Annotated in this window: 41 protein-coding genes (2 of these 41 only partly in view); 26 read left to right on the plus strand and 15 right to left on the minus strand. The window is 59.9% G+C overall.

The window, feature by feature from the left end; genetic code table 11:
• Window positions 1–167, minus strand: partial view of a Gfo/Idh/MocA family protein gene (locus CLV84_RS07845; protein WP_104419163.1) — the 5' portion only. 1,249 nt of this gene lie to the left of the window's left edge; 167 of the gene's 1,416 nt are visible here — the first part of the coding sequence; its start codon is at window positions 165–167; its stop codon lies beyond the left edge, outside the window.
• A gap of 147 nt (window positions 168–314) precedes the next feature.
• Here CLV84_RS07845 and CLV84_RS07850 point away from each other — a divergent pair, with 147 nt between their 5' ends.
• Window positions 315–1,613, plus strand: a complete 1,299-nt coding sequence (locus tag CLV84_RS07850) for an NAD(P)/FAD-dependent oxidoreductase (RefSeq protein WP_104419164.1) — start codon at window positions 315–317, stop codon at window positions 1,611–1,613.
• Window positions 1,614–1,691: 78 nt separating this feature from the next.
• Here the strand turns inward: CLV84_RS07850 and CLV84_RS07855 are convergent, their stop codons facing one another.
• Window positions 1,692–2,402: a SpoIIAA family protein gene (locus CLV84_RS07855; RefSeq protein WP_170067613.1), complete on the minus strand. Its 711-nt coding sequence runs from the start codon at window positions 2,400–2,402 to the stop codon at window positions 1,692–1,694.
• Between the two features lie 224 nt (window positions 2,403–2,626).
• Here CLV84_RS07855 and CLV84_RS07860 point away from each other — a divergent pair, with 224 nt between their 5' ends.
• The 5 genes from CLV84_RS07860 (at window position 2,627) to CLV84_RS07880 (ending at window position 10,077) form a co-directional block, all read left to right on the plus strand.
• Complete coding sequence (locus CLV84_RS07860; RefSeq protein ID WP_104419166.1) at window positions 2,627–3,745, plus strand: glycosyltransferase family 4 protein; 1,119 nt, start codon at window positions 2,627–2,629, stop codon at window positions 3,743–3,745.
• On the plus strand, window positions 3,735–4,790 hold the full coding sequence (locus CLV84_RS07865; protein WP_146088750.1) for a glycosyltransferase family protein: 1,056 nt from the start codon (window positions 3,735–3,737) through the stop codon (window positions 4,788–4,790). Before CLV84_RS07860 ends, CLV84_RS07865 begins: the two co-directional genes overlap by 11 nt.
• Window positions 4,791–4,949: 159 nt before the next feature.
• Complete coding sequence (lon, locus tag CLV84_RS07870) at window positions 4,950–7,343, plus strand: endopeptidase La (RefSeq protein ID WP_104419538.1); 2,394 nt, start codon at window positions 4,950–4,952, stop codon at window positions 7,341–7,343.
• Window positions 7,344–7,461: 118 nt separating this feature from the next.
• Complete coding sequence (locus CLV84_RS07875) at window positions 7,462–8,109, plus strand: carboxypeptidase-like regulatory domain-containing protein (RefSeq protein WP_104419168.1); 648 nt, start codon at window positions 7,462–7,464, stop codon at window positions 8,107–8,109.
• Window positions 8,110–8,241: 132 nt separating this feature from the next.
• Entirely contained in the window at window positions 8,242–10,077 is a 1,836-nt protein-coding gene (locus CLV84_RS07880) for an ABC transporter ATP-binding protein (protein WP_104419169.1), read from the plus strand.
• A 709-nt stretch (window positions 10,078–10,786) separates the two neighbouring features.
• Here the strand turns inward: CLV84_RS07880 and CLV84_RS07885 are convergent.
• The gene (locus tag CLV84_RS07885) at window positions 10,787–12,688 is read right to left on the minus strand and encodes a glycoside hydrolase family 15 protein (RefSeq protein WP_245911412.1); all 1,902 of its coding nucleotides are present in this window, start codon (window positions 12,686–12,688) and stop codon (window positions 10,787–10,789) included.
• Between the two features lie 163 nt (window positions 12,689–12,851).
• Here CLV84_RS07885 and CLV84_RS07890 point away from each other — a divergent pair, with 163 nt between their 5' ends.
• Window positions 12,852–15,977, plus strand: a complete 3,126-nt coding sequence (locus CLV84_RS07890; protein WP_104419170.1) for a PD40 domain-containing protein — start codon at window positions 12,852–12,854, stop codon at window positions 15,975–15,977.
• Between the two features lie 169 nt (window positions 15,978–16,146).
• On the opposite strand, the gene CLV84_RS07895 is transcribed toward CLV84_RS07890, so the two are convergent.
• Entirely contained in the window at window positions 16,147–20,058 is a 3,912-nt protein-coding gene (locus CLV84_RS07895; protein WP_170067614.1) for a hybrid sensor histidine kinase/response regulator transcription factor, read from the minus strand.
• Between the two features lie 436 nt (window positions 20,059–20,494).
• On the opposite strand from CLV84_RS07895, the gene CLV84_RS07900 reads away from it, so the two are divergent.
• From CLV84_RS07900 to CLV84_RS07930, 7 genes are all read left to right on the plus strand, one after another.
• Window positions 20,495–23,551: a SusC/RagA family TonB-linked outer membrane protein gene (locus CLV84_RS07900; RefSeq protein WP_104419172.1), complete on the plus strand. Its 3,057-nt coding sequence runs from the start codon at window positions 20,495–20,497 to the stop codon at window positions 23,549–23,551.
• Window positions 23,552–23,606: 55 nt separating this feature from the next.
• Window positions 23,607–25,127, plus strand: a complete 1,521-nt coding sequence (locus tag CLV84_RS07905; RefSeq protein ID WP_104419173.1) for a RagB/SusD family nutrient uptake outer membrane protein — start codon at window positions 23,607–23,609, stop codon at window positions 25,125–25,127.
• A 32-nt stretch (window positions 25,128–25,159) separates the two neighbouring features.
• Entirely contained in the window at window positions 25,160–26,242 is a 1,083-nt protein-coding gene (locus CLV84_RS07910) for a glycoside hydrolase family 43 protein (RefSeq protein ID WP_170067615.1), read from the plus strand.
• A gap of 41 nt (window positions 26,243–26,283) precedes the next feature.
• Window positions 26,284–27,426, plus strand: a complete 1,143-nt coding sequence (locus CLV84_RS07915; RefSeq protein WP_211295202.1) for a glycoside hydrolase family 43 protein — start codon at window positions 26,284–26,286, stop codon at window positions 27,424–27,426.
• A gap of 22 nt (window positions 27,427–27,448) precedes the next feature.
• A complete protein-coding gene (locus CLV84_RS07920; protein WP_104419175.1) occupies window positions 27,449–28,513 on the plus strand; it encodes a cellulase family glycosylhydrolase in 1,065 nt (354 codons plus the stop codon).
• Window positions 28,514–28,878: 365 nt separating this feature from the next.
• Window positions 28,879–29,913 carry a glycoside hydrolase family 43 protein gene (locus tag CLV84_RS07925; protein ID WP_104419176.1) on the plus strand — a complete coding sequence of 345 codons (1,035 nt, stop codon included), beginning with the start codon at window positions 28,879–28,881 and terminating at the stop codon, window positions 29,911–29,913.
• Between the two features lie 95 nt (window positions 29,914–30,008).
• On the plus strand, window positions 30,009–31,040 hold the full coding sequence (locus tag CLV84_RS07930; RefSeq protein ID WP_104419177.1) for an FAD:protein FMN transferase: 1,032 nt from the start codon (window positions 30,009–30,011) through the stop codon (window positions 31,038–31,040).
• 376 nt (window positions 31,041–31,416) lie between these two features.
• Here CLV84_RS07930 and CLV84_RS07935 read toward each other — a convergent pair whose 3' ends face one another.
• A complete protein-coding gene (locus tag CLV84_RS07935) occupies window positions 31,417–32,484 on the minus strand; it encodes a branched-chain amino acid aminotransferase (protein ID WP_104419178.1) in 1,068 nt (355 codons plus the stop codon).
• 109 nt (window positions 32,485–32,593) lie between these two features.
• Between CLV84_RS07935 and CLV84_RS07940 the strand changes: the two genes are divergently transcribed.
• Together CLV84_RS07940 and CLV84_RS07945 are read left to right on the plus strand one after the other, a co-directional pair.
• On the plus strand, window positions 32,594–33,043 hold the full coding sequence (locus CLV84_RS07940) for a hypothetical protein (protein WP_104419179.1): 450 nt from the start codon (window positions 32,594–32,596) through the stop codon (window positions 33,041–33,043).
• 34 nt (window positions 33,044–33,077) lie between these two features.
• Window positions 33,078–33,482, plus strand: a complete 405-nt coding sequence (locus CLV84_RS07945; protein ID WP_104419180.1) for a DoxX family protein — start codon at window positions 33,078–33,080, stop codon at window positions 33,480–33,482.
• 118 nt (window positions 33,483–33,600) lie between these two features.
• Here the strand turns inward: CLV84_RS07945 and CLV84_RS07950 are convergent, their stop codons facing one another.
• Entirely contained in the window at window positions 33,601–34,563 is a 963-nt protein-coding gene (locus CLV84_RS07950) for an ATP-grasp domain-containing protein (RefSeq protein WP_104419181.1), read from the minus strand.
• A gap of 157 nt (window positions 34,564–34,720) precedes the next feature.
• Here CLV84_RS07950 and CLV84_RS07955 point away from each other — a divergent pair, with 157 nt between their 5' ends.
• Window positions 34,721–36,202 carry a T9SS type A sorting domain-containing protein gene (locus CLV84_RS07955; protein ID WP_104419182.1) on the plus strand — a complete coding sequence of 494 codons (1,482 nt, stop codon included), beginning with the start codon at window positions 34,721–34,723 and terminating at the stop codon, window positions 36,200–36,202.
• 20 nt (window positions 36,203–36,222) lie between these two features.
• Here the strand turns inward: CLV84_RS07955 and CLV84_RS22150 are convergent, their stop codons facing one another.
• Both CLV84_RS22150 and CLV84_RS07965 read right to left on the minus strand, forming a co-directional pair.
• Window positions 36,223–36,711 (minus strand): Gmad2 immunoglobulin-like domain-containing protein, encoded by a 489-nt coding sequence (locus CLV84_RS22150; RefSeq protein WP_104419183.1) that lies wholly within the window; start codon window positions 36,709–36,711, stop codon window positions 36,223–36,225.
• 48 nt (window positions 36,712–36,759) lie between these two features.
• Entirely contained in the window at window positions 36,760–39,213 is a 2,454-nt protein-coding gene (locus CLV84_RS07965; RefSeq protein ID WP_104419184.1) for a TonB-dependent receptor domain-containing protein, read from the minus strand.
• Window positions 39,214–39,493: 280 nt separating this feature from the next.
• Between CLV84_RS07965 and CLV84_RS07970 the strand changes: the two genes are divergently transcribed.
• From CLV84_RS07970 to CLV84_RS07995, 6 genes are all read left to right on the plus strand, one after another.
• Entirely contained in the window at window positions 39,494–40,021 is a 528-nt protein-coding gene (locus tag CLV84_RS07970; RefSeq protein WP_104419185.1) for a hypothetical protein, read from the plus strand.
• Between the two features lie 28 nt (window positions 40,022–40,049).
• Window positions 40,050–40,358, plus strand: a complete 309-nt coding sequence (locus CLV84_RS07975; RefSeq protein ID WP_170067617.1) for a hypothetical protein — start codon at window positions 40,050–40,052, stop codon at window positions 40,356–40,358.
• A gap of 41 nt (window positions 40,359–40,399) precedes the next feature.
• Complete coding sequence (gene rpsU, locus CLV84_RS07980; RefSeq protein ID WP_104419187.1) at window positions 40,400–40,588, plus strand: 30S ribosomal protein S21; 189 nt, start codon at window positions 40,400–40,402, stop codon at window positions 40,586–40,588.
• A gap of 113 nt (window positions 40,589–40,701) precedes the next feature.
• Window positions 40,702–42,267: an AAA family ATPase gene (locus tag CLV84_RS07985; RefSeq protein ID WP_104419188.1), complete on the plus strand. Its 1,566-nt coding sequence runs from the start codon at window positions 40,702–40,704 to the stop codon at window positions 42,265–42,267.
• Between the two features lie 81 nt (window positions 42,268–42,348).
• Window positions 42,349–43,095: a (Fe-S)-binding protein gene (locus CLV84_RS07990; protein ID WP_104419189.1), complete on the plus strand. Its 747-nt coding sequence runs from the start codon at window positions 42,349–42,351 to the stop codon at window positions 43,093–43,095.
• A 105-nt stretch (window positions 43,096–43,200) separates the two neighbouring features.
• On the plus strand, window positions 43,201–43,914 hold the full coding sequence (locus CLV84_RS07995) for a polyprenol monophosphomannose synthase (RefSeq protein WP_104419190.1): 714 nt from the start codon (window positions 43,201–43,203) through the stop codon (window positions 43,912–43,914).
• A 79-nt stretch (window positions 43,915–43,993) separates the two neighbouring features.
• On the opposite strand, the gene CLV84_RS08000 is transcribed toward CLV84_RS07995, so the two are convergent.
• From CLV84_RS08000 to CLV84_RS08030, 7 genes are all read right to left on the minus strand, one after another.
• The gene (locus CLV84_RS08000; RefSeq protein ID WP_104419191.1) at window positions 43,994–45,796 is read right to left on the minus strand and encodes a DUF5060 domain-containing protein; all 1,803 of its coding nucleotides are present in this window, start codon (window positions 45,794–45,796) and stop codon (window positions 43,994–43,996) included.
• 72 nt (window positions 45,797–45,868) lie between these two features.
• Window positions 45,869–48,259, minus strand: a complete 2,391-nt coding sequence (locus tag CLV84_RS08005) for a S9 family peptidase (protein WP_104419192.1) — start codon at window positions 48,257–48,259, stop codon at window positions 45,869–45,871.
• A gap of 362 nt (window positions 48,260–48,621) precedes the next feature.
• Entirely contained in the window at window positions 48,622–48,969 is a 348-nt protein-coding gene (locus tag CLV84_RS08010; RefSeq protein ID WP_104419193.1) for a hypothetical protein, read from the minus strand.
• Between the two features lie 66 nt (window positions 48,970–49,035).
• Window positions 49,036–49,860: a M15 family metallopeptidase gene (locus CLV84_RS08015; RefSeq protein WP_104419194.1), complete on the minus strand. Its 825-nt coding sequence runs from the start codon at window positions 49,858–49,860 to the stop codon at window positions 49,036–49,038.
• Window positions 49,861–49,965: 105 nt separating this feature from the next.
• On the minus strand, window positions 49,966–50,373 hold the full coding sequence (locus tag CLV84_RS08020) for a hypothetical protein (protein WP_104419195.1): 408 nt from the start codon (window positions 50,371–50,373) through the stop codon (window positions 49,966–49,968).
• A gap of 25 nt (window positions 50,374–50,398) precedes the next feature.
• Window positions 50,399–50,869, minus strand: coding sequence for a c-type cytochrome (locus tag CLV84_RS08025; protein ID WP_146088751.1), 471 nt, complete (start codon window positions 50,867–50,869; stop codon window positions 50,399–50,401).
• An 87-nt stretch (window positions 50,870–50,956) separates the two neighbouring features.
• Entirely contained in the window at window positions 50,957–51,517 is a 561-nt protein-coding gene (locus tag CLV84_RS08030; RefSeq protein WP_104419197.1) for a DUF3575 domain-containing protein, read from the minus strand.
• A gap of 304 nt (window positions 51,518–51,821) precedes the next feature.
• Between CLV84_RS08030 and CLV84_RS08035 the strand changes: the two genes are divergently transcribed.
• From CLV84_RS08035 to CLV84_RS08045, 3 genes are all read left to right on the plus strand, one after another.
• Window positions 51,822–53,114 (plus strand): ATP-dependent DNA helicase, encoded by a 1,293-nt coding sequence (locus CLV84_RS08035; RefSeq protein ID WP_104419198.1) that lies wholly within the window; start codon window positions 51,822–51,824, stop codon window positions 53,112–53,114.
• Between the two features lie 99 nt (window positions 53,115–53,213).
• Complete coding sequence (locus CLV84_RS08040) at window positions 53,214–56,378, plus strand: VIT domain-containing protein (RefSeq protein ID WP_170067618.1); 3,165 nt, start codon at window positions 53,214–53,216, stop codon at window positions 56,376–56,378.
• Window positions 56,375–57,671 carry the 5' portion of a sensor histidine kinase gene (locus tag CLV84_RS08045; protein ID WP_104419200.1) on the plus strand. It continues 1,046 nt past the right edge of the window, so the window shows 1,297 of its 2,343 coding nt (coding positions 1–1,297); its start codon is at window positions 56,375–56,377; the stop codon falls past the right edge of the window. Before CLV84_RS08040 ends, CLV84_RS08045 begins: the two co-directional genes overlap by 4 nt.

Here is a 57,671-nt window from a genome sequence, read left to right on the forward strand (position 1 = left end):
GTTGCCTTTCCGCCGGCACCGATGGCGGCGATGTTGACCGTGTCGGAAGGCGCCTGGAAGCCTTTTCCACCCAGGACGTGGCGGGGAACGATGGTAAAGGCCGCAGCCGCTCCAGCGGCGGTGCGCAGGAATTGCCGACGATTACTGGGTATAATTTTCTTCTGCATGATCAGTGTATTGGTGGAGCAATATACACAAAACACGGAAGCGCAAAAATGAAATAAATCGATTTAGTCGTTTCTTAACTCGGTCGCCCGCTGTCGCTTCCCCCGACCTGCGAACCTTCTCCCCGTCTGGGGGCTTACTGCCAGCATATGGATCCTACTACCAAGATCAACATCCCCGAAAGTCCGCTGGAACGCATCGTCATCGTCGGTGGCGGGTTCGGGGGGCTGCAGATGGCCCGTAAACTGGTCAAGGCCGAGTACCAGGTGGTGCTCATCGACCGCAACAATTACCACCAGTTCCAGCCGCTGTTCTACCAGGTGGCCATGGCCGGATTGGAGCCGAGCAGCATCGTTTTTCCCTTCCGTAAGTTGTTCCAGGGTAGGGACAACATCTTCATCCGAATGGCGGAAGTCACCCACGTCGATCCCGTGGCTAAGCAGCTACAGACCCCGTTGGGCCACTGTAACTACGATCACCTCATCATCGCGACCGGGGCGGATACCAATTATTACGGCAACGAGGAACTGGAGCGGCAGACCCTGCCTATGAAGTCGGTGGTCGAGGCCCTCCAGCTGCGGAATGCCATCCTGGACGACTACGAAGACGCGCTGACCACTCCTGGCTATGACGACCGCCAGGAACTCGTGGATGTTGTTATCGTAGGCGGAGGGGCTACCGGCGTCGAACTGGCCGGCTCCCTGGCGGAAATGAAGACCCACGTATTGCCAAAGGATTATCCCGAACTGCACGTGGAGGAGGAGTTTGACATCTACCTGATCCAGTCGGGAGACGTCATTCTCAAGGGCATGAGCGCGAACAGCAGCGAGAAAGCACTCAAATACCTGGAAGAACTGGGCGTGAAGGTGATCCTCAACAGTCGCGTCACGGCTTTCGACGGCCGGTTGGTCTCCCTGGACGACGGCAGGACCATTGCCTCCCAAAAGGTCATCTGGGCCGCGGGAATTAAAGGAATGCCGCTGCCGGGCTTACCTCCGGACACGATCACCTACGGCAACCGCCTGGCCGTCGACCGCTTCCACCGCGTCAGGGGCATGGATGGCATCTATGCGATCGGCGACGTGGCTTATATGGAAGAGCCGGACTTTCCCAAGGGGCACCCCCAAGTGGCGCAAGTGGCCATACAGATGGGAGAACACCTCGCGAAAAACTTGCGCTACCGCCACGCCCGCGGAGAAAGTTGGGAACCCTTTCACTACCACGACAAAGGGAGCATGGCTACCATCGGAAGGGGCCGCGCCGTGGTGGATATCCCCAAGCCGGAATTCCACTTCGGCGGCGTCATGGCCTGGCTGGTGTGGTTATTCGTACACCTCTTTGCCATTCTCGGTACCCGCAATAAGCTCTTCGTTTTCCTGAACTGGCTATATAACTACATCAATTACAACCAGAGCTTGCGGTTGATCATTCGCCCACGGAGTAAGTAGTTGCCATTCTAACGACGGAGCGGTACGGTACTACCGTACCAAACTCCCACCCCGGGCGGCCCGACACTACCGCATAATTCAGTCCAGCCAGGCAATGGCCCGCTTCCGCTCGATGGAAGAAAAGGCCGCGAGTTCCAGTCCGGGGGTAAGTAGGTCGCTAAGCTTTACGCTGGTTTTGAGCCACGACTGGTCGCCGATGATGGCCACCCGTTCGATGTCTTTATAGAACTTCAGGCTCGCCTTCAGGTCTTCCCAGGGTTTGCGAGCCTTGATGCCATCGGTGCCGATCACTTCCAGGAGGATGCGCGCCTTGCCGTAGTGTTTTACTTTTTCACCGATGAGGACGTTGATCCGGTCGTAATCGGCCGGGTAGAGCTGGCCCACGATCGCCAGGCCCAGCAGGCGCTCGTCACCGAGATCGATCTCCTTTACGGCCGCTGCGGTGGCTGGCGCTTCGCGGTCGCCCTGGAGCCACTGGTGGGCCAGTTCCCCCTCACTGAGTTTAAAGGTTTTTACCTCCATGCGGGTGGTGAAATAGTCAATACCCCCGGTGATGGCGGAAAGCCAGCCATGGTCGGTTAGCACTGCGTATTTCTCGATCCTATCGAGCAGGTCTCGCTTTCCTTTGATGGTGTCCCAGAATGATTGGTAATTAGCGAAACCACTGACGTTTTTGATGTTGCCGAGGAGCCGGATACGCCCGTGGGTGACCACTTTGGCTTCGATGGCCATCAACAACTTGCGCATCCCCTCTTCGTCCACCTCCCCGTCGAGGGTAAAGCCTAACATATTGGGTTGCGATAAGGGGAAGACAGAGACCATGAATGAAATTTCTTGTTCTAACTGCTGGGGCGGGGGAAAGGATTACTTGCCGGGTAATTTATCGACGAGGACCCGCTTCGGCTCGATGTGGAAAACCTATCCCGGTTTTTCAAAACCAGGATGGAAAAGTTTAGGTTAGACCGGTACCTGCCCTATTTCTCATATGGCAGAAAACCTTTAGCCCTGCGTTTATGAAGATTGCCATCATCGCCCACCTGAAATTTCCGATCGCGGAACCCTTCCACGGCGGGTTGGAAATGCACACCCATTGCCTCACCGAGGCGTTGATGCGCCGGGGGCACGACGTCACGCTTTTCGCCTTACGGGAGTCGGACCACCGATTCCAAATCGTGCAACCTACCCTGGACGCGATCACGCCGACACCGGGCGTGGACCTGTTTGACGGAGAGCCGGGCTTCGGACTGGAGTTCGTCAACAAGTTCCACGCCTACATGGAAGTACTGCAGGTCATTCAGCGGAGCGATTTTGACGTCGTGCACAACAACTGCCTGCATTTCCTGCCCCTCTCCCTAGCCCATACCCTGGGCTGCCCGATGGTTACCACCCTGCACTGTCCGCCATTTGCTTCCTTGCGTAGCGGCGTCATCCTCGCCCGGCCCTACCTCGGCAACCAGTTCGTAGCCGTTAGTGAAAGCATCGCGCGGCAGTGGACGGAAGACATTACGCACTGCCGGGTGGTGCTGAACGGCATTCAGGTCGATCGGTGGGCATTTTCCCGGCGGGGTAGGGAAGGAACCGCCTTCTGGTTCGGTCGCTTCTGTCCGGAAAAGGGTCCACACCACGCGATCCGGGCGGCTAAATTAGCCGGCTACCGCTTGCGGCTGGCGGGATCGATCTACGACCACGCCTATTTCGACCGCTGCATCGCCCCGGAGCTCGACGACCGCATCGAGTACGTCGGCCATCTCGACCACGCCGGCATCTGTCGCGAAGCGGGCAACAGCGCAGTGGGGCTATTTACTTCCGTCTGGGAAGAACCCTTCGGATTGGTGCTCGCCGAACTACTCGCCTGCGGAACGCCGATCGTCTCCTTCGACAGCGGTGCGGCCCGGGAGATCGTCGGTACCGGCTGCGGCGTGATCGTACCAAAGGGGGACGCGGCAGCCATGGCTTCCGCCATTCCCCAAGCTGCCGGCCTCGACCGGGCTTACTGCCGGCAGTACGCCGAGCGGCACTTCGGAATCGACCGCATGATCGACGACTACCAAGCCCTCTACCAAAAACTGGCTCCTAACTCCGGCAAGACCCGTGAGGCCGTGCTCCATCCTCCCAGCATCAGTGTCGCCTAGACCCGTAGCCTTTTACGTACACCACCACGGTAGCGGCCACGCCAATCGTACCAGATTGCTGGCGGAGCGATTCGCTCCAGACGTCCCGGTTCACGTGTTTACCTCCGCGCCGCAGCGGTTTGCCGACTGGCAGCGTGGCACCGTTCACTACCTGCCGCCGGACAGCGCTCCCGACCGGGATCCCGCCGCCGATCTCCTGCAGGAGGAAATCTTTCACTACGCGCCGGTGGATCTTCCCGGCCTGCAGCAGCGTATGGCACGAATGGCTACCTGGGTCGCCAATCACCGACCGGCCCTTTTCGTGGTCGACCTTTCGGTCGAAGTGCTCCTCCTCGTTCGCCTGTGCGGGGTGCGTACCGCTCTCGTACGCTTGCACGGGCATCGCGACGATCCCGCCCACGTTGCCGCCTTCCGCCTGGCCGACCGGCTGCTGGCACCCTTTTCCCCGCACTTGGAAGACGCCCATACGCCGGCGTGGATCCGCCGGAAAACCCGGTATCTGGGTGCGTTCAGCCGCTACGATCACCGAACGGAATCTAAGGCTGTCTGTCGCGAACAGCTTAAGCTGGAGCGGGACGCGAAAGTGGTCACCGTGATCAATGGTTCGGGCGGCGGAGCGCGGGAGCCGGGTCACTGGGGAGCTATCGCGCGGGCCTGTCCGGAATGGACCTTTCTCCTCGTCGGGAAGGTGGAGGCCGCTACCGATGGCCCGGACAACCTGCAGTTCGTCGGATTGGTCCGCGATACGTTTCCGTACCTGCGGGCGGCCGACGTGGTGGTCGGGAGCGGCGGGACGAACACCATGATGGAAGTCGGGGCCGCCCGTACGCCATTTCTGAGCTTACCGGAGCCCCGTCCCTTCGACGAGCAGCTTTGCAAGATGCGGGCATTGGAACGGCTGGACCTTACCCGGATTCTGGAACCGAACCTACCGGTAGACGCCTGGAGGGATCGCCTGGAGGATGCCGCGGGTCTGGATACTTCGGCTTGGGATCCGCTTTTCGCCTGGCGTTCCGACGACGACCCGTTCGGGGATATGGGGTAGAAGAGGTAAAAGTGGCAGTCGGTGGAGTCCGGCACGATCGTTGCACCTTTCCACCTGCGCTCCGGCGCCATACACGCTCTCCAATCCTTCCGTACCTTTGTACTTTGGAAGTTCGCCCTCCAACCCCAGCCCGTGACCCGACCGAAGATTAAAATTAAAATGGATAACCGCGCATTCGACGACGACCAGGAAATGCTTCCCTTCATCGGTCTGGAAGACGGTGACGAAGAGCGGGTCGACGGCAACACTCCCAGTCCGATCCCCATTCTGGCCCTCAAGAACGCCGTGCTGTTCCCGACGATCGTCACGCCCATTAACATCGGCCGCGATCGCTCCATTAACGCCGTCAACCACGCTCAGCAGGGCAACCGGCTCGTAGCGGTCTTCTCCCAGCGCGACCAGGACATCGAGGAGCCCGAGGTGAAGGACCTCTACGAGGTAGGAACCCTGGCGCGTATTCTGAAAATGCTGCGGATGCCGGATGGCAGCCTCACCGCCGTCCTGCGGGGCGGACAGCGGGTGCGTCGTACTTCGGTGACCCAGGAGACCCCCTTTATGGCCGGCGATATCGTGCCCCTGGAGTACGAAAAAACCGGGGAGGAAATGACCTTCCAAGCGACCATGGACAGCATCCGCGACAAGGCGGTGCGGGCGGTGGAGCTCAGTCCCAACATCCCGACCGAGGCCCGGGTCATGCTGGATAACATCAAGCGGCCCAGCCAGCTGCTGAATTTTATTGCCAGCAACTTGAACGGCGAGATCGAGGTCAAGCAGCGGCTGTTGGAAACCAACGACCTTGCTACCAAGGCGGAAGGTGTGCTGAACGAACTCCGTCGGGAACTACACATTTTGGAACTGCGCGACCAGATCGAAAACAAGACCCGCGGCGACATCGAGCAGCAACAACGGCAGTATTTCCTCAACCAGCAGATCAAGGCGATCCAGGACGAGCTCGGTGAGAATCCCAACGAGCAGCAGATCGAGGAAATGGAAGCCCGGGCGGAGAAGAAAAAGTGGCCTGAAGAGGTAGCCAAAACCTTTGATCGGGAGATTGTCCGGCTCAAGCGCATGAATCCGCAGGTCGCCGAATTCAGCGTCCAGTTGTCCTATCTGGAGATGCTCCTCGATCTTCCCTGGCAGGACTACACCGAGGATAATTTCGACCTGAAATCGGTTGCCAAGACCCTCGACGACGATCACTACGGGCTGGAGAAGGTGAAGGATCGCATTCTGGGCCACTTGGCGGTGCTGAAGCTGAAGGGCGACATGAAGGCACCGATCATCTTGCTGCTGGGCCCTCCCGGGGTGGGGAAGACCAGCCTGGGTAAGAGCATCGCGCAAGCGCTCGGCCGCAAGTTTGCCCGCATCAGCCTCGGCGGCCTCCACGACGAGAGTGAGATCCGCGGGCACCGCAAAACCTACATCGGTGCCATGCCCGGGCGCATCGTTCAATCCCTGCGCAAGGTGGGCAGCGCCAATCCGGTATTTATCCTGGACGAGATCGATAAGATCGGGCAGAGCCACCGAGGCGACCCCTCCTCCGCCCTGCTCGAAGTGCTGGACCCGGAACAGAATACCACCTTCCACGACAACTATCTGGACCTGGACGTGGACCTGAGCAAGGTACTGTTCATCGCCACGGCGAACAGCCTTCAGAACGTACAGCCGGCCCTACGCGACCGGATGGAGATCATCCGGCTCAGCGGCTACAGCACCGAGGAAAAGCTGGAGATCGGTCGTCGCCACCTGCTGCCCAAGCAACGCAGCGCCCACGGGTTGAAGGCTAAGCAAGTCAAAGTGCCGACCGCCACTTTGCGGGAAGTGATCGAGGGCTATACGCGGGAAAGCGGCGTGCGCTCCCTGGATCGCCAGATTGCCGGCCTGATGCGGCACGCCGCCAAGCAGGTCGCCATGGAGGATGCCGAGCAGGTGACCATCGGTAAGGACGATTTGGAAACGGTGTCCGGCCCCCGCATTTTCGAAAGGGAGCCCTACCGGGTGGGCCGCCAGCCGGGCATCGCGATCGGCATGGCCTGGACGCAGGTGGGCGGGGAGATCCTCTTCGTGGAAGCCAGTCTGAGCCCCGGAAAGGGGAACCTGTTACAAACCGGCAACCTGGGCAGCGTCATGAAGGAGAGTGCCACCACCGCCCGGTCTTACCTGCGGGCCAAGGCCGAGGAGATCGGTATCGACCAGGAGGCATTTAAATCCCAGGATATCCACGTGCACGTCCCCGAGGGAGCAACCCCGAAGGACGGACCAAGTGCCGGCATAACCATGCTTACGGCGATGGCGAGCGCCTATACGGGACGGCCCGTCCGGCCCTACCTTGCCATGTCGGGAGAGATTACCCTCCGGGGCCGCGTGCTGCCGGTAGGCGGAATCAAGGAAAAGCTACTTGCCGCGCGCCGGGCCGGCATGAAGGAGATCATCCTGAGCCAGTCTAACGAACGGCACGTACGCGAAGTGGAAGCCCGTTATCTGAAGGGGGTAGCGATCCACTACGTAGAAAACATGCTAGACGTGCTGAAACTGGCGCTGGAGGAGGCGTAAGGAACGGGATGTGTCCGCCCGACAACCCACCGCCCTAAATAATCGTTAACGAAGAGCGGGGCGGCCAACCGCCAGAGCCGCCGCGGCGTCTTTTAACCGATTACGTTCCCCGTCGACTATGAAATACCTGTTCCTGTTTTTGCTCTGTTTTGGCTTTGGCACTGTGGCCCGTGCCCAGCTCGTCGACCAGTACGGTGATCCACTAGTGCAATTTTCCGGTATGGTCCTCGACGGAACGACCAGTCAGCTGCAACCGGTTCCCTACGCTACCGTTCTCATCAAAAACGACGGTCGTGGCACCTACGCCAACCTGGAGGGCTTTTTCAGCATCGTGGCGCACAAGGGAGATACGATCCTCTTCAGCGCCCTGGGCTACGACGACGTGGAATTCGTAATCGACCCGGAGCTGGAGGATGATAAGTACAGCTTAGTGCAGTTAATGACCTACAACGCCATCGACCTGCCCGAAGCGGTGGTATTTCCCTGGCCGAGCCGCGACCATTTCAAGCTGGAGTTCCTGGCCATGGACGTTACCCCGGAACTGCAGTCCCGGGCCACCGAAAACCTGAGTGCCGATAAGCTGGAGCGACTCCAGGAAACCGTACCCCGCAGCGGTGCCGAGAACAGCAGCTACTACCTCCGGCAACAGGCCCGGCAGACCTACTACATCGGTCAGCGGCCCCCGATGAACATCTTTAGTCCCATAGCCTGGAAGCAATTCTTCGACGGGTGGAAGCGGGGTGATTTTAAGCGGCAGGACGACTAAGGAGAGTACGGAGCTCATGGCGGGAAGTATTGCTACGGCCTGACACATCCGATGTGTCAGGCCGTAGAATGTCTGTCATAATGGCAGTATCCTCCGAAGCAACTACCGCTCCCGACCAACTGTTACTGCCGCATGCCTTCTTCCCGATCCCGCGGCCAACAGGACGACGCGGAAACCTCCTGGCGCGATCAGCTTTCCGCCCTCCGCAACCTGCCGCCCTTTTTTCGCCTGATCTACCGGACGAGTCCGTCCCTCACGGTCACCAACGTGCTGCTGCGTTTGGTACAATCTGCCCTGCCGGCCGCCAAACTATACGTTGGTAAGCTGATCATCGATGAGGTGATCCGGATCCTGGATGCCGGTGGCGATACGACCTACCTCTGGGAGCTGGTGGCGCTGGAGTTGGCGCTGTTCCTGGCGTCCGATTTATTGAATCGGGGCATCAACCTGGTGGATAGCTTACTTGCCGATCTCTACACGAACCAAACCAGCGTCGATCTGATGCGCCACGCGGCTACGCTGGACCTCTACCACTTCGAGGATGCTGAATTCTACGACAAGATGGAGCGGGCGCGGCGGCAGACTACCAGCCGGTCTACGCTGATTTCCCAACTGCTGGCCCAGTTTCAGAGCACCGTTACCCTGGTGGTCCTGGGCGTCAGCGTAGCCGCCTTCAATCCGTGGCTGATCGTGTTGCTGGTCGTGGCGGTGATCCCGAGCTTTATCCAGGAGAATTACTTTAACCAACAGGTCTATAGCCTGACCCGCAGCTGGACGCCCGAGCGGCGGGAACTCGACTACCTGCGGTACCTCGGTGCCAGCGACGTGACCGCGAAGGAAGTGAAGATATTCGGGTTGGCCGACTTCATCACCACCCGCTTCCACAAACTGTCAATGCAGTACTACCACGTAAACCGCAAACTGAGCATCAAGCGTGCCAGCTGGGGCGCCTTCTTCAGCGCCGTGAGTGCATTGACCTACTACGGCGCCTACGTGCTGATCATCTTCCAGACTATCAATGGGGTGATCACCGTGGGCTCGCTCACCTTCCTCTCGGGAGCCTTCCGACAGATGCAGCAGGGGCTACAAACGGTGCTCTCCCGCTTTTCCACCATCGGCGAGAACGCCCTCTATCTCCAGGACCTCTTCGACTTCTTCGCTATCCGGCCCAATATCGCGGACCGTCCCGGTTCCATACCCTTTCCCACCCAACTGCGGATCGGCTGGGAATTCCAGGACGTCAGCTTCAAGTACCCGAACAGCGACACCTACGCCATCCGCAACCTGACCTTCAAACTGCCCGCCGGCCAGAAACTGGCGCTGGTAGGGGAGAATGGCGCCGGTAAAACCACCTTGGTCAAACTACTGGCCCGGCTGTATGAACCCACCGAAGGCCGGATCCTGCTGGATGGCCGCGACCTCCGGGAATACGAGCTCAGTACCCTCCGCGACAACGTCGGGGTCATCTTCCAGGACTTCTTCCGCTACCAGCTCACCGCCCGGGAAAACATCGTGGTCGGCCGCGTAGAGGAAGGGGAGAACACCGAGCGCATCCAGGACAGTGCCCGGAAGTCCCTGGCCGAAGCGGTTATCAACGACCTTGCCGGCGGGTACGACCAGCTGCTCGGGCGTCGGTTCGCAGGAGCCGTGGACCTCAGCGGCGGACAGTGGCAAAAGATCGCCCTCGCCCGGGCCTACATGCGGGATGCCCAGTTGCTCATCCTGGACGAGCCCACCAGTGCCCTCGACGCCCGGGCGGAGTACGAGGTCTTCCAACGCTTCACCGCCCTGATCGAAGGGAAGACGGCCGTGCTGATCAGCCACCGCTTTTCTACCGTTCGGATGGCCGATCATATTCTATTCCTGGAGTACGGGGGCTTGCTGGAGGAGGGGAGCCATGAAGAGCTGCTGGCGCTGGGCGGGCGGTATGCGGAGCTTTTCGAACTGCAGGCTGCTGGGTATAGGTAGGTAGACGGCTGGATCGCTTCGCTCCCTGCCTTGGTAGACGGAGCTTCGCTCCTGGTAGACGGCTGGATCGCTTCGCTCCCTGCCTTGGTAGACGGGCTTCGCCCTTGGTAGACGGCCGGGTCGCTTCGCTTCCGGCCTTGGTAGACGGAGCTTCGCTCCTGGTAGACGGCTGGATCGCTTCGCTCCCTGCCTTGGTAGACGGAGCTTCGCTCCTGGTAGACAGGCCAACCCGCTTTCATAATCGCCGGCTGGTAAGACGAAAGGGTTGGCATTCAACAGCACCCCGGCGAGTATCAGCAACGAATAGCAAGAGATAACCACATCATCCCCCGAAAGCCACTAAAAGACTACCCGACTAAAAGACTCCCAAATCGGTAGCCAGCAACGAATAGCAAGGGAAAACCCCGCCATTCCCGGAAAGCCACTAAAAGACTACCCGACTAAAAGACTCCCACTTCGGTAGTCAGCAACGAATAGCAAGGAAAAACCCCGCCATTCCCGAAAAGCCACTAAAAGACTACCCGACTAACAGACTCCCACTTCGGTAGTCAGCAACGAATAGCAAGGAAAAACCCCGCCATTCCCGGAAAGCCACTAAAAGACTACCCGACTAAAAGACTCCCAAATCGGTAGGTAGCAACGAATAGGAAGGAAAAGCCCCGTCATTCCCGGAAAGCCACTAAAAGACTACCCGACTAACAGACTAAACCTACCTACGCTTTTTATTAATCTGGAAAGCAGCCGAGATCAAACTAAGGTGCGAAAACGCCTGAGGAAAATTCCCCAGTTGTTCGCCGTGCAGGCCGATCTCTTCGCTCATGAGGCCGAGGTGATTGGCGTAACCGAGCATCTTTTCGAAGACGACCGTGGCTTTGTCCAGTTCGCCGATGCGGGCCAGGCACTCTACGTACCAGAAAGAGCAAATGGCGAAGGCCCCCTCGTCGCCTTCCAGTCCGTCGGTGGCGCCGTGTTCGAGTTTGTAGCGGAAGATGAGCACGTCGGCGGAGAGCTTCTCCTCGATGGCTTTGAATGTCTTTAGCCACCGCGGCTCCTGGCTGCTCACGAAGCGAAGTAGCGGCATAAGCAGGGCGCTGGCATCCAGGGTGGAGCTGCCCTTGAACTGGACGTAGGCCTGCATTTCCTCGTTCCAGAAGTTGTTGAAGATATCTTCGTAGATGGTATCGCGCACCTTGCGCCATTCACCCATGGGGCAGGGTAGACTGCGGTCTTCGGCGATCTTCATCGCGCGGTCGATCGCTACCCAGCAGCAGACGGCCGAGTGCAGGAAACGTTCCTTGCCGCTGCGAACCTCCCAGATGCCGTGATCCTCCTCCTGCCAGTGGGCCACCACGTAATCGACCAGCTTACGGATAGACTGCCAGAAGCGGTGCGTTATGCTTCCTCCGGCCTTGTTGTAGAGGTAGATCGTATCGATCAGCTCCCCGTAGATGTCCATCTGCTTCTGGTCGTGGGCGCCGTTACCGATGCGCACGGGCTTGCTGCCGCGGTACCCCTCCAGGTGGTCGAGTTCCATTTCGTGGAGTTCCGTTTCCCCGTCGACGGCGTACATCAGCTGCAGGTGATCCATGCATTTATCGCGGATCCAGTCCATGAACTGCTCCGCTTCCTTCGTATACCCCAGTCGTAAAAACGCATACATGGTAAACGCCGCGTCGCGCACCCAGGTGAAGCGGTAATCCCAGTTCCGAGAACCGCCCATTGTTTCCGGTAATCCGAAGGTCGCCGCGGCAATCGTACTTCCGTAGCGGGCGGAGGTAAGGAGCTTTAGGGCAAGGGCCGACCGCAGCACGGCCTCCTTCCAGAAACCGTCATACTTGCATTTTGCCGACCAGTCATTCCAGTAGCGCCGGCATTCGGTGAAGCATTCCATCCAGTCCAGGTCGAAATCCTTGCCTTCGTTCAGGGTGAGGATGAAATCCAGGTTGTCATCCCGGTTGAGGTCGATAGTAGCCGTCAGTGCGCTGTCGTGAATCTCCATCTCCACGTCGCAGATGAGGTGCATACTAGGCTGTTCCCCATTGGGATCGTGGATGAGGTAGCCCCGGCCGTCCGGGTTCTTCTCGATTAGGCATTCCGACTTACCGTAGCTGTAGCGGGGGGCGATCTTGACGCGCACAGTGTGCTGGCCGTAAACGCCCTTCAGCCGGCGGAAAATGGCGAAGTCGCGCTCCTCACTCACAATCGGCATGAAGTCAGTGAGTTCGGCGATACCGTTCTCACTCAGGAAGCGGGTGATCAGGATGTTGGTGCCCGGTAGGTAGAGCTGCTTATGCTGAGTATCCTCCGCCACGCATTCAAAGGCAAAAAAACCGCCGACGTCCGCGTCCAATATGCGAGCGAAAACCGTCGGTGAATCGAAGCGCGGGAGGCATAGAAAGTCGATACTTCCGTTCACGCTTACTAAGGCCGTAGTGTGAAGATTTCCGATGATGCCGTGTTCGGCAATGGGAAGATAGCGGTCGGGGTATGCGAAATTATGCTCACTCATTGGGGGTACCAACCAAGGAATGAGCTGCTGGTTTACCCGCGCTTCCAGTAAGATGCGCACGAAGCCGTTTACGGCGGTTTGGGCGCCGGAGCGCGAGAGCAAAAGTTGTTCGGTAAATCCAGCGACATCGCACCCGCGCCCCGGCGCCCCGTCCCCCCGAAAATAACGTTTTCTTAAGTCTGGACGACAAGCACGGCTTAGGGGTGGTACCGTCTTACGGGTGTTATTTCCGTGAAGGATCTTCCCAATAGACTAAGTGCATAAGATGAAACCGATATACAGAATTTTACTCCTCGCGCTCCTCGCGGTGCCATTCTCCTCCTTCGGACAGGGCTTCAACTCTTTCGGACAGAACAAGCCCAACTACGAGAATTTCGACTACGACGTCTACCAGTCGCCCCACTTCGAGATGTACACCTACATCGACAACGAAGAGTGGCTGAAAAACTTTCTCAACGACAGTGAGGAGTGGTACCGCGTCCACCAACTGGTGCTGAACGATACCATCGACTTCAAGAACCCGATGATCATCTACGCGAACCACGCGGATTTTCAGCAAACCAACGCCATCAGCGGCCAGATCGGCTCCGGTACCGGCGGGGTGACCGAGGCCTTTAAAAACCGCGTCGTCTTACCGGTCGCGCATACCAACGCCCAGACCCACCACGTGCTCGGCCACGAGCTCGTGCACGCCTTCCAGTACGATATGGTGATTCGGGGCGACAGCACCAACCTGCGCAACCTCAGTAACCTCCCGCTCTGGATGGTTGAAGGACTGGCGGAGTACCTCAGCATCGGCTCCGTAGACCCCTTCACCGCCATGTGGATGCGCGACGCCGTGCTGAACGACGACGTACCCAGCCTGAAGGACTTAAGCAGCGGCCGGTACTTTCCCTACCGTTACGGTCAGGCTTTCTGGTCGTTCGTCACCGGGTTGAAGGGCGACGACATCATCAATCCGTACTTCCGCGCCACCGCTAAGTGGGGGTTGGAACCCGCCACTAAGATGGTGCTGGGGTACGATTTCGAGGACTTCAGCAAGCTCTGGGAGGACGCCCTGCGCAAGACCTACGGCGACCAGATCGGTGAGGCCAAGGAGGACCGCTTCGTCGGCGATCTGCTGGTCGGTGGCGAAAAGAATGGCGGCCGGATCAACATCGCCCCGGAGATCAGCCCCAATGGCAAGTACATGATCTACCTCTCCGAGCAGGATCTCTTCAGTATTGACATGTTCCTGGCCGATGCCAAGACCGGCGAGCAGATCCGCAAGATCCGTACCCGGACCGTCGGTACCCACATCGACGAGATCAGCTATATCGAAACCAGCGGTACCTGGAGCCCGGATAGCAAGCAATTCGCCTACACCGCCGTGAGCAAGGGGCAGAACGTCCTCATCATCGCCGACGTCGAATCCGGTAAGTCGGAACGCGAGATCCGGCCCAAGGACCTGCCGGCCTTCACCTTCCCCAGCTGGTCGCCCGACGGCCGTTCCATCGTCGTGGCCGGTCTGAAGCAGGGGCAGACGGACCTCTATTCCATCGACGTCCGCAGCGGCCGGGTCACGCAGCTGACCAACGACATTTACAGCGAGATCCATCCTTCCTGGTCCGCCGACGGAACAACGATCTATTACAGCACCGACGCCCGGGGCATGCAGCTAAAAGAGCGTCCCCACGGTGCCCTGCGCTTTAACCTGGCCGCCCTAAACGTAGCGAGCCGCGAAAGCCGGGAGATCGACGTGTTCCCCGGAGCCGACAACCTGAACCCCATCGAGGGGCAGGATGGCAAGCTGTACTTCCTCAGCAACCGGGACGGATTCCGGAATATCTACCGCTTCGACCCCGCCACCGGGGTCGCCGAACGCATGACCGACCTCATCACCGGCGTATCCGGCATCACGCACTACGCCCCGGCGATGTCTATGGACCGCAGCAACAACCGCTTGGTCTACACTTATTTCAACCAGAAGGGCTACAAGCTCTTCGGTACGCAGGTGGAGGCCATGACCGCCGTGGAGGTTCCCGCCGATTCCGTCGACCTGAGCCCGGCCACGCTGCCGCGCCTCAACCCACGTGCAACCCTGCAGGTAGACGAGCTGCTGGCGAATATGGACAAGTACGACATGATCACCAGCGACGAGATCATTTCTCAACCCTACCGCCCCCAGTTCAAGCTCGACTACGCCAGTGGTGGCGCCGGTGCAGGCGTGGGAACGAACCAGGTGTTCGGTACGACTACGGGACTGGCCGGCGGCGTGCAGCTACTCTTCAGCGACATTCTCGGCAACAACCAGCTCATGACTTCCCTCAGTCTGAACGGGGAGATCACCGATTTCGGCGGCAGCGTGGCCTGGCTGAATAAAAAGACACGGGTTAACTACGGCTTTAGCCTAAGCCGCATCCCCTTCCGCAACTTTGCTACGATTCAGCCCTTCCTGGATACCTTGCAGTACGCCGACGACCAGCAGATCGAGCTGATCAACGCGCCGTACATCATCAGTCGGCTCTACCAAAACCAGGTGGGTGGATTCGCTTCCTACGCCTTCAATACCAACCTGCGGCTGGAGGGTAGCCTGAGCGGTGCGATCTACAACAACCGGGTAGACGAGTACGCCCGCTACTTCAACCCCAACACCGGCTATCCCATCCAGGTGAACGCCCAGCCCGAACGACGGGAAGACCTCGAGCAGGAAAGCTTCAACCTCTACAACGGTGGGGTGGCCCTGGTAGGGGACAACGCCAGCTTCGGTCTCACCGCTCCGATCAAGGGGCACCGCTTCCGCATCGGGGTGGATCAGTACGCGGGGCGCTACGACTTTACCGCGGTGAACACCGACTACCGCCAGTACCTCTGGTTCGGTAAGGGGGCGCTGGCTTTCCGCGCCCTCCACTTCGGTCGCTACGGCGAGGGCGGCCAGGATCTGTATCCGCTCTACGTGGGCAGTCCCTGGTACATGCGCGGTCTGAACGCGAATGATGCCATCAATACCCTGGAAAACAACGGCCGCAACATCAACGAGCTGCTCGGCAGCAAGGTGCTGGTCTCCAACCTGGAGTTGCGGATTCCCTTCACCGGGCCCAAGCAGATCGCCCTCATCAAGTCCGGGATCCTGTTCAGTGACCTGAACCTCTTCGTCGATGCGGGTATGGCCTTTACGGATTTCGCCCAGTTCAGCGGCCCGGAGTATACGCTGGACAAGAACGGAGAGATCCTGACCGGTCCCGACGGCGAACCTTACCTGGTGCGTCCCGGCGTCCAGCCCATCTTCACCGCCGGGGTCAGCACCCGGGTGAACGTCTTCGGCCAGATCGTGGTGGAGCCCTATCTGGCCCGCCCGCTGATTGACGGGGGGCGCTGGAGCTTCGGGGTGAACTTGCTGCCTGGCTGGTAGTCTTTAGTACGGTAGTCGTTGGCTTCGCCAACGGTGTAGTACGGTAGTGCGGTAGTCGGCCCTGGGCTGGTTACCGCACTGTTATTTATTGGCGATAGCTGGGCCGACGAGCCGGCATAGTACCCCGCTGCGGGAAAATTTTCCGGGTGGCTCGGCGGACCAGCAGGCGTCACGTCACCAAATCATCCGATTTGGCGTAGTCGCCCGGGGAGACGTTGAACTGTTTCTTGAAGTTTCTGCCGAAGCTGGTGGCCGAATTGTAGCCGACCATCAGGGCCACCTCGTACACCTTATACCGCTGCGTTTTGAGCAGTTGGGCTCCTTTCTTCAGGCGAACCAGGTTGATGAGGTCGTTCGGGTTGGTGCCGCTGATGTCCTTGATCTTGCGGTATAGCGTCGACCGGCTCATGTGCATCCGGTCGGCCAGGTCCTCTACGTTGAGATCCGGGTTCGCCAGGTTGTCCTGGATGACGGCATCCAGTTTGGCCGTGAAGTCTTCGTCTACCGGCGATTGGGCAATGCTCTGCAGGTGGGCGAGGGGGGTGCGCGAGAAATGCTCGACGATCCTGGCGCGGTTGTCCAACAGGTTCCAGATTCGGGCGCGCAGGTACCCGATGGCAAAGGGTTTGGTTACGTAGGCGTCCGCCCCGCTTTCCAGGCCGGTGATTTCCGCGGCGGGGCCGCTCTTGGAAGTGAGCAGGATGACGGGGACGTGGCTGAGCTTGACGTCCGCCTTGATGGTCCCGCACAGGGTGAAGCCGTCGATCCCCGGCATCTTTACGTCGCTAACGACTAATTGGACCACGTGGTGCTGTAACACGTCGAGGGCGGTTTCGCCGTCGGTAGCGCGCAGCATGGTAAAGGTGTCGGCGAGTTCTTTTGCCACGAAATCCAGCAGGTCGATATTGTCTTCCACGAGGAGGATAGTAGGCGATAGCGCCGGTCGCCGGGCATTTTCGACCCCGGTGCCCACCGGCGCTGCGTGTTGGGTTTCCACCGACGGGAGCGGAAGGTCGAAGCCGCCGGGGTGATGAAGGGGCAGGGTGACTACGAAAGTGGTTCGGGCGCGATCGCCGCTGTAAAGCTTCAGCGCTCCTCCGTGGAGTTCGGCCAACGATCGGGCCAGCGGCAGGCCGAGGCCGGTACCGGGGAGATCGTCGTGGCCCGGCATTCGGTAAAACGGCTGCATAACTTGTTCTTGCTCGCTCTCCGGGATACCCGGTCCGTCGTTACTTACCGTAATCCGGAGTTCGTCGTTGTTATGTTCCAGGCGAACGTCCACCAGCCTTTCTCCGTACTTGATGGCATTCGCTACCAGGTTCCCGGTGATCTTGCGGAAGGCCTCGGCATCCACGTAGGCCAATACGGGGCTATCGCCGAGATTGTCGGTAACGGTCATTCCGCTCTCCGGCGGGGGGGCGTGGCGCTCCAGGGTATCCCGCAGCAGCGCGGCCACGTCGGCACGCACGAAGGAAAGGGACACGTGCTCCATTTCCACTTTGCGAAAATCGAGCAGTTGCTTTACCAGGTCTACCAGGCGAACGGTGTTCCGGTGTACCAGGCTGAGGGTACCGTGCAGGCGACTACCGGCGTCCGTTTCCGATAGGGCCATTTCCACCGGATTCCGAATCAGCGTGAGGGGAGTGAGGATCTCGTGGGAGACATTGGTGAAGAATTCGATCTTGGCGCGGTACAGTTCCTTCTCCTTCTCGTGCTCGAAAAGCCGTTGACGCTGGTTGGCCCGGTCGCGGGAATACCGATGGTAGAGGTAGCCCACCAAAAGCAGCAGTACCGCTCCCGCCGTTACGTAGGCGGCATAGGCCCACCCGCTCCGCCACCAGGGCGGCGTAATGCTAAGCGTTAGAAAGTCTTGCGGGGGGCTCCAGTCACTATTGTGGCCCCGCACCCGGAGGCGAAGCGGATAGGATCCCGGATGCAAATTGGTGAAGTGGATCTCGTGGTGCTGGTCCAGGTCGACCCAGTTTTGCTCGGGGCCGCCGAGCTGGTATTGGTACTGGGTGAGGCCGGGAGAGCGGTAGTCCAGTGTGGAAAAGGACAGGCTGAAGGTAGCCAGATCGTACGGTAGCTCCACCGCTCCCTCCTCCACCGCGATTCGGTAGGCGGCATCGGAAGCTCCGACCGGGGCTCCGGAAATGCGCAGCTCGGTTAGCACCAGTTCGTCCGCGTGCTCCCGCTGGTCGAAGCGGGCGTCCCGCGGGTCGAACGACACATACCCCTTTACGGTGCCGAAGTATAGGTGGCCCGCTGCGTCGGTGAGGGCCGAGTTGTAGTTAAACTGGTTGCTGGGCAAGCCGTTTTCGGTACCGTACGTATCGATGCGGCCGGAAGTGGGGTGGTAGCAGACCAGCCCGTTGGCGGTACTCATCCAGAGCTTGCCGGTTTCATCTTCCTGGATGGCGTAGAAGACGTTGCCGGGAAAGCCATCGGCGGTACCAAAATGTTCCACCCCACCGCTACCGGGGGTAAGCTTGTTCAGCCCGTTTTCGGTGGTTACCCAGATATTTTGCTGGCTGTCTTCAAAGATGCCGTTGATCGCGTCGTTGCCCAATTGCCGACCGGGGGTACGTATGCCGTAAGCCGTGGTCTGCTTCTCGCGGGTATCGTAGTGGTACAGCCCGTCCCAGTAGGTCCCGGCCCAGAGATCCCCGTCGCTGTCCTCCAGCAGCGAAGTGTAGAAATAGTCCGGTGCAAAGCCTTCGAGTAGCTCGAATCGGTCCGTTTCCGCGTCGTACCGGTGCAGCCCCGAGGCGGTGATGGCCACGACGGTGCCGTCGCGGGTAGCATACAGCGAGAAAATGAAGTTGCTCCGCAACCCGCTGGCTTCGCCGGCCATCCAATGGCGCTTAATCGCCCCGGTGCCGGCGTCAATGACGAAAAGCCCGTTCTGGAAGGTGCCTACCCAGACGTCGCTGCCGCGAACCAGAATTCCGTGGATGTTCGTAATGGCCGGTCCCCCGTCCGTACCCTCCAGGGCGAAATGCGTGAACTGTCCGGTGGTTGGGTCAAAGCGGTTCAGGCCGGCGTCCTCGGTGCCTACCCAAATTTTTCCCTGCTCGTCCTGCCGCATCTCGCGTACCGCCGATCCACTGACCGAATTCTCGCCGGCAACCGGTAGGAATTTCCGGAAACCCGTCAGAGCTTCGCTGTAATAGTTGAGCCCCCGAAAGTAGGTGCCGATCCACACGTCGCGGTCGCGGTCTTCGAATAACGTGTACACGGCATCGTCCGACAGGCCGTAGGGGCGGCCGGCATGCTTTTCCAGATGCTGCCGGTTGCCGGTGCGTAAATCGTAGAGGAATACGCCGTCTTCCGTTCCGATCCATAGCACCTGCTCGCGAAGCAAAAAATCACGTACGTACAGGCGGTCCGTACTTTCGGTAAGGGGAAGCACCGTGCCTTGCGTCACGTCGATCACGAAAGCGCCGTGGCTGACGGTGCCCACCGCCAGGCGGTTTCCGGGGAGGGAATAGAGGGCGGAAAACCGCAACGGGTAGCGGGTGTCGACGGGTAAGGAGACGTCGAGCAGCCCGAAATCGTCCGTTGCGGAGCGGTACCGGAACAGGGCGCTTTCGGTGGCCAGGAATACTTCCCCCGCTTCGGAGGTCGCTACCCGGAGCGCGGATTGCCGGTTCGGCGTGGCGTAGTGCCGCAGTTCCCTTCCGGTTGCCGGGTCGATACGGCGCAATCCCCGGGCCGCTACCACCCACAATTCGCCGGAGGGAGTGGCGACCAGGTCCAGGATCGGCTCGTCGGCCGTAACCGCCACTAGCTTGAAGCTGACGGAGCGGCTGTTGCGAGTATATAGTCCGTTATCCGTGCCCACCCACAACCGCCCGTCGGCGAAGCCGAGGCACTCGATGAAGTTACTGCCGAGGGACCCGGAGACCGTAGAGTCCGACTGGTACCGCTTGAATTCGTAGCCATCGAAGCGGTTGAGTCCGTTCTTGGTGCCGAACCACATGAAGCCCCGGTCGTCCTGGGTGGCGCAGTGGATGGTGTTGTGAGACAGGCCGTCCGTAACCTCGTAGTGCTTGAAGTAGTACGGTTGCGCGTGGAGCATCGCCGGAGCCCAGGTAAGGACCGCCAGCACCAGCGCTGATAGAGCGCGGTAAAGGACGCGAAGACCGCGTCCGGGGGCTTGTTGATCGACGTTCCACATACCGATTGGAAGACTTCCGAACGTCCGGGCGCACGAAATTCAGGCTAAGATATTCAAAACGAACGGCAGCGGGGCGCCGGGGCGCGGGTGCCCAAGCCATCGACCGTCCTAAGCTAACAACAATCCGTTTCAGGAATACGACAATATGGTGCATTTCCTGCCAAGACAAGCCAAACGCGGGGCGCTGCAACATACCGTACGGAAAATGAACGGATTGGTTGATTCGGAACTAATGCGGATAAATACCTTGTCGACCAGAATAAATGTTCGACCTGATAGATTATCCAAAAAATTAATTGGATTTCTGGAGGGTGTACGTATCCATAAGTCGCTAGTCATGCAAAGATCTTTCTTTTACACCTACTGCCTCTGGGCTTGCCTCCTGGTATCGGGCAGTGTGCTTTCCGCCCAGGACCTATTATCGGTTTCCGGTACCGTTACGGATGAAGAAGGGCCGCTGATCGGCGCGACGGTCGCGGTAAAGGGAACCGGCCAGGGCACGGTGACCGGCGTCGACGGGGGCTTCACCCTAAACGAGGTAGCACCCGACGATTCCTTACAGGTCACCTACGTGGGGTACGCGTCGCAGACCATTGCGGTGGGCGGGCAGACCACCTTCACCATCAATCTCAGCGAAAATATCAGCAACCTCGGTGAGGTGGTCGTCATCGGCTACCAGGAAGTCAAACGCTCGGATCTCACCGGGGCGACCGCCGTCGTTCCCTCCGAGCAGATCAACAAGACGGTGACGAACTCGCTCGCCGAGTCGCTCCAGGGCCTGGCCTCGGGGGTCACGGTCCGTAGCGGGGGTGCCCCGGGAGCGGGCGCGACCATCGAGATCCGGGGCGCGGCGAGTTTCGTCAACACCAATCCGCTGTACGTCATCGACGGGATGATCGCGGATGCCAACGTTACCTTCAATAACAACGACATCGAGAGCGTCCAGATCCTCAAGGATGCCTCCGCGGCGGCTATCTACGGGTCGCGGGCCGCCAACGGGGTGATCATCATCACCACCAAATCCGGGCGTAAAGGACCCATTCGTCCCTCCCTCAGCGTAACCACCGGCATCCAGCAGATCCCGAACCGCTGGGACGTGATGGACGCGGCGGGCTACGCCGAATTGCAGCGGACCAGCTACCGGAACTCCGGACTGGAGGTGCCCGCTTCGGTGGGGGACGATTTCGACCCGACGATCGACACCGACTGGCAGGACGAGGTGATTCAGACCGGCAGTACGCTCGATGCCAACCTCTCCGCATCGGGGGGCTCCGACAACCTGAAGTACTTCGTCTCCGGCAGCCACTTCCGCAACGACGGGGTGATCATCGGCCGCAGCTTCAACCGGACGGCTTTCCGCGTAAACAGTACACTGAACCTGGGACGTATCACGGTCGGGGAGAATCTGGTCCTGACCAACAACAACATCCGGCAACCGCTGGGCGGCTTCGACACCGGCAATCCCTTCTTCGATATGGTGACCATGCTGCCCGTCATTCCGGTGCAGGCGGACGAATACATCTCGGACACGAACCCGGGGGGGTGGGGGATCGGTACGGTCGACGCCGTCAGCTACGCCAAGAACCAGGTGGGGGTAACCGACCTGCTGCGGGAGAAGATTAACTTCCTGAAACTCATCGGCAACGCCTACGTGCAGGTGGAGTTGGTGAAGGGACTCCGGTACAAGTTCAACGTGGGTCTGGAGAACAGCGACGACTTTTCTAAGGGGCTGCGTCGGTTTGGCGTCACTCAGTTCAACGCTGCGGTACGGCCGAGTTCGATCCAGGACAATCGCTCGCGGTTTTCCAGCTTACTAATGGAGCATACGCTGAATTTCGAACGGGCTTTCGGTTCCCACACCCTTAACGGCGTGGTGGGGATCTCCGATCAGCAGACCCAGCGCAACTATACCTTCGCCTCCCGCAGCGACCTCGTGGAAAGTGGCGGCGATCCCTTCGAGCAGATCAATTCGGCCACCGGAGAATCTCTCGCGGAGGGTGGGGTGACCTCCGACTACCGAACCATCGGTTTTCTGGGTCGCCTTAACTACAACTACGCCCAGAAGTACTACCTGACGCTGACTGGCCGGGTCGACCAGGACAGCCGTTTCAGCGCCGACAATCGCACCGGGATTTTCCCCTCCGTGGCCGGTAGCTGGCGGATCAGTAAGGAAGATTTCTTCCAGGTGCCGTGGATCGACGACCTGAAGTTCAACGCTTCCTACGGTACATTGGGGATCGTGACGCTCGGCTCCTGGGACTGGCGGGGCACGATCAACAACAACCCCCGGGCCATCCTGGGCACCATTCAGGTCGGCGCCACCCAGGCCGGTCTCGTGAATCCCGACTTGCGGTGGGAAAACCGAAAATCGCAGAATTACGGCATTGAAGCCGCGGTGCTGGACTACCGGCTTACGCTCTCCGCCAACTACTACCGTATCCTTTCCGAGGATGCCCTGGTCACCAACCTGCCCGTGGCTACTTACCTGGGAAATCTTGGCGGCAGCCCCCCGGTGAACGCCGGCTCCATCCAAAACACCGGCTTTGAGTTTGAAGCCAACTACCGGCAGCAAATGGACCGGGTGGAACTCAACGTCGGGTTCAACCTCACTACCATTAACAATACCGTCCAGGCCGTGGGTAACCGGGGTGAGGGCATCGACTACATCCAAACCGGACTGACCCGTTCCCGTGTTGGCGAACCCCTCGGCGAGTGGTACCTGCTGCAAACGGACGGCATCTTCCAGAGCCAGGCCGAGGTGAACGCCCACGCGGTGGAAGGCACCCTGATCCAGCCTTTCGCCCAACCCGGTGATATCCGCTACGTAGACGTGGACGGCGACGGGCAGATCACCGACCAGGACCGTTCCTTTACCGGTAAGTCCCCCTGGCCGAACCTGCAGTTGGGCAGCCAGCTTGGGCTCTCTTACGCCAACTTCGACGTTTCCGCCCAGATCATTGGAGTCTTCGGGAATACGCTGTATAACTCGGTCCGTAGCCAGCTCGATAGCTACCAAAATACCAACTTCCGGTCTGACGTCAGCCCCTGGACCCCGGATAACACCAATACCGACGACCCGCGGATCGGCGTGGCTACCAACGATCAGGGGCTGGTCGACAACGCCCGCGGGAATACCGATCGCTGGCTGGAAGACGGCTCCTACCTGCGGCTGCGCAACCTCCAAATCGGATACACCATTCCGCAAGCTGCCCTGGACCGCCTTAGTATCAGCGATCTGCGCGTATACGTCACGGGGCAAAACCTGCTGACCTTCACTAAGTACACCGGCCTGGACCCCGACGTGCAGGGCAACGGTATCCTAGAACGGGGCGTGGACAACGGCAACTGGCCGTCCAGCCGGATCGTCTCCCTGGGCCTGAACCTCAACTTCTAGGTCCCGTCATTCTCCTGCCCCGATCGCTATCGGGGTCGCCAAAAAATAAAACATCATGCAACGCATCTATTTATATCTCCTGTGTACCGTCCTGACGCTGACGGCCTGCCAGGATGAACTGGACATCATCAACCCCAACCAGATCACGAACGACAGCTTCTGGCAGGACGAAACCGACGCCGTACAGGGCATCAACGCCGCCTACAGCACGTTGCACCGGACGGGCTTCTCCCGCTGGCAACCCATGCTCTACGACCTGCGCTCCGACGTAGGTACGAGTTACAGTCCCTGGAGCGAGCTGGCTAACGCGATGAATAACTTCATTCAGCCGAATTCCAATTTCGGACCGATGATGGATGTGTACACCGACAACTACGTCGGGATCTCGCGGGCCAACCAGGTGATCGCCAACGTGCCGGACATCGATATGGACGAGGAGCTGAAGGCCCGCGTCCTGGGCGAGGCCCACTTCTTCCGCGGCATGCACTACTACCACCTGGCCAGCCTGTGGGGCAACGTGCCGCTGCAGCTGACCCCCTCCACGCCGAACGACCTGCCACCGACCTCCTCCGAGGAGGAAGTGTGGGCGCAGGTGATCGCCGACCTCGAGTACGCCGCCGACAACCTGCCGTTGCAGTACGGGGCCGACGACCGGGGGCGCATCACCCGCGGCGGGGCGCTGGCCCTGCTGGCCAAGGCATACATGCAGAACGACCGCTACCAGGATGCGGTAGATGCCCTGGACTTCTTCTTCACCGGCGACGGGGCCGGGCTGTACGACCTGACCGATAACTACGCGGACAACTTCAGCGCGCAGACGGAATGGAACGTGGAGTCGGTGCTCGAATGGGGCTACGCCGACAACCCCCTGGAATTTACCGACCAGGACACCCAGACGCCGAACCATAACTACGGCACCTCCATCGCCCAGTTTTACGCCCCCCCCGGCATCGGTTTCAGCGACGGGGAAGCCCTGCGTTGGCCGGTAGCGGAATTCGAGGAGGAATCGACCACGGCCGGAGACCGGGATCCTCGTCTCGCCGCGACCTACCTCTACGACCATACCGACCCGGCCGGTCCGGAGGCATCCATTGTATATGGAACCTCCTGGGCCGAGCGCTACGGCGACAGTGACCGGCTGTTTTTCCGTAAGTTCCTCAATGATGATTACAAGAATGAAGAAGGCTTCCGTTCTCCGAACAACTATCGCTTCATTCGCTTCGCGGACATCTTGCTGATGTACGCCGAGAGCCTGAACGCCATCGGGCAAACGGAGGAAGCCTATGCCTACGTGGACCGCGTGCGGGAGCGGGCGGGACTGGCACCTCTGTCGGAGGCCATGCCCGGACTGGACCAGGCCGCCTTCCTGGAGCAACTCAAGCACGAGCGCCTGACGGAGCTGACCGGCGAAGGCCACCGCTTCAACGATCTCAAGCGCTGGGGCGACCTGGGCCCGGAACTGGCTGACCGGGACCCCGGCTTCGCGAATTTTCAGACCGGCAAACACGAATTGCTCCCGATACCCCAACGCGACCTGGACATCAACCCGAACCTGGTCCAAAATCCCAAATGGTAGCCTCCCTGCGGTTACCCATACTATCTTCCGCTATGCTTTTTGTCTTCCGACGCTTCCCCTCCTTTGTCTGGATCCTGATTGCCTGCACCGGCTGTCTGGCCTGCGACCCCTCCGGCGGGGACGAACCGACCACCCCGGAACCGCAGCCCGAGCCCGACGCGAACTTTTTTAATCCGGTTTACCAGGTCGGCCCCGACCCCTGGGTCTTCCAGGAGGGCGATACCTACTACGTGACCTACACCACGGGGCGGAACATCACCCTGATCGAAACCGAGAAGATGTCCGGCCTGCGGACCGCCGACGCCCGCGCCCGCACGGTATGGTCGCCGCCGGCCTCCGGCATGAATTCCAGCCAGATCTGGGCACCGGAGATCCACCGGATCGACGGAACCTGGTACGTGTACTACGCGGCCAGTGACGGTAACAACGACAACCACCGCATGTGGGTACTGGCCAACGAGGACGCCGATCCGATGTCCGACAACTGGGAAGACCGCGGCGAACTGGAACTGCCCGACGACAAATGGGCGATCGACGGCAGCCCCGTAGCGATCGACGGACAGTGGTACTTCGCCTGGTCCGGCTGGGAGGGCGATACCAATGTGGCACAGGATATCTACATTACCCGAATGACCTCGCCCACCGAGGTGACGGGGGAGCGGGTCCGCGTCCTCCAGCCCGAGGCGGACTGGGAGCGCAACGGAACCGACCCCCGCGTGGTGGAGGGACCGCAATTTATTGCCCACGATAACTCGCTCTTTATGTTCTACTCGGCCGGGGGCTGCTGGACGGACGGCTACAGCCTGGGCGCCCTGCAGCTGGCGATCGGCGACGATCCGCTGGCGGCCGACAGCTGGACGCGGTTGGAGCAGAATCCGCTCTTCGTGAGCAACGCCGCCGCGCGGGCGTACGGGCCGGGGCACAACTCCTTCTTCACCTCTCCGGACGGCACCGAAAACTGGATCCTTTACCACGCCAACGCCCAGCCCGGACAGGGGTGCGGCGACGAGCGGAGCATGCGGATGCAGCTCTTTACCTGGTCGGCCGACGGGCTGCCGGTGCTGGGGGAGCCCGCGGCGCTGGGACAGGCGTTGCCCGTGCCGGCGGGGGAATAGCTCCCAGGTCATTTACTTAGCTGAATAAATTCGATACGTCTTTGCAACACATAAGCTTACTGACCTTCCTGGCCGCGGTGCTTCTCGGCGCGGCCTCCTGCGGCCGGACCACGCCCCCGGAGGACACTTCGGCGACCGCCCTGCCCGAATTCCAGAATCCGCTGGACGTGGAGTTCGGCGACCCCTTCATCCTGGATGACGGCGACGGGACCTACTATCTCTACGGCACCGGCGGCGGCGCGGAGGACGGATTCGCCGTGTATTCCTCGACCGACCTGGTCGACTGGAAGAACGAGGGGCAGGTGTACTTTGGCAACACCGAGGACAGCTGGAACGAAAGTGCCTTCTGGGCCCCGGAGTGCTACAAGAAGGACGGCAAATACTACCTCTTCTACAGCGCCAACTGGAAGCATAATCCCACCAACGAGGCCGAGAACTTCCACATCGGCGTAGCGGTAGCGGACGCGCCGACGGGGCCATTTACCGACCTGCAGAACCAGCCGCTCTTCGAGCCGGGCTACCCGATCATCGACGCGAACGTTTACCAGGACGACGACGGCAAATTCTACCTGTACTATTCCCGCGCCTGCTACAAACACCCGGTGGAAAGCGAGATCGCCGACTGGGCCCGGGAGCAAGGCATGTACGAGGAGATCGAGGAGAGCTGGGTGTACGGCGTGGAGTTGAGCCCGGACTTCCAATCCGTGATCGGCGAGCCGGTGCTGCTGCTGCGGCCGCCGGTGAGCATGGACGACGAGAACGCGGAGTGGGAGAGCCGTTCGGTGACGACGGGGGAGATCAACCGGCGGTGGACCGAAGGATCCTTTACCTTTAAGCACGACGGTACCTACTACATCATGTACTCCGCCAACCACTACGCCGGACCGAACTACGCGGTGGGGTACGCCACCGGCGACCATCCGTTAGGCCCCTTCACCAAGGCGGACAATAACCCGGTATTGGAAAAGAATGTCGACGAGGGCGGCGACGTGACCGGCACCGGCCACAATATGGTCCTTTTCCTGGAGGACGCAAACAAGATGTACGCCGTCTACCATGGCCGGACGCAGCCGACCGGCGACGAGCGGGTAGTCTTCATGGACGAGCTCGAGATCCTCTCCAACGGCCAACTTACGGTTAAGGGGCCGACGACCCGGGTCATCGCGCACCCCCTATCTAAATAACTGCTTTCTGAATTCCGTCATCATGCACAAACTCATTTGCCTCGCGCTATTTGCCACTCTGTCCCTGTCCGCTTTCGGGCAGGATTCCGTACTGGAAACCAACCGATGGTCGCGGGAGCGGGCCGCCGAGTGGTACGCCGAACAGGACTGGCTCACCGGCGCCAACTTCAATCCCAGCACGGCCATCAACCAGCTGGAAATGTGGCAGGAGGCCACCTTCGACCCGGAGACCATCGACCGGGAACTGGGCTACGCCGAGGGCATCGGTTTCAATACCATGCGCGTGTACCTGCACAGCCTGGCGTATAAAGCCGATCCGGAGGGGTTCAAAGAGCGGATGGATACCTACCTGGGCCTGGCGGACCAGCACGGGATCCGGACCATGTTCGTCATCTTCGACGACGTATGGGGCAAGACCCCGGAAATCGGGGAGCAACCCGACCCCGTACCGGGTACCCACAACTCGGGCTGGATGCAGGACCCCGGTGACCCGGCTTCGAAAAATCCGGAGAACTTTCCGGCCCTCGAGACCTACGTGAAGGACATCATCACCACTTTCAAAGACGACGAGCGGGTGCTCATGTGGGACCTGTACAACGAGCCGGGCAACAGCGGTAAACTGACTACCTCGATGCCGCTGCTCAAAGCCGTCTTTACCTGGGCGCGGGAGGTCAATCCGAGCCAGCCGCTCACCGTCGGTCTATGGGCCTGGGACTTCCAGGAGCTGAACACCTTTCAGGCTCAGCACTCCGACATCCTGACCTACCACCAGTACGAGGGGCCGCGGGAGCACCAGCTGACCATCAATATGCTCAAGACCCACGGTCGGCCGATGATCTGCACTGAATACATGGCCCGCACCCGTAACAGCCGCTTTTGGAACATCCTGCCGATGCTGAAGGAGGAGAATATTGGGGCCATCAACTGGGGACTCGTCGCCGGCAAATCCAATACGATCTACGCCTGGAACATGCCCATCGAGGACGGCAGCGAGCCGAACGAGTGGTTCCACGATGTCTTCCGGCCGGACGGGACGCCTTACCGGCAGGACGAGGCGGATTTGATTCGGCGGCTGAACGAGGAATAGCCGACACCAGCCGTCCGCCCAGCGTAGCTGGTCTGCCGGCGGGTCTTTATAAATAGTTCCCCGCATTCGGCAGACGAGCTCCGTTGCACTCCGCTCGGCGGACGAATGCCGGTGGTGTAGCTGGTCTGCCGGCGGGTCGTCGCGATAAAGTATTTCCTCGGGCATTCGGCAGACGAGCTCCGTTGCACTCCGCTCGGCGGACGAATGCCGGTGGTGTAGGTGGTCTGCCGGCGGGTCTCTGAAAAAGCCCTTCCCCTGCATTCGGCAGACGAGCTCCGCTGCACTGCGCTCGGCGGACGAACGCCCTGCGCCCGGCGGATGAATGCGCCCGTACTATCTTTCCCGTAAACAACCACCGCTCTCCTATGCTACGCCCAGTTTGCTTTTTTGGCTTGATCTGTTTACTCGCCGGTTGCCGCTCCGCGGAGGGCGGGGGCGGGGAAGCCGTAGGTGATGCCCTATCCGGCAACCCGATCTTTCCCGGCTGGTACGCCGACCCCGAGGGGGTGGTCTTCGGCGACGAATACTGGATCTTTCCAACCTATTCCGCGGCCTACCGTGATCAGCTGCACCTCGACGCCTTCTCTTCACCGGATCTCGTGAACTGGACGAAGCACGAGCGCATCCTCGATACCACTATCGTGCCCTGGGTACGGCAGGCCATGTGGGCACCAGCCGCCATCGAGAAAGACGGACGCTATTACCTTTTCTTCGCGGGCAACGACGTGCAGCGGCCCAGCCGGCCGGGCTGGAACCCAGACAATGACATCGACCACTATGGCGGGATCGGCGTAGCGGTGTCCGATGCGCCCGGCGGGCCTTACACCGATCACATCGGCGGACCCCTGATCGATACCTTCTACCAGGACGCCCAACCCATCGATCAATTCGTATACCGCGATACGGACGGCACCCACTACATCTACTACGGTGGCTGGGGACACTGTAACATCGGCAAGTTGAACGATGATTTTACGGGCTTCATCCCTTGGGAAGACGGCGAGCTGTTTCACGAGATTACGCCGGAGAACTACGTTGAGGGGCCTTTTCTCTTCCTGCGCGACGGGACCTATTACCTGATGTGGTCGGAGGGCGGTTGGACGAATAGCACCTATAAAGTGGCCTACGGTATGGCGGACAGTCCGCTGGGGCCCTTCGACAGGGTGGGGACGATCCTGGAGGCCGATACCACCGTGGCGACCGGGGCCGGTCACAACAGCGCCATCCGGGTGCCCGGTACCGACGACTGGTACATGGTCTACCACCGGCGGCCGATACCGAACGAGGGCCGGGACCACCGGGTAACCTGCATCGACCGGATGTACTTTAATGAAGACGGCACGATACAGCCGGTCGAAATGACCTTCGAGGGGGTAGCGGCCCGGCCGTTGGGTGATTAGTCGATGGGTAGACCGGGGGTGGTCAGGGGGTATCCGAGGGGTATTAAACTTCCGGTCGGCACCGCGGTTGCTTACCCAATCACATTCCGTTTTCGATGAAACATGGCACCTGCGTCCTCGCCCTTCTGCTGCTTAGTTTAGGGAGTTGCAATAATACCGACCCGAACGAGTATCTGGCGGCCCACGGCCTGAGCGGAGAAGCGATGGGAAGCTATTACCGGATTACTTACCTCGGAGAAAGATTGGATGGGCTTGAGGCGAGCGTCGACAGCCTGCTGGATGCCTACAACCTGGAGCTCTCACCGTGGGTGGCGGAGAGCACGATCAGCCGCTTCAACGCGAGCCCGGCGGGGGTATCCCTGGACGGTACCCTGCACTTTGCGCCCAACCTGGACCTGGCCGGCGAGGTGGTGGACCGAACGGGCGGTGCCTACGATCCAACGGTGGCCCCGCTGGTCAACTACTGGGGCTTCGGCACGGGCGAGCACCGCACTACGAATCAGGTGGACACCGCGGAACTAAATGCCATTCGAGAGAACGTCGGCTTTGACTTGGTCACGCTTAGCGGCGACTCGCTAACCAAAGTGCGGCCGGGCGTGCAACTGGACCTGAACGCCAGTGCCAAGGGCTACGGCGTCGACCTAATCTCGAAACTGCTCATCGACCGCGGCCGGCCCAACCACCTCGTGGACATCGGCGGGGAAATGCGGGGCGGCGGCACCAAAAACGGACGCCCGTGGCGGGTAGCCATTCGCCTGCCGGAGGAAAACGTCGAGCAGGTAAGCGCGGCGGGTACCCTGCCCCTGGCCGAGGGCCGCGCGCTGGCCACCAGTGGCAACTACCTGAACTACTACGAGGTGGACGGGGAGACCTACAGCCATACCATCAATCCCAATACCGGTTACGTGGAGCGCAATGCCCTGCTGAGCGCGAGCGTGCTGGCCCCGGACTGCGCTACGGCGGACGCCTATGCCACGGCCTGCATGGTGCTCGGTCCGGAAGGGGCCATGCGCCTACTGGAGGGCATTGACGGGTTGGATGGCTACTTGCTGGTGCGGGCGGCGGACGGCGGTATGGAGGTGCGCGTTACGCCGGGACTGCGGGAGCAGCTGGAGGAAGAACAGTAATCTTTCCGGGCGTAGCTCGCCGAGCGCCAACCGGGTTGGTCGCCCAACTCCGCGTATTCGGTGAGGGCGGGGACGAGCCCGCTGCTGGCGTTGTTGAAGAAAACCAGGCCACGGTTCTCCGCCGGCAGGATGGTGAAGTAGGCCCGGAAGCCGTTGTTGTGCCCCCAATGCCAGTACTGGTAGCCCCGCGCGGTGCGCTGGTAACCGAGGCCGGGGACCCAGGCGAGGGGTGGGTGGATTGCACGGTTTTTTACTTCGCGGTCGGAGACCGCATTGTACTACCGCGGTCGGAGACCGCATCTTACTTCGCGGTCGGAGACCGCATCCTGCTGTCGCGGTCGGAGACCGCTTTGTACTGGCGCGGCCAGAGGCCGCATTATACTTTGACCAGCCAGTCGTGGGTATCCTCTACCTTTCCCACGCGCAGGCCGTCGATGTGGCGCTTGAGCATCGGTCCGATCTTGCGATCTTCGACGGGGGGCAGGGTCATGAGCTTGTCTTTGTATTGGAGCTCGGAGACGTGGCTCACTACCGCGGCGGTTCCGGCGCCGAACATTTCTTCCAGCTTTCCGGCGTCGGCGGCGGCGACGATCTCGTCGATGGTGATCTTCCGTTCGGTGACCTTGATGTTTTTGTCCTTCAGGATCTGGATGAACATCTTGCGGGTGATGCCGCGGAGGATAGCGCCGTCCGTTGCCGGGGTGATGACTTCACCGTCGATGACGAAAAAGATATTCATCGTGCCGACTTCGTGAATCTCGTTCTTATCCGGGCCGCCCATCCAGACGACCTGGTCGAAGCCCTTTTGGTTGGCCAGGTGAGCGGGTAGGAGACTACCAGCGTAGTTGCCCGCGGCCTTGGCTTCACCCGTTCCGCCGGGGACGGCGCGGACGTATTCCTGCTCGACCAACAGCCGTACGGGCTTGGCGTAGTAGGGGCCCACCGGGGCGGTGAAGATGCAGAAGCGGTAGGTTTCGCTGGGCCGTACGCCGATGAACTCGTCGGTAGCGTACATGTAGGGGCGGAGGTAAAGGGCACTGCCCTCCTGGGGGGGAATCCAGCCCTTCTCCAGGTCGACGAGCCGGCTGACGGCTTCCACGAAACGGTCTTCGGGATACTCGGCCATCATGAGGCGGCGGGCACTGGCGTTGAGGCGCTTGGCGTGTTCGTCGGGGCGCAGGAGCATGGGGGTGCCGTCTTCGTGGACGCTGGCCTTCATGCCTTCGAAGATGGCCTGTCCGTAGTGGAGAACCATGCTGGCCGGGTGCATCGTGAAGTGACCGAAGGGCACGATGCGATCGTCGGTCCATTCGCCATTGCGGTAGTCACTGACGAACATGTGATCGCTGAAGATCTTGCCGAAGGGCAGGTTGGTGAAGTCGACTTCGTCGAGGCGGGACTGCTGAACGCGCTCGACGCGAATGGTGCTGGTGGCCGTGGTCATCGGGGTACGAATTTGGTGTAAAGGTAGGGAAGGGAAAGGTACGATCTACTTTTCTGTTCCGTTGCGCGCGCATGGCAAAAACCAGTTGCCAGCCCGTATCTTCACGCCCATGCTTCCTTTCCAACTGATCGGACAGCCGGAATACGGCGACGCCCTTCAACTGCTGGGCCCCGGCCGTGACCTTGAATTGCTCGTGCTGTACCACGGCGAACTCACCCGCCGTGCCTTTCTCGGGCGCATTCTCGCAGCGGCGGGCTACCAAGAACCGGGAAAGGAGCTGCACCTCCTCGAGTGGCCGGCTTCCGATGACCTCGACCTGGCGGGCCTGATACGGCGAACCGGAGCAACGAAGATCATTCTTTTTGGATACATTCCTCGCCGCCTGGGCCTGCATTTCGAGGTGGCCAATTACGTTCCTATCACCGTTGCCGGCATCACCTACCTCTTCGCCGACAGCCTCGAGTTCATCGAGCAAACCAAGGATTCGGGTGACAACCGTGCTGCCGGTTCGTTATGGGGAGCTATGAAAACCTCATTTTTGCGGCAGCCCCTTTCGTAAGCTTACATCGTAAATCACCTATTGTAACGTCCATATGAATAAAGGAAACATTGATATCGCCCTGTTTATCCTCCGCGTCTGGTTCGGCCTGGAAATGGCCTTCGCCCACGGTTGGGGTAAGATGCTCAAAGTCATCAACGGCAATTTTGAATTCGGCGATCCCATCGGTGTAGGTCCCACCCTTAGCCTCATTCTGGCGGCGGGAGCGGAGTTTATCGGGGGCATTCTCATTGCGCTGGGGCTATTCACCCGCCTGGCGACGATTCCGTACATCATTACGATGTTGGTAGCTGCTTTGCTCGTCCACTACGCCGCCGGTGATCCCTGGGGCCGCATCGCCAATCCGCTGAACTACGCCGTGGTGGCTACGGCCATCCTGATTGCCGGCCCCGGGCGCTTGTCTTTGGACCATAAATTGTTTGTGGATAAGGTTAGATAGCCTTCCCTGCGGTCGCGTAGGAGAAGTCCTTTTTAGGCTTTGCCAATCATCATTACTACGTGGATAACCCTTCTGCCGCGAGCGTTAGCGAGCCCCTACCACGAGCAAACCGAGTTCGCTACCTACCAAAAGCATAGCTCCCATCCACCGCCTTGCGGATATAATCGCCCCAGGTGAGGTTGTCCCGGCCGGGTTCTTGTTGTTGGGCGCGTTCGATGGCATAGTTGGCGGAGGTCTCGATGACCCATTCGAAGTTCTCCTCGCCGACGCTGAATTTGTCCGCATCGGGGGCGGGATTGCAGAAGTCGATGGCGTAGGGGATCCCGTCGCGCACGGCGAATTCCACGGTATTGAAGTCGTAGCCCAGCCAGTTATTGAGCTTCAGGACGTAATCGTGGATGGTATTCAGCAGTTCCTGGCTCACGTCGTGGTGCACTTTGTAGCGATTCAGGAACTCGTTGCGGGGCTCGTAGTGCATGATCTTCACGTGCTTTCGCCCGATACAGTAGCAGCGGAAGTAACTGGTGAAATCGATCGCCTCCTGGAGCATCATGACCAGCTGCCCGGTTTCCTGGTGGGCCTTCCAGAGCTGGTCCGGGTTGTCGAGTTTGTAGACGCTCTTCCAGCCACCACCGGCGTGAGGTTTCATGAATGCGGGCCAACCGATATAATTGAAGATGCTCTGCCAGTCGAGGGGGTAGCCCATGTTCGTGAAGCTCTCGTCGCTCGTGTCGTCCGGCAGGTCGTTGCTGGGCAGCAAAACGGTTTTGGGCACGGGCACCCCCGCCGGACCTACGGCCAGTACGTTGTTGAAAAACTTCTCGTCGGCGCTCCACCAGAACGGATTGTTGATGACGGCCGTGCCCGTGGCGGCGGCGTTCTTCAGCATGGCCCGGTAGAAAGGAACGTCCTGGCTGATCCGGTCGATGATGACGGCGTATCCCGGATTCAGGCCCTGCCCTACCTTGTCGATCCTGACCGGCTCGGCACGGATGCCGTCCACGTTCTTGTCGTTAATACGCTGGATCACGGCGGGTGGGAAGGAGCGTTCGCGTCCATAAAGGATACCGATCTTTTTCATAGGGCAAGCATAATTTATGCTGGCATAAAGCGCGGCCGCGGCAAATGTTTACGGCGCCGGAGCGCGGGTGCCAGGCCAATTAACTACCGATAGGCTGACGCCCGGTATTTATCCGTCCCGAGAACTGCTATCTTTCCTCCACCTAATCACTTGCTTTATGCGGCTATCCGGCCTGGCCTTTTGTGCCCTCCTTACCTGTTGCCTGTCGGCACAATCGGAATATCGTTTTTTTCAGCCCGGAGAGCAGTATTTATACCTCGACGAAAGCTTCACCTTCCCGCAGCAACTGCACCGGACCCAATTTTACGGTATTCGGGTCGATAGCCTCGGGTGCGAGGAATTATACGCTTCGCTTTCGCCAAGCGAACGCGATCCCCGGAATTGTATTCGACGCTTGCCTTCTCCGTTCGGTTACGCCGTCTGCCAATCCGCGGATAGCACCGTATTCGATTTTCGGGAATTGGGACGCATGGTGATCCATCAACGGGCGCTTCCGGATAGTAGTTGGGTAGCGCTGGAAAACGATGACCGTACGGTGCGGGCTACCGTCGTGAGCGTGGTGCAGCGCCAGGCCCTCGGTTCCACGGATTCCCTCAAGGTCATCGCCCTGGTCGACGCTTCGGGGGATACCCTTTCCCGTATGGTGCTCAGCCGACAGTATGGATTGGTGGAATCCCCCTTTCTCTACGACGTTGCGGGTAATTCACCGCGGTTGTCTTTGGTCGGGACCACCCAGGAGCAATTGGGACTGCAACTTCCCACCACCAGTGCATACGGGTCCGTAACGGTGGGGAACACCTACCATATCGAGTCCATCAAGCCGCAACCCAACCCCGGTCCGAACGATTTTGATCGATACGATCTGCACCAACAAGAAACCCATACGGTACTTTCGGTCGACTCGATCGTTGACGGGATAACGTACTTCACGACGTCGGGCGACTTCCTGCGCTTTGTCGCCCGGACGGATGGTTCGGAGCCTTCCCGAGATTCCGTATTGGTTCGCGATACGGTCCGGCAGCTGATGTATAGCTATCCCCGGGAGCTGGTCGACCTGCAACCCGGAGCAAGAACCCTTATCGATACGGTGGATGGTCAAGCCATGTATCGGGTCCGTTCCCTTTTTCTCGGCCCCTGTGGGCTGCTTAGTACCCGCTTGACGTACGAGGCATATTTTCCCGAAGGAGATTCGTTATGCGGCTCCAATAGTGTGAACCTGGACGGGGGAGAGCCCGGAATCGTGTATACCCCCGGAATCCCGTTCCGCATCGATACCCTGACGTACAACGTGTCGCCGGTCTTTCGACATTTCCGCTACATGAATACCACGCTGCTCGAATGCGGTACGGCCTACGATTTTACCGATGTTACGGTCCCTACCCACAACTTGTATATCCCACTCGTCGATCTGAAACTGTACCCCAATCCGGCGAGCGAGGGTTTCACGGTAGAAATGCCCGGGGCCGGTGGTTCGTACGAGCTCCGGCTTTACACCCTTTCCGGAGCAACCGTAGGCTCCTATTCCGTAAAGACGGGTAAAACGTACGTACCCCTGCCCCGATTGACGGCTGGCGTGTACACGGCGGTGATCGTCGGGCACGACGGACCGGTAGCACGAGGGCGGGTAGTTATTCTTTGAGCGCCAGTAGATACGGCACTTTACCGCGGCTGAAATCTTACGGGAAGCCGGTAGCTGCGGGCATTTTCCGGCAAGCCCGAAGGATTGGCCCGCTCGAAAACCAGGTACCCGGTTTCGGATTTGGGCGGAGCAAACTCCAGGCTTCCGGTGAAGGGAACCCAGTCCTCCGTCATCCAGTCGGATCCGGCTTGCGCCCGCCCACTCCCCAGTGTAGTCCCGTCTTGGTCCTCCATACGAACGGGGAAATCGGCTTCGAAATAATAGTAGCCCCGTGCCATCCCCCCAAACCGAAGCGGGGAAGTCACAACCTGGTGGGGTGACGGTTCCTCCACACGGATGAGTGAATCGATCGAACGACTGTCGGTAGAGTCGGGTGATGAATCCACCGCGGAGCTCTGACGAATGAGGGGATCCTGCTGGGTAGCTTCGGGCGGGGGCGGTCCGCAAGTGACGGTCCCAATTACGATAGCGGCGGTAAAGGACAGCGAATAAATCCCTACGTATCGCATCGGATGAGGCTGTAGCGGATCATCGGGGTTGGGGAATGGCAAGCCTTACTAGAAGTCACCGTCTGCACCGTCGCCGCCACCGCGCTGGCCGCCATCCCGGCGATTCTCACGGCCGAGGTTGTTGAGGCTGTACTGGAAACCGATGTAGGCGATGCGGCTTTCCCGCTGGAACTCGCTGGTGGTGGTGATGCCGCCGGTCTCCGTGACGAAGCGGTACTGCCGCTGGTTAAAGACATCCGATACCCGAAAGGTGAGGGCCCCGCGGTCGTTCAGGATCTCCTTCCGGAAGCCGACGTCTAGGCTCTGGATCGCTTCGATGCGGCCCTGGGGACGTACACCGGGGCTGCGGTAGAAGTAGGTGAACTGCGTCTGGATGCCCCAGGGAAGTTCGTAGCTGCCCTGTACGTTTCCGCTGAACAGATAGCCGTTTTGGTCGATGTTTTCGTCCTGGTTGTTGCCGATGATCTCGCTGCGGTAGCCGTTGGCGCTGAAGGTCAGGTCCAGTTTTTCCGTCGGGCGGTAAGTGCTGATGATCTCGATGCCGTAGTCGCGCCCCCGGTCGAGGTTGTCGCGGGTGCTCAGGCTAATTCCCCCCGGTTGGATGCGGGTGATCTGACTGATGATGTCGTTGAGTTGCCGGTAATAGACGCCGGCGGTAATGGTACTCGCACCGAATTGTTGCTGGACGTTCAGTTCGAAACTGTTGATCAGCTCGGGAAGCAGGAAAGGGTTGCCGGCCCGCAGGTTGAAGGGATCGCCGCGGTCGACGAAGGGGTTGAGGGCCCAGGCGCGCGGCCGCTCGATGCGCCGGCTGTAGCTCGCCTGTAGGGTGGTTTGTTCGGTGAAGGCGTAGCCGGCGTAGATGCTGGGGTAGACCTTGAAGTAATTGTTCTCGAAGGTTTCGGGATTGGGTTCCAGGAGCCGGCTGGTCGTATAGGCTTGCTCGGCCCGGAGTCCGGCGTTGAAGGTGATCTTATCGATTTTACCGCCGAAGGTGGCGTAAATGGCGTGGACGTCTTCCTCGTAGGCGAAGAGGTTGCTGAGGCTGTCTACTTTCTGAAAGTCACCGGCCGTGAAAGTCTGGAATTCGGCATCCTCCTCCAGGCGTTCGAAGGTGGAGCGCCAGCCGGTAGTCAGTTTGAACTCTCCGAAGGTCTGTTCGTAATCCAGTTGGGCGAGCACCCGGTCCCTTCCTTCCAGCGTAGGGGAGCGCTGCCGCTCCGTTCCGATCTCCGTGTTGAAGGCGTCGACGATGATCTCGTCGTAATTCTCGATTTCGTTCTCGTCGTTGTTGCTGTACTGCAACTGTCCGCTCAGGCGGCGGCCCTCCTTGGCGAAGCTAGTGTTGTAATTCAGCTGAATCTCGTAGTCGGTTTCCTCGTTGGGTTCGGTTTCGTTCCGCGTACTGGTTCGGTCGAGGCCGCCTTCGCTGTTGAAGAAGTCCGTGGTACGCAAGTTGCTGTTGTCGCCCCATTCCAACTGGTAGTTGGCCTGCACGCCGATTACCCCGCGTTCACCGATACCGTATTCGGTACCCAGCTTCATCATCGTCGACTTCCGTACCCGGTCGCCGTCGAAGTTGAAGCGGCGGCTGAAAAGGGAGTCACCAAGCGTACCGTCCTGGTCGCGGAAACCCTGGAAATAGCGTTCGTCGTAGCGACCACTAATACCGGCGAATGAGTTGAATTTTCCCTTGCGCCAGTTTAGGTCCAGGTTGCCATCGAATTTGTTATTCGTCCCCACGTTGAGGTTGGTAGACAGGTTGAATCCATCGTCTTCCTTCTTCTTCAGGATAATGTTGATGATGCCCGCAGTACCCTCCGGATCGTAGGCCGCTCCCGGGTTGGTGATCACCTCTACTCTTTCGATACTGGACGCACTCAGCGATTGTAGGTAGGTAGCTGGATCGGAACCAACGATACCGCTCGGTTTGCCGTTGATGAGGAAGCGCACGCCACCACTGCCTCGCAGGCTGACGTTCCCCTCGAGGTCTACCGTAATGCTGGGAATTTGACGGAGGAGGTCCGCCGCGGATCCGCCGGCCGCTGCTACGCTTTTTTCCACGTTAAAGGACTTGCGGTCTAAGCCGAGCTCCATAATGGGCCGCTCGGCGGTTACGACTACCTCGTCCAGATCCGTAGCACCACCCGCGCCCAGATTAATTTGACCCACTTCTAAAAAACGTTCGGAATTGTTAAGCTCCAGCATCATTTCTTCATCCTCATAGCCGATAAAGCTTACTTCCAGCCGGTAATCGCCGTAAGGAAGGTCGGTCAGGGTAAAATTGCCGTCGATATCACTGGTGGTGCCGCTCACCATCTCCCCGTTTTGAACATTATAAACGGCAATATTCGCGAAGCCGACGGGCTGATCGTTGCCCGAATCCAGGAGCTTGCCGCCCACCCCCCCGGTATTGGGAGCTAACTCGGGGCGGGGGCTTTCATTTTGGGCGTAAACGCAGGAGCAAAGAAATAAAAGGAGGGTAAAAAATGTCGACTTCATGGGGTGCGGGGTATATTCACTTACTCCAACGTAGGTAGCTAGCATCCGTTCAGGAAAAGGATAGACCCCCCGCCCGCGATCGTCGAAAGAATCGCCCTAAGTATAGATTAGGGTGGTTTCGCGATCAACAAACGACCCGCGTGGGGCATACATCGGCAGTTCCGGAAAGCGGATTCCGGGCCGATGCGCACCCGGATACCAGCCGCCTGGACCTGCCCGGTACCCACTGCTGAAGCACCCGGCTGCGAACTCCCTCCCCGCGCCGGGGTTACGTATCCGTATGGCAATTACCGATTCTTCCACGCTGAATGCGCTATTCACCCAGCCGGCCGCCGCACTTACGGGGACCGACCTGCAAATACACCTTCCGCTGACGCGCGTCCTGCTCAATGAAATCCTCGCGGCCCGACCCGCCAACACCCCGATACGCGAATTGCTGATTGATCCGAATGACCGCAATCGGTTCCGGGTTCACCTCACCGCCGAAGCGCCCATCGTAGGCACGGTCTCGCGGCAGATTCGCTTGGCACCCGGTATGCCGGTCAGCTTTCCGGATCAGCCGTGGTTGGAGTTCCGCATCGAGGAAGGATTGGGATTTTTCGACCGCTCACTCATCAGTGTTTTACAGGGGCAGATCGAAAAGCGATTGCCCCGCGGAATCGAGCTAACCAGCAAGAATCTGCGGATCCACGTACCAGCCCTCCTCGCCTACCTCGGGTACCAACAGCTAGCGCCCCTCATCGAGAGCCTGGAAATAAAAAGCGAAGCCAGCCGCCTCCTCGTAAACCTTCATCTAAAAGCCGAATAAGCCTATGCATCCCGTATTGCAACATCTCATGGACACTAACTTTGCCGATCTCTCCGGTAGCCGGGTGGACGGTCGCATTGCCGTTACCGACGATCTCGTCAACCTCGGGCTGCACGAATTGGTAGCCGCTTTGACAAAGGCCTCTCCCGCTGCGAAGGCTGATGCACCTGCGAACGCGCCCGAAAACACCCCGACCCCCTACGCTTCCGACCCCGCACCTAAGTCCGCAACTCCCGACCCAAAAGCATTGTTACGTAAGCTACAGGTCGAAAAGTTACAATACCGCACGGAAAGCGGCCGCACGATCCTCGAGATCGCTTGCGCGGTAGAAAAATAATTTGTATCTTTGCGCTCCAATTCTAAAAACAGTGACGCTGAATGCTAATAATTAATGTACGTGAGGGCGAAAATATCGATCGCGCCCTGAAGCGCTATAAGCGCAAATCTATCAATACCCGCGTGATCCGCGAACTCCGCAACCGTCGTGAGTTTACCAAGCCCAGCGTGAAGCGTCGGAAAGAGAAGTTGAAGGCGGAGTACCGTCTAGAGAAATACGGCGAGAAGTAATCGCCAGCCCGTAAGGGGAAACCCCCTTCAGGACGTGAACGGCCGTCGGAGCAGCAGCTCCGGGGGCCGTTCGTGGTTTGCAAACCATCTACCGGTACCTTCGTTACCTCCCCATGACCGCCAACCCACCAAGCAACTTACGCCAACGAACGGAGCAGCTCCTGCGCGCACTCACGGATGGCCTTTACGAACGGGACCGGGCCATGGGCCTTTCGCTACTGACCGCGGTAGCCGGGGAGAGCATCTTCCTCCTCGGTCCGCCCGGTGTAGGGAAAAGCCTGATCGCCCGCCGGTTAAAGTACGCCTTTCGCGACGGGGTGAGTTTCGAGTACCTAATGTCGAAGTTTTCTACGCCGGACGAGGTGTTCGGACCGATATCGATCAAGAAGCTTCGCGACGAGGATAAATACGAGCGGCTCACCGACCGCTACCTGCCCGGTGCCAACATCGTATTCCTGGATGAAATATGGAAGGCCGGTCCCGCCATCCAGAATGCCCTGCTGACCATACTCAACGAGAAGATCTACCGCAATGGCGACCAGGATATGAAGGTCGACATCCGCGGGATCATCACGGCAAGTAACGAGCTTCCGCCCCGCAGCGCCAATTTGGCCCCAATCTGGGACCGCTTCCTGGTGCGTCTCGAGCTCGGTCGCATCAGCGAATACCAGAACTTCGTGAAGATGGTCGTCGATACCCGCGATGTCTACGAAGACAACATCCCGGATTCCACCAAACTTTCGGAAGCGGAACTGGATGAGTGGTCGGACCGCATCGATGGAATAGACGTACCGGCCGAGGTGCTGAATACGCTCCAGTTGCTCCTTTTCAAGGTCGAACGGTATAACGAGCAGCCCAACAACGCCCCACATCCCATTCTCATTTACGATCGCCGGTGGAAGAAAGCCGTACGGCTCCTGCGCGCCGCCGCCTTCCTGCACGGACGCACCGCCGTCAATCTGATGGACTGTTTCCTGCTCGAGCACTGTCTGTGGAATGCACCCGAGCAGCGGGAGATTATCCGGGAAATGATCGTCGATGCGGTGCGCAAGCACGGCTACAGCGTGGCGGTGAATCTTTCGGCGTTGAAAACGGAAGTGCGGGAATTCGAGGAAGACGTGCGGGAAGAAACGCGCATTCAGCACACCCGGGAGGAAGCGCAACTGCTTCCGGTGAAGGAAAGCTACTACGAGCTGGAGAAGGACCTGAGCCAGTTCCGGGGCGTACTGGTGTCCATCGATCAGTTCCGGGGGCTCAGCAACCAGGAATTTACCAGCGTGAATTTCTACGATGAGGACCTAAACCTGGTGAACCGAATCCGGGGTCGTAAGGGGCCGCGGGAGCATACGATCGAAGTCAATTTTAACGGTACCGACACGACCTTCCGCCTAAAGACCCAGCTCACGGAACGCCGCGAGGTAATCCGCAAACAACCCCACCGCCTCCTGCGCGAATTCTGGGACGAACGGACCGCCCAGCTCGAGAGCTACGTCAAAAAGCAGTTGGATGCCATCGAGGCGAACGGCCCTGACGAGCTCAGCGACATCGACGACCACCTGTTTGTCGACGGTGCATATGCCAAAGTGGTCCGGGCGAACCTCGATGAAGTGCGGGAAGCCCTGCAATCCCTTCTTTTACGCCTCGAGAAGATCCAGTTCGAATACGGGGCCGAAGTATAAGGCTGGCGGAGCGGACACGGCAGGATGGGGCGGTCGTCCGATCGCGGTACCTTTCCACCAAGCGCTATTCAAACTACGATCATGACCGTTGGCCTCTTCATTCCGTGTTACATCGACCAGTTTTACCCTAGGGCGGGCATTGCTACCTACCAGTTGTTGGAGCGACTGGGCTGTACGGTGGTATACCCCCGGGAGCAGACTTGCTGCGGACAGCCCCTGGCGAACAGCGGCATGGAACAGGAGGCGCGTCCGATCTACGCGCATTTCGTTGAAACCTTCGACCGCTTCGACTACATCGTTTGTCCGTCGGGTAGTTGCGTATACCACGTGAACCACCACTACGACGTATTGCCGGAATCGGAAGGGGTGACTTCCGTGCGGGAGCGGACCTTTGAGTTAGCCGATTTTTTGGTCAACGTGCTGGGCGTAAAGACACTGAATGCCTCCTTTAAGGGCAGGGTAGGTATCCATAATAGCTGTCATGGCCTCCGGGGACTGCGGCTCGGGGCGAGTTCGGAGCGGGTAGGGGCCGATTTTAGCTATTACCGGTACTTGCTGAGTATGGTGGAGGGGGTGGAACTGGTTCCGCTCGACCGGGTCGATGAATGCTGCGGCTTCGGCGGAACGTTCAGCGTCAACCAACCGGAGCTGTCCGCTAAGATGGGTAAAGACCGTATCGCGGATCATTTGCGCCACGATGCCGAGGTGATCACTAGCGGGGATATGTCCTGCCTGATGCACATGGAAGGGTTGATCCGAAGGGAAGGACTTCCACTACGGGTGATGCACGTAGCGGAGATACTGAATAGTAACGGTACGCGGGAATAGGGGAAGCCGTTACTGATCCCCTTTGCCAGATCAGGGGAGCGAAACCCGCTCATCGGCCGCCTATCGTGCTACTGTTCTATCTTTGCCCGCTTAATTTACCTCCCCTTGAGCGACAGCCTGGTCATTATACCCACCTACAACGAGCGCGAAAATATTTCCCGTATGGTGGAGGTGGTATTCGGCTTGTCGCAGCCGTTCCACCTGTTGATCGTCGATGACGGATCGCCGGACGGTACGGGTGACGTCGTGCGCGGGTTGCAACGACGGTTCCCCGATCGGCTGCACTTGCTGGAGCGGACGGGTAAACTCGGCTTAGGAACGGCCTACCTGGATGGTTTTCGCTGGGGATTGGCCCGCCCCGAGGGCTACCGGTACTTCTTCGAGATGGATGCCGATTTTAGTCATACCCCGGCGGATTTGATTCGGCTGCGTGCCGCCTGCCACGACGGGGACGCGGACGTGGCCGTCGGTAGCCGCTATACCCAGGGGGGGAGCGTGGAGAACTGGCCGATGGACCGCATCTTTCTTTCCTATGGAGCCAGCCTGTACACCCGAATCGTAACCGGGATGCCGGTAAAAGACCCCACGGCGGGATTTATGTGCTATTCCCGCCCGGTGCTGGAGGCGATGGACTTTTCTGAAATTCAGTGCATCGGATACGCTTTCCAGATCGAGATGAAATTCACCGCCCGGAAGCTCGGATTCAAGATCGTGGAAGTGCCCATCACCTTTACCGACCGGATCGCCGGTAACAGCAAGATGCATAAATCCATCATCAAGGAGGCGGTGCTGGGGGTGTTGCGGCTTCGCTGGCGGTAACGCTAGGGTAGTTTTTAGAGGGTCGTCGGTACCGCGCGTCGTCGGACGACTAGGCGTCCGACGAGAAGTCGCGCGACCACTATTCGCCCGCCCGAAGCCGTAACAGGGCCGCCCAATCGCCCTCGCCCGGAGGGACCAGCTCGACCAGGCCGTCGGCCGCGTCGACCCATTCTCCGGTGTCCAATAATCCGCCGCCCTCCCGGGGATTGAACCAACTGACGGCGTATTCTCCCGTGGTTTCGGATAAATCGAGGGTGGCCGGTCGGCCGAAGGGAAGGTAAACGAGGTAGACTTCACCCGTCTTGGCAAAGCACCAGTCGGTATCGCTGCGGGTAAGTTCGTTGCGGGGCTCCATTTCCCAGAAGGGGAGGTGATCCTCGAAGAAGCGCCGGGCGTGGGCCGACCAGCGGTAAGCGCGATCGCGGCTGCGCCAATCTTCCAGGTTCAGGTCGTTGTGCGGGCTACGGGCACCGAAGTACCATTCCACCCCGGCACCACCGGCCATGAGGTTTCCCCACAGCGTCAGGGCGCGTAGGCTATCCTGATTATTCGACGGGGCGGCGGCGTCGGGATCGATACCGCGGTGCCAGGGGCCAACCTCGTCGAGGGTCATGATCCACGGGGCACCCGCTTCGGCGGAGCGCTGGATCCACCGCTGGGTGACCGCGTTGGCGGAATAGGGATCGCCCAGCTGTAGTGACAGTCCGCCGAGTCGCTCCGTTCCCAATAGAGGTTCGTAAATCTTACTGAAGGCTTCTTCGCCGGGGTGGGTATGCAGCACCACGTAATTGCCGTAGGGGTCGTGAACGGCAAACCAATCGATCACTTGACGCTGCTGGTCGGTGGATTGCCAGGAATCCGACCAGTCGTTGGGTCCGTTTTCCTCGCCCAGGTTCCAGGTTACCGCGCGGTGGTGACCGAAACGGGCAACGAGTTCGCGAAAGTAAAGCTGCCGTTGCGGGCCGGTATCGCCGCCGTCCAGCAGGGTTTCGTTTTCCGTTTCATTCAGGACGAAGTGCAGCATCATCCCGAGGCTGTCGGCGTGGTCGAATACCCGTTCCCACTGGGCCAGCTTGCTTACGTCGAAGCGGTAGCGCTCCTCGTGGTTGGTGTAGGGCCAAACGTCCTTCCCATCGCCGTTGATGTTGAGCGTCAGGAAGTAGATGCTATTGACGCCGGCTTCGTGGAGGTAATTGATGCCGCCCAGTATCCCCTTTCCCAGGCCGTCTTTCCAGGTAGGATCTCCCCGCCGCGCATCTCCCTCGTGAGCGGAGAAAGTATGTAACCCCTCCGTGCTGCTTTCACCCTCCCGAAATTCGTTACTATGACGGTACGTGGCGTCGAAGTCCTGGTACCCGAGCAAATTTTCCGGACTATCCACTCCGGTTTTGATGAAGTAATCACCGGATTCCGCCCAGCGCAGGTAACGGGGGTGGTCGCGGATCAGCTTCCCGCGTTCCCCGGCAGCCGCAGGCCCCACCAGGAAAGCACCTTCGTAGCGCTCCACCACCTTTCCCGCCTCGGGATCCGGGTTCATATAGATGCTGTCTCCCCGCACCAGGGTAGCCGTATACGTCCATTCTCCCTCGCGTTCCGGTCGGTAGCGCACTTGCCAGAGGTTGCCGGAGTCGGCACCGCTGTCGGCCGACCCCGTGGCCACGGCGTAGAAGCCCGGTACCGTAACTTGAAAATCGCCCTCCCTAAAAGTTACATCGAGGCGGTAGTTTACGAAAGGGTTATCGGCGGCGTCCTCGGAGGTTTCCGGCCCCGGAAAGTCCAGCGTCACCTTATCCCATTTGTCAACGTCGGGGTGGGTATAGGTAAGGGTACTACGGCAGTAGGTCAGCAGAACGGTAAATAAAAGCAGGGATACGATGCGCATGGTCGGCGGTCCGGGTGGGTACGTGGCGACCAAGGTAGTCCACGGCCCCGGAAAAGCGGGCGGAAGGTGACATTAGTGTCCGGTGCTCGTAGTGAGCGGCTTACGCTTCATCACCTTTTTTCCTTCCTTTCGGTACATTTCCATCCACCGGTACATCTCCCACAGCATATGGAGAATACTTTCCTCGGCGGCGTAGCCATGATCTTCATAGGGCAACAAGCACAGGCGAGCGGTTTTTCCGAGGTTGTCCAGGGCCGTGAACATTCGTTTGGACTGGACCGGATAGGTGCCGCTGTTGCTATCTTCCTCCCCGTGGATGAGGAGCAGGGGGCTGTCGATCTTATCGGCGTGTACGAAAGGACTTAGCCGGACGTAAGTATCCGGTACCTGCCAGAAGGTGCGCTCTTCCGCCTGAAAACCAAAGGGAGTAAGGGTACGGTTAAAGGCGCCGCTACGGGCGATCCCGCCGGCGAAGAGGTTGGTATGCGCCAACAGGTGGGCGGTCATGAATGCCCCGTAACTGTGTCCGCCAACGTAAATCCGGTTCGGATCGGCCACGCCCATTTCCACGAGCTTGTGGACCGCCGCGCGGGCGTTCATTCGCACCTGCTCGATGAAGGTTTCGTTGGGTTCCTCATCTCCTTCGCCCACGATTGGCATGGCAAAATCGTCGAATACCGCATACCCCGCGGCGAGGAAGGGTAGGGGAGAGAGCGGAGAGACGCGTCGAAACTGGTGACTGCTGGTAAGCACCTGCCCCGCTTTGTCCGCATCCTTGTATTCCTGGGGATACGCCCACATCAGGATCGGCAGCGGCGCGTCCTTTCCGGGATCGAAGCCTTCCGGGGTATGCAGTTCCCCACTTAGCTGAACCCCATCCGACCGCTGGTAGGTGACCAGTTCGTACTGGCTGTTCCGGAGCTGGGGGTACGGATGGGGAAAGTCGGTGATCCGAAGTTCTTCGCCGGAGGTCAGGTGGCGAAGAAAAAAATTGGGTCGTTCGTTCGACTGTTCCCGCGCTAACAGAAAGCGATCGGGATCTTCGTCAAGGAAAAACAGGGGGCGTTCGAAATAGGGCGGTGTAGACTCCCACAGGCGTTTCCGCTCGTGGCTCGTTAGGTTGAAAGCGTCAACGAAGGGTTGGGGGCCTTCCGGGCTGTGCCCGTTGCCGATGAGGATAAGGGTTTCTCCAGCGTCACGGGTGAGGAGAATGCTGTGATCGCTCGGCAGAGAAACCGTGACCACGTTTCCGGGGTCATTGTAATTGTCTTCCCAGTTATGATCGAACAGCACTTCCGGTTCCCGTTGCGGATCATCGGGGAACCACCGCCGGGTGACTTGTCGACGGCTACTCCATTCCCAGTCAACGGCGATGGCCAGATCGCCACGTCCCCAGCGCAGCGCTCCGAAGCGAAGGGGAAGACGGATACTCTTCCGGGGTTCTCCGGTAAAGGGAGCTTCGAGGTAGAAAAGCTGTTCCCGGTAGTCTGCCTGCTTGCGGGGGTCACCGTCGTCGAGAGCCTCGGTCCAGTACAGCTGAGCCGGGTGATCGCTGCGCCAACTGTAACGCCGGGGTTCGGTGATGACCGCTCCGAAGGCCGGGGGCAGGTGCTCCACGATAGGGCGCCGCGCCAGCTCCCTTACTTCATTCCCTTCCCGGTCGAGGAGCAGCACTTTATCGGCAAATTTATCGTAGGGCACGTTGAAGCTGAACGGCTCAACGACGTAGGTGATGACGAACCATTTCCCGTTCGGACTATCCCCCAGGCCCGCGATGATGCCGGGTTCCGCCCATGCCGTTTCGTTACCGGTGTCCAGCCGATGCAGGTAAAGTTGGCTAGTGGCGTAATAGTGAAACAGGCGAACGTCATAGTCGCTCTGTAGCAGGTTGGTGTAGGTCCGGTTGGCCCCCTCCTTGCCGGAAGAGTCCTGCACCTTGGGGCCCGTCACCGTTTCCGAATCTACCGGTTTCTCCACCCCGGCGATTTGCCGTTTGATGAGAAAACGGTCGTTCCCGATAAAATCGTAGGGTACGCCGCCCAGGCTGTTGTTGATATCGTTCCCGCCTACTCGTGTGCAGTTCAGGGTATCCCGCTCCGCGGTCCAGAGCTGGAGTCCGTGGCCCGTCACTTCACAGAACGCGATCCGAGACCCGTCGGGGGACCAGGAAAAGTAGCGAAACATGGCTCCGTCGGGAAGCCCGCGAAACGCAAGATCCGTGCCGGTAGACACTCGCTGCAAGCGTGGATTAAAGAATCCCCGGCTACCGTAGGGGGTGAAGTTGCTGGGGTTGATTTGCCGACCCGCGAGCTTCACCTTCGGTTCCTTCAGCTCATTGATACCGGGGTACATGGGCCGGTCGGCGATAATGATATAGTCGCGGTCCGGTCCGAAGAGCATCAGCGGATCCGGCTTCAAATTTACCAGATCGGCAATGGCATCGGGGGGACGTTGGTAGAGCATTTAGGGAAGGGAGGTTAGTCTTAGTCGGGTAGTCTTTTAGTCTTTGAGTCGGGTAGTCTTTTAGTCTTTTAGTCTTTTAGTCTTTTAGTCGGGTAGTCTAGTAGGGCAGTGGAGGGCAAGGGTGGTAACGAATCACCTACGGGAGTAGCGGATGCGTCGAGCATATCACCCGAAAGACCGCTCCCGTGGTACTCCGATATCCGATAGGCGATGAAGGACGGGCGAGTCCAGCGTATGAAGGGCTATGAGCCGAACGAATCCGCCACACGAAAGGACGAACGCACCGGGATGCTGATGCTTGAAACGACCGATAGGCTAAAAGACTAACGAACTGCCAGCCTAAAAGACTACCAGACTCCCCCTCATTCCTCGTCGTAGCTAGCGTCCTGGGTGTCGATGACCATATTGGTGATCGTGTAGTCGCTGAACTTTTCGAAGTGGTTGAAGGCCAGATTGGATGGCCAGTTGCTTTCGTCTTCCACCCATTCGGATAGTAGATTCTCCAGAATGGTACGGTAGTTCTTTTCCAGCCATTCCTCGGCTTCGTCGATGTCACCGAAATCAGGCAGCAAATACACCGTGGTGAGGTCACTGGTGTCGTCAAAATCAATCTCATCTTCCGCGGTGGGGTCTTCGCGTATGGCCCAGCGCAGAAGCGCCTCGCTCGGGGTGACGATGAGGGCGTAGCGATTGATATCGTAAAGTTCCATAGGCTTTCTCTTGTGTGGAAGTGTAAACGCCGGGTACCCCTTGAGAAGTTTACCCGGTGTTCGGCTCTATTCTTTGCAGCGCGGGTTCACGCCGAGTACGTAGTTCTTCACGACTTCGATCCGAGGGGCCGCTTCCGCTCCCGCGAATCCGCTGATGTCGGCATCGGCCAGCGCTTCGGCGGCGTAGTCGGTCAGTTGGGTGGCCAGCGGCAGGTAGCTCCAGTGCCACCGTTCTTCCTCGTAGCCATTGGGTCGCTCGCTTCCCTTGGCCGTATAGGGTTGGCAGAAGCCGTAGTCGGCGGCGTGGGCGGTGAGCCAGTCGTACACCTGTTTTCCTTCCCCCTCGTCAAAGTAGCCGTTGTTGAGTGCATTGAGGTCGATGTCGGTGCCCCAGTGGTGGCGACTGGTACCGGGCATGCTGGAGTAGCGGAGGATGGCCCGCGCGCGATCAGCGGGATCGGGGTACACCTCGTCTGCCTTCTCCGTGCCCTCCAGCAGCCGCTGGCCGTTCCATTTTGCTTCCCAGATCTGCTTTTGCCGGTCGAAATTGCGGGTGGCGGAAACGATCCGGAGGCGTACGCCGTCTTCCAGGGCGGCGGCGTGCATCCGCTGGAAGGCCGCGTAGGTAGCTTCGTGCAGCAGGTAGGGGTCCCCGTCGGTATAGGTGTCGGCGACCCGGACGAACGCCTCGTTCACCGCCGGGTCGAATTTTCCGGTCAGGTAGGTGTACACGGGCAGACCGGCAATGCTGTCGGTAAGGGGGCGCCGGGGCGCGGGTGCCAGGCTATCGACGTTACCGGAGGGTGACGCAACTCGTTCACCCCCGGTCTCTCCGGACTCCGAGCAACTGAACAGGGGAAAGCAAAGTAGGAGGAGCAAGAAGTAACGCATCGCGCGAAGGTACTACCTGCTCGTGGGCTCGGCCGTGGAAGGGAGATTGCCCACGGATTCGCTACCCGCCGAGGCACCTCGGGGCTGCTGAAAACCCAGGGGCCGCTACCCTTCGGAACCAGCGCGCGGAGGCGCTACGATGGCACTCAGTTTCATGAGAAAGTAAACCTCGAAGCCGGTAAAAACGAAGTACAGCCAGAAAAAAGGAAGAATGAACAGCTTGCTGCTCGGTTCGGCTACGATCACGTAACCGACTACGAGCATGCCGCAGAGAAACATCTTGGCCATGGTGCCGGCCAGGAAAACGTTGCTGAATAACATGCGATTCTCCGCTCCCGCGCTCCGGCGCCCCAAAAAGAAAAGCGCGACGCAGACGCCCAGCAGAAGGACGAGCGTCACTACGGTGAAGGGGATGGCGTAATTAATGTCCATCAGCCAGTGGCAAAGGCCGATGCCGAGGACTGCCAGAAGGGTAGTGCCGGCCAACAGTACGAAAAAACGGGAGGTTTCCATGCCGCGAAGGTACGGAGCCGGCAGACTAGCCCCGCGCCCGGGTTTCCACGAAGGCCAGGATGGCCGCTACGTCCTCATCGCTGAGGTTGGCATAATTCGACATGACCGACGGCCCCCACTCGGCCCACAGCTCGGTAGCCCGGGGGTGGCCGCTCCCCAGCAGGCGTTGGCTGTTCTGCACCCAGCGGTAGAGGTCTTCCCGCGGATAGGCCGACCAGCGCGTGGTAACCCCGGCGAGTGCCGGCGCGGTCATATCCCGTTGCATGTTGCTATCGTGGCAGGCGCCACAAGCGTTTTCCCGCCAAAGTGTCCATCCGCGCCGCGCCAGCGAATCACCCGCCAGGAAGTCGGTGTACATACTACCTCCATCGGTTAAAGGCGCGTCCTGTACAGGGTGATTCGTTTCCCCCAGCGCGTTGAGGCAAATAATACATAAGGTAAACAGGATGCCGGTGGTGCCCAGGTAGAGAAGCCGCAAAGGAATGTAGGTACGCATCGATCCGCTTTTTTCTAAGTTCGGTCCGGCGGAATCGTCGGTCAAGCTAGCGGCCAATGTTTAGACTTTTTCCAGATAGTAGGGTGGCTAGTCGTGGCGACCCCCGCCGATCCGCCAGCCCACGATGATGCCCATGCGCAGGTCGATGGCGGTAAGGGCACCGATGGCAGCGGCGTACTGGGCGTCGTTGTCGTTACCGCCGAAGGTAGCCGCGCGGCCTACGCCCAGGTTCAGTTCGAAGACGAAGCCCCCACCGGTTACCCATTTGTGGCCGGTTAGGATGCCGAGGGCGGCGCGGGCGGCATCCACCGACTCGTCCGTATCCCGATTCGTGCCGGTGAGCTGGCCGAGCTTGCCGTAGCCACCGACGTAGAAGCGGTCGAAACCCGCGCGAGGATTGAAGTAGTACCGAAATTCCGGGATTAGCCGAAGGTTGCGGTAGCGGTAGTCGTCTACCTCGTTAGCCAGCAGACCGAGGCTCGAGTAGGCCGCCCCGACCGAAAAGGCGGTTTGCTGGCCGAATGGGAACTCGGCGGCGACGTTTACCCCCCAGGTGATGGCCGACCCCGCGTTGATTTTGGCATCGACCTGGGCGGTCGCTGCGCCAAAAACGAAAAGGGAAAGCAGGAGGGTAAACAGGTGTTTCATTACCGGGTGGTTAGTGAGTGAATGCCATGGTTTAGCGTAACGAAAGTAGGTAGCGGCACATTGTCGCAATTGAAGGGTGCGGGGGTTTAAGGGATAATTAGCTAGTCTTCTTATGGGGTCGTTAAAGTTCGTCCGGACACCCGCAGGTCCTACGGACACTCCGGGGTCCGGTGCTTTTCACCGGGAGCGATGCAGCACCTCGGCGGGTGGCGCGACGCGGGAGCGGGACCAGCGTGGGTACGGAACCCGGAAGCAGGCCCCGCCGGAATCGTCCGGACACCCGCCTGACCATTACCTTCGCGCCATGCCCCAAGCCCTGCAACTTTCGGAAGATTTTAATTACGCCCTGGAGCGGATGGAGGCCGGTGCGCACTTATTCATTACCGGTCGAGCGGGAACGGGAAAATCCACCCTGCTCCAGATCTTTAAGCGCAGCACGCGGAAAAACGTGGTCGTGCTCGCTCCCACCGGCGTTGCCGCCCTGAACGTGAGCGGACAAACCATCCATTCTTTTTTCAACTTCCCGCCCCGGCTGCTCCAGTCGAAGGACGTTCGCCCCAACCGCCGGAATAAGCGCCTCTTCCTGAACCTGGAAACCCTGGTCATCGACGAGATCAGTATGGTGCGGGCCGACGTCATGGAGGCCATCGACCTGGGGCTGCGGATGAACCGTGACAGCGACCAGCCCTTCGGCGGAGTGCAGCTCATCCTCTTCGGCGACCTCTTCCAGCTGCCGCCGGTGGTGAGCAGTGACACGGAGCGGGAGTTTTTTTCGCTGCGTTACGCCAGTCCGTACTTCTTCAGCGCCGATTGTCTGGACTACATCGACCTGGAGATGGTGGAATTGCAGCAAGTATACCGCCAGGATAGTCGGCACTTTTTACGCCTGCTGGAGAGCATCCGCAATGCCACGATCGATTACGACGAGCTCGCCGACATCAACCAGCGCTGTCTACCCGACTTCGAGCCCGAAGAAGGGATGAACTACCTGACCCTGGCCGCTCGCAACGCTACGGTGACGCGAATCAATGGCGGTGCCCTGGAGGCCCTCGATACCCCCGAGCACCTCTACACCGCCGAGGTGAAAGGAGACTTTCCGGACCGGCTCTTCCCCGTACCCCAGATCCTGCGCCTGAAGGAGGGGGCCCAGGTAATGACCCTTCGCAATGACGCCGACCGCCGCTACGTGAACGGGACCATCGGCACGATCAGGCAATGCAAACCGAAGTCGGTCGTCATCGAGATCGTGGAAGAAGGCCGCCCCGTGGAGGTGGAAGTCGAGTACGACGAGTGGGACATCATCCGCTACACCGCCGACGGCGCGGATCTTCGCAAGATCGCCACCGAGACATTGGGTACCTACCGCCAGCTGCCGGTCCGGCTAGCCTGGGCCGTCACCATCCACAAGGCGCAGGGCAAGACCTTCGACCGCATCATCATCGACCTGGGTAAGTCGGGCGCCTTCGAGCACGGTCAGACGTACGTCGCCCTCAGTCGGTGCCGCACCCTAGAAGGCATCGTACTGCGGCAGCCGCTGAGCTTGCGGGATGTGATGGTGGACCCGGAGGTGGTGCAGTTTTACGAGGGAAAACGCTAGCCACCCCCGAATTCTCGGGAAAACCCCGCGAATTCTAGATCGGCGATCCCGCGTCCCGCCATGGCCCCGAACATTGCCTTGTCACCAAAGAACAACGCAATGAAATACTTCCTGCTATTCGTACTCCTCTGTCTGGGTTCCGGTTGGATCTTCGGGCAGTCGGACAGCCCCTACTTCCTGGTGGACGGATCGGAGGCCGCCTTTCCCCTCGAATCCACTACCGCCGACGTCGACATTGCCGGCGTGATCGCCAACGTAACCGTCGAGCAGGTTTACACCAATCGCGGTAGCCAGGCCATCGAAGCCACTTACGTGTTCCCTGCATCGACCGAAGCCGCCGTTCACGGTATGGAGATGTACATCGGCGATCGCCGCATCGAGGGGGTTGTGATGCGCAAGGCCGGGGCGAAGGCCACCTACGAAACCGCCAAAGCGGAAGGGAAGCGCAGCAGCCTGCTCGAGCAACACCGACCGAACGTCTTTCAGATGCGCGTAGCCAATATCCTGCCGGGGGATACGGTCCGCGTACGCCTGCAGTACACCGAATTGCTGGTGCCGGCAGGTGGGACCTATCGATTCGTCTATCCAACGGTGGTGGGACCCCGCTTCACCGGTGAGGACGAGAAGGGCGAGGGCTTTGCCGGCCAGCCGTATTCCGCTTCGGGTACGCCCACGCGGTTTTCGCTCCAGCTTCACCTGGCCGCCGGTATGCCGATCGCCAGCCTGGAAAGCCCGACCCACCCGATTTTAATCACGCCGGCCGGTCCGAACGCCACCGATCTACGCCTCGACCCGGGGCTGACGGCACCCGGCAACCGCGATTTCGTCCTGGAATATCAGCTGGGGGGAGCCGGTATCCATACCGGCCTTTTGCTCTACGAAGGGGAGGAGGAAAACTACTTTCTCTACATGGCGCAGCCGCCGGTAGCCACCTCGTCGGACGACGATTCGTCCGACGAGGATTCGTCCGACGAGGTCCCCGCCCGGGAATTCGTCTTTATCGTTGACGTCAGCGGCTCCATGACCGGCTTTCCGCTGGACGTCACGAAGAAATTGATGGCCGATCTGGTAAGCGATCTGCGACCCCGCGATTATTTCAACATCCTACTCTTCGCCGGGGCCGCCGATACCTGGCGTTCGGCTTCCGCGCCCGCGACCCGCGAGAACCTGGCAGCCGCTACGGAATGGGTGGAGGGCGTCCGTGGCGGCGGTGGCACCGAACTGCTGGCTGCTTTACGGCAGGCCTATGCCTTGCCGGCGCCCGGGGAAAGCGGTCGGACGACTGCTCGTCCGACGAGTTCCGGTCCCGAAGCGCTCAGCCGAAATTTCGTGATCGTCACCGACGGCTACATTTCCGTAGAGCCCGAAGTTTTCGACCTCATCGATCAGCACCTGGACCGGGCTAACGTCTACACCTTCGGCATTGGCGGGAGCGTCAACCGCCACCTCATTGATGGCATGGCGCGCGTAGGTCGCGGCCGGCCGGCGGTGGTACTCGACGAAGCCGCTGCTGCTGTCGAGGCCAGACGCTTCCGGGAATACATCGCCAAACCGCTGCTGACCGATGTCCGACTGAGCTATGCCGGGTTCGACGTTTACGACCTTGAACCCCTATCGCTTCCCGACCTGGGATCCGAGCGCCCGCTGATTGTCTTCGGTAAGTACCGTGGAAAGCCGAAGGGCGAACTCGTACTAAGCGGTAGTACCGGAGCCGGCGATCTGCTGACGACCTACCGGGTCCGGGATAGCCACGCCGATCCGCAACACGCGGCCCTGGCCTACCTCTGGGCCCGCCACCGGATCCAGCGATTGGACGACTACAATCAGCTCTCCCCGGACGATCAGCGGGTCGAGGAAGTTACCCGCCTCGGACTCGATCACAATTTGCTGACCCGCTACACCTCCTTCGTGGCGGTAGATAAAACGCCCGCAAGAGAACCAGGCACCGACCTGACCACCGTCAAGCAGCCCCTTCCGCTGCCGGCCGGCGTATCGGCCAACGCGGTCGGCTTTTCGTTGGGGGTTGCCGGTGTTTCCGGCCTGCCCACCCAATCTTCCGCGCTGCCCTGGTGGAGTTATGCGACCGTAGCCGCCGTGCTGGCCCTCTTCTTCGTCGGCTTTCGGAAGCTACGCTCGCTGAGTCCCCTGGTGCTCTTACTTCTCGTGTTTACCGCCTGCAAGCCTAAGCCGGATACCAGGGCCGAGACCGCGCTCATGCCCGAACGCGCTCCCGAAGTAGTGGAGCCGGTAGCCCCTACGTCCAACACGACGCATGAAAGCAAAGTGGCACCGATCACGACCCCCCCCGTAGCGACATCCCACACGGAGGAGTTCCTTGCCGCAACCAACGACATCACCTTCATCCTCGGCCGCGATCAATCGGATAATCCCTACTTCGCCCGCGCCGAACGCTACTTCCGGGAACAGGGGGCGGAACGGATCGTCACCGGGCTGGAAAGCCTCGCCGCCGTGCGATACTACCTGGATAGCCGCCGTCCGCGGGAAGGGTGGGGACGCATTCACCTGGTGGTCCACGGTAACCCCTGGTCGGGATTGGCCGTAGGCCGCACCGCCGCTGAGAAGCGCACCACCGCCCAGCAGCTTTCGGAGTGGTCGCCCGCACCTTTATCCGGGATCAACGAGGCCACGCGGATCGTGCTCCACGGCTGCGGACTGGGTAGCGACCGGGACCTGCTGCGGGAGCTAAGTCGCGTATTCGGTGGCGAGCGGACCTTTCCGGAGGTAGAAGCGACGGAGCAGTTCACCCTGTTCCGGGAAGGACCCCGGGGCATGGAGCGGCACTACGCCGACGCCTACTTCCGGGCGCGTCCGCTGGGGGATTATCCGCTGCCGTCGGTGATGGCTGTCCGCTTCGGGCGAAAGTATCCCCACGTCGCGGTCGATTGGGAGGCCGCATTGTCGCGCGATCGCTTCACGGAAGCCCTGCTGCCCTACCTTTATCAGTTCAACGTACCGGTCGAGTGGCTGCACGTCCACCCGGAAGGCGGTGCCGTTTACCTGCCCGGGCGCGAGGCTGAACAAGCGGCATGGTTGGAAGGGGAAGAGGCGCTGATCCGCGAACTCGCCCGAATAGGACTGACCCACGCTGATTTCCGCTGGACTTTCGATCGTACCACCTACCGCCTGGCGGATGGAAGCCGGATCCCCGCCGCCCGGGCACTAGGAACTTCGCGCCTATTCTGCGTGCTCGTGCCGGTCGATCAGGCACGAACCGTACGGCAGCGGTACTTTCGTGATGCATGATTTTTCGCATCCTGGCACTATTGTTTTCGGTCGGACTGGCCGCGCAGGAGTACGGCTACCGCCAGTACTCCACCGCGGCCGGTCTGCCCGATGCCCGGGTCGAGCGGGTCGTGGCCGATTCCCTGGGCTACGTCTACGCCCTGACGCCGCTGGGGTGGGTGCGCTTCGACGGGGAGCGGTTTACGGATATCGACCAACCTCCAGCAGGCGTGCGCGATGACACCTGGCTGTCGGAACGGGAGCTGGAGACAATTCGCTACCGCTACCTCGAGGGATCGCCGTTTGCCAATACCGAGCTACTCGACCTTACCGAAGACCTGCAAGGCTACCGATGGCTGGCAACCGGTAATCAGGGGCTGTTGCGTCAGTTGCCTAGTAGCTTCGTTACTTATCCGGTGGAGGGGGCGGCGGTGACCGCCATCGGCACCTACCGGGATACCCTGTACATCGGCACCGATGGCCGGGGACTCTACCGACTGGTAAACGATACCCTCCAGCCCGTGGATATCGGAGCCGAACTGGAAGGGCTGCGCATCACCGCCCTGGCCGGTAGCGCGGACCACCTATTCCTAGGAACGGCCGGCAGGGGAGTGTTCGTGGTTAATCCGGACACGCTGGTGCAGATCCGTCAGCGAAATGGGTTGCCCAGCAATTGGATCCGGCAGCTGGTCGCCGGCGATTCGATTCTCCGGGTGCTGACCGTAGCGGGCGAACTGGCGGAGGTGGTGGTTCGGGATTCATCCGTGGCCGTTCGGAGGGATTCGGTAAGCACCGAAGGGTCCACCCGGTATTCGCAGTTGCTGAACGGGCCGAACGACGTACCTCTCCTGATCCAGGCCGATCCAGCGGTAGTGCGGCAACTCCTCGAACCGGGCTTTCTGATCAGCGGAATCCCCGCAATAACGGGGGCGAGCCTGCGCCGGACTACTCAACTCTGGCTCAGTGCCGAAGACCGGGGGGTCTACTTTACCGACTTGGAAGCAAGCCCTTTCCGCTTCGGCCGGGTCGATGAACGATTATTCGGGGACGCAGGGGCATTCCAATGCATTCTCGCCCTCGGGGAGCAGCGCGAAGTATGGGTAGGTATCGACCGGGGCGTGAGCCGCCTCAGCCTGGACCAGAACGGTCAGCCGCTTTACGCTCGGCAGTACGGGTCGGGGGAGGGGTTTCCGGTGGCCGGGGCGGGACCGGCGGTCATCTTTGCTGATCCCGCGGGGAGGGTCTGGTTCGGTACCCAGGCCGGATTGGTGCGGTTCGTCGGACGGGGCCGCGAAGCTTTCCGGCAACCCCCAC

It is taken from the genome of Neolewinella xylanilytica (assembly GCF_002934605.1).
In the GTDB taxonomy this organism is placed as follows: domain Bacteria; phylum Bacteroidota; class Bacteroidia; order Chitinophagales; family Saprospiraceae; genus Neolewinella; species Neolewinella xylanilytica.

Bases quoted from the DNA above. Each gene is read 5' to 3' on its own strand.
- CLV84_RS08020 (WP_104419195.1), bottom strand. From the start codon at position 50,373: ATGGAAACCTCCCGTTTTTTCGTACTGTTGGCCGGCACTACCCTTCTG.
- rpsU (WP_104419187.1), top strand. From the start codon at position 40,400: ATGCTAATAATTAATGTACGTGAGGGCGAAAATATCGATCGCGCCCTG.
- CLV84_RS07855 (WP_170067613.1), bottom strand. From the start codon at position 2,402: ATGTTAGGCTTTACCCTCGACGGGGAGGTGGACGAAGAGGGGATGCGC.
- CLV84_RS08010 (WP_104419193.1), bottom strand. From the start codon at position 48,969: ATGGAACTTTACGATATCAATCGCTACGCCCTCATCGTCACCCCGAGC.
- CLV84_RS08040 (WP_170067618.1), top strand. From the start codon at position 53,214: ATGAAATACTTCCTGCTATTCGTACTCCTCTGTCTGGGTTCCGGTTGG.
- CLV84_RS07905 (WP_104419173.1), top strand. From the start codon at position 23,607: ATGCAACGCATCTATTTATATCTCCTGTGTACCGTCCTGACGCTGACG.
- CLV84_RS07990 (WP_104419189.1), top strand. From the start codon at position 42,349: ATGACCGTTGGCCTCTTCATTCCGTGTTACATCGACCAGTTTTACCCT.
- CLV84_RS07925 (WP_104419176.1), top strand. From the start codon at position 28,879: ATGCTACGCCCAGTTTGCTTTTTTGGCTTGATCTGTTTACTCGCCGGT.
- CLV84_RS07940 (WP_104419179.1), top strand. From the start codon at position 32,594: ATGCTTCCTTTCCAACTGATCGGACAGCCGGAATACGGCGACGCCCTT.
- CLV84_RS07965 (WP_104419184.1), bottom strand. From the start codon at position 39,213: ATGAAGTCGACATTTTTTACCCTCCTTTTATTTCTTTGCTCCTGCGTT.
- CLV84_RS08000 (WP_104419191.1), bottom strand. From the start codon at position 45,796: ATGCGCATCGTATCCCTGCTTTTATTTACCGTTCTGCTGACCTACTGC.
- CLV84_RS08030 (WP_104419197.1), bottom strand. From the start codon at position 51,517: ATGAAACACCTGTTTACCCTCCTGCTTTCCCTTTTCGTTTTTGGCGCA.
- CLV84_RS07975 (WP_170067617.1), top strand. From the start codon at position 40,050: ATGGACACTAACTTTGCCGATCTCTCCGGTAGCCGGGTGGACGGTCGC.
- CLV84_RS07910 (WP_170067615.1), top strand. From the start codon at position 25,160: ATGCTTTTTGTCTTCCGACGCTTCCCCTCCTTTGTCTGGATCCTGATT.
- CLV84_RS08025 (WP_146088751.1), bottom strand. From the start codon at position 50,869: ATGCGTACCTACATTCCTTTGCGGCTTCTCTACCTGGGCACCACCGGC.
- CLV84_RS22150 (WP_104419183.1), bottom strand. From the start codon at position 36,711: ATGCGATACGTAGGGATTTATTCGCTGTCCTTTACCGCCGCTATCGTA.
- CLV84_RS07880 (WP_104419169.1), top strand. From the start codon at position 8,242: ATGCCTTCTTCCCGATCCCGCGGCCAACAGGACGACGCGGAAACCTCC.
- CLV84_RS07930 (WP_104419177.1), top strand. From the start codon at position 30,009: ATGAAACATGGCACCTGCGTCCTCGCCCTTCTGCTGCTTAGTTTAGGG.
- CLV84_RS07895 (WP_170067614.1), bottom strand. From the start codon at position 20,058: ATGCTCCACGCGCAACCGTACTACTTCAAGCACTACGAGGTTACGGAC.
- CLV84_RS07985 (WP_104419188.1), top strand. From the start codon at position 40,702: ATGACCGCCAACCCACCAAGCAACTTACGCCAACGAACGGAGCAGCTC.
- CLV84_RS07935 (WP_104419178.1), bottom strand. From the start codon at position 32,484: ATGACCACGGCCACCAGCACCATTCGCGTCGAGCGCGTTCAGCAGTCC.
- CLV84_RS07920 (WP_104419175.1), top strand. From the start codon at position 27,449: ATGCACAAACTCATTTGCCTCGCGCTATTTGCCACTCTGTCCCTGTCC.
- CLV84_RS07950 (WP_104419181.1), bottom strand. From the start codon at position 34,563: ATGAAAAAGATCGGTATCCTTTATGGACGCGAACGCTCCTTCCCACCC.
- CLV84_RS07900 (WP_104419172.1), top strand. From the start codon at position 20,495: ATGCAAAGATCTTTCTTTTACACCTACTGCCTCTGGGCTTGCCTCCTG.
- CLV84_RS07890 (WP_104419170.1), top strand. From the start codon at position 12,852: ATGAAACCGATATACAGAATTTTACTCCTCGCGCTCCTCGCGGTGCCA.
- CLV84_RS08005 (WP_104419192.1), bottom strand. From the start codon at position 48,259: ATGCTCTACCAACGTCCCCCCGATGCCATTGCCGATCTGGTAAATTTG.
- CLV84_RS07875 (WP_104419168.1), top strand. From the start codon at position 7,462: ATGAAATACCTGTTCCTGTTTTTGCTCTGTTTTGGCTTTGGCACTGTG.
- CLV84_RS07850 (WP_104419164.1), top strand. From the start codon at position 315: ATGGATCCTACTACCAAGATCAACATCCCCGAAAGTCCGCTGGAACGC.
- CLV84_RS07955 (WP_104419182.1), top strand. From the start codon at position 34,721: ATGCGGCTATCCGGCCTGGCCTTTTGTGCCCTCCTTACCTGTTGCCTG.
- CLV84_RS08035 (WP_104419198.1), top strand. From the start codon at position 51,822: ATGCCCCAAGCCCTGCAACTTTCGGAAGATTTTAATTACGCCCTGGAG.
- CLV84_RS07945 (WP_104419180.1), top strand. From the start codon at position 33,078: ATGAATAAAGGAAACATTGATATCGCCCTGTTTATCCTCCGCGTCTGG.
- CLV84_RS08015 (WP_104419194.1), bottom strand. From the start codon at position 49,860: ATGCGTTACTTCTTGCTCCTCCTACTTTGCTTTCCCCTGTTCAGTTGC.
- lon (WP_104419538.1), top strand. From the start codon at position 4,950: ATGGATAACCGCGCATTCGACGACGACCAGGAAATGCTTCCCTTCATC.
- CLV84_RS07970 (WP_104419185.1), top strand. From the start codon at position 39,494: ATGGCAATTACCGATTCTTCCACGCTGAATGCGCTATTCACCCAGCCG.
- CLV84_RS07860 (WP_104419166.1), top strand. From the start codon at position 2,627: ATGAAGATTGCCATCATCGCCCACCTGAAATTTCCGATCGCGGAACCC.